The organism is Brucella cytisi (genome assembly GCF_038433355.1).
GTDB classification, from domain to species: domain Bacteria; phylum Pseudomonadota; class Alphaproteobacteria; order Rhizobiales; family Rhizobiaceae; genus Brucella; species Brucella cytisi.
This window is the reverse complement of sequence record NZ_JBCAUP010000007.1, coordinates 1-57,671: the sequence shown is the minus strand read 5'-3', so window position 1 is coordinate 57,671 and position 57,671 is coordinate 1. Positions and strand designations below refer to the sequence as shown.

The window sequence follows — 57,671 nt, the reverse complement described above, 5'->3', positions numbered from 1 at the left end:
CAATGTTTTGGCAAGGCTGGTGACACCGACGCCTTTAGGTGTGCGGACGACCTGTTCCAATACTTGCATTGTTAGAACGACGGACTGAAGGCTGCCACCGTCTTTTTCATCGTCATCGACCATGCCAGCTCCTCAATCGACATTCATTACCGGTTTATACAGAGCGATTCTCGCCATGAAAACAACCGGACCGGTCGTCCAATCGCTTTGTGCACGCTCAAGCCTCCAATGCGTTTTACTTCCTGTTCATCGTCAGGCGAAGAGTTCGCATGATCACGCCGCTTGACACAGATAGCCGATTGGTTGATAAAAAACAGAACAAGGTTCCGCTGAACGGAACAATAGAGAATGCAAGCTGCGCTTCATTCGTGCGGCGTTCAATTATCGACGAAGGTCCGATCATCTGGCATTTCAGCTGGCGCGGCTTTCGGTGAGGAGGATGGAATGACGATCGCTGACGCGGCAATTGATGAGATTCACCATCAGATCAATGATATTCTGCGAGGCGGCGTTGATCCGCATGTCCATAGCGGACCGTCGATCGCTCCGCGGGCTCTGGACCATCTCGAACTGGCGCGTCAGTTGTCAGAGGCTGGCTTCATCGCGGCTGTTACCAAGGATCATGATTATTCTGGCGTCGTAGCGGCACAGTTGATCCGAAAGCATCATCCGGCACTGACAACGCAGATCTATTCGAGCATTGTGCTCAATAATGTGGTCGGTGGGCTTAATCCTTATGCGGTCGAACATACCGCGGCGCTAGGTGGGAAAATCGTATGGCTTCCAACACTGGCCGCAGAAAACCATCTCCGCTGGGAAAAAACATCGGGTTGGGCGCACCCGGCCTCCACCCAGAAGATGCGCCCGGCAACTGCCGTGCCGCTTTTTGATGCGGGCGGCAAAATGCTGCCGGAACTTCTCGATGTTCTTGATGTGATCGCAGCCAACGACATGGTTCTTGCAAGCGGACATATCCATGTTTCGGAGACCAGGACCGTCTTCGCCGAAGCGCGGAAGCGTGGCGTCAAACGCCTGGTCTTCACCCACCCCGAAGACATCGTGGGCGCCACACCGGAGGATGCCCGCGAGATTGCCGACATGGGAGCCTATGTCGAACATTCTCTGGCTTTTTTCCTGGACGGTTCGAAGTTTCAAACGCGCAACAGGCAGGATTTCAGGTCGCATATCGATGCCGTCGGAACGTCTCGCACCATTCTTTGTTCGGACCTCGGGCAGGTTGGAACCTACAGCCCGCTTGACGGTTTTCGCCGTGGCGTCGCGACCTGTCTTGAGCTCGGTTACCGCGATGGAGATATCCACGACATGGTGGCGCAGAACGCAGCCGATGTTCTCGGACTGAACTGCTGAGCAACCGGTGGCTCGAGCGTACCCTGGCGAGGAGGGTCAGGGTGAATAATCGCCTTAGGGAACAGCCGGGTGCAATAAACCCAGGCTATGGGAGGACAACATGTTTCAATGGTATCGCGAGCTTAATGCTCGGGAACGACAGACCTTTCACGCTTGCTATGTGGGTTGGGCAACAGATGCTCTCGACACGCAGCTATTCAGCTTTTTGATCCCGACGCTGGTGGCGTTATGGGCAATTACCAACAGTGAGGCTGGCTGGCTTGGCACATCGGCTCTAATCTCGTCATCAATCGGCGGCTGGATCGCGGGCATCATGTGCGATCGCATTGGTCGCGTGACAGTCATGAAAATTGCGATCGCATGGTTCACAGTCTTCACGATTGCCAGTGGCTTTGCCAATTCCTACGAACAGTTGCTCGTCGCACGCATTCTGTCAGGCATTGGCTTCGGCGGTGAGTGGGCGGCAGGTGCAGTGCTGATGGGCGAAGTAATCCGCCCGGCCTATCGCGGCAAAGCTGTCGGCAATGTGCAGAGCGCCTACGCTGTCGGCTATGGCTTTGCGGCGTTGCTCTCGTCAGTCCTGTTTGCAACCATGCCGCCCGAAAATGCCTGGCGCTGGATGTTCTGGATCGGCGCACTGCCTGCATTCTGGGTGTTCTGGGGGTTGCGTGGCGTCGATGAACCGGAAGTTTTCCTCAAGACACGCAAGGCGCTTGCCGACCGTGGAGAGAAGATCAGTCCTTTTGTGATTTTTCATCCCCGCTATCTGAAGACAACAATCCTGTGTTCATTGCTGGCGCTTGGCATTCAGGGTGGAGGATTTTCAATCCTCATCTGGCTACCAACTTTCCTCAAATCGCATTACCAGATTTCGTCGGTCACCGTTGGTTACTATGTCTTTGTCATGACGTTTGGCTCATTCATAGGTTATATCATTGCAGCCTATCTTTGCGATCTGGTCGGTCGACGCCGTAATTTCTTCCTGTTTACACTGATGAACTGGATCATCATTCCCATCTTTCTTTATACCCCGCCGATGGGCGTTCTCTCCCTTGTGATCAATTTCATGCTCGGATTTTCCCTGCTTGGAATCTATGCCGCGCTTGGACCTTACTTCACAGAGCTCTTCCCCAATACCATCCGCGGTAACGGACAGGCCTTTTGCTACAATTTCGGTCGCGCGGCGGGGGCTTTCGGCCCGGCAATTGTCGGCATGATGGCAACGGGCAGTTTCCTGCCTTTACGGGACGCAATGGCTCTATGCGCAATGCTGGCCTACATCTTCGTCCTTGTGGCCGTGGCACTTCTTCCAGAAACCAACGGTCGCGATCTGAGCTTTGACGACGATAACCCGATTACGGGTAACGAAGGCCGTGCAGCCGGCAACGCCCCTGAAACACAAACAATTTAAGGACGTGTCAGGTGAAAGAGCTTTCAGGTAAAATCCGAGCAAGCTTGCGGTCTCGTATCAGGAACGGTGAACTGCTTGTTGGCAGTTTCATAAAAACTCCCGCACCCCATATCGTCGAAATTCTCGGCTTGGCGGGACTCGATTTCGCAATCGTTGATCAGGAACACGCCCCCATCAGTATTGCCCAGATGGATATTCTGGCGCTTGCCGGGCGAGCGGTCGGGTTGCCACTTCTTTCCCGTCGGTGGGGCAATGCCACCGACTGGATTGCGCCGCTTCTCGATCTTGGCCTCGACGGTGTCATGGTTCCTCATGTCATGGACGCGGTACATGCTGCCGCGGTCTGCGATGCAGTCCGGTTTTCCCGGGGCAAACGTGGCCTTTCACCGTCGCCACGCGCTGGTAACTATGGTGGTTATGGCATCGCGGAATATCGAGCCCATTGTGATGCGCAAAGCGTAGTGATGGCGCAAATCGAGGATCATGCGGCGCTGGATCGTCTGGATGAAATCGCACAGGAACCCGAAGTTGATGTGCTTTTCGTCGGCCCTGCGGATCTCTCACAATCCATGGGCGTAAGTTTTCCATCGGCGGAGCTCGATGCTGCCATCAAACGGGTTATCTATGCAGGAAAAAAAGCGGGTGTGGCTGTCGGGCTGTTTGTCGGCAATGCCGCCGACGTCGCGCGCTGGCACGAGCTTGGCGTCTCCGTCTTTGTGTGCGGATCAGATCAGGCGCTGCTGCGCAAATCAGCCTCGCAAATGCTGGCAATAGCCAAGGAATGAAAGGAAATCAGATGTTCAAGGACAAGGATCCGCGGGCAGACCTTTTTGCAGCTACATCCAAACCAAATCCCACCGGGCTTATAGCCGAAGAACAATTGGCCGAGTTTTATGCCTCGGCTCCTGACCATACGGCTCCCGGGGAGCGAACATGGTTCTTGCGTGGATTTAATTTCGTCCTCGCCTATTCGGAGATTGAACCGGGAGCGGTGTTGGCACGTGAAAGTCAGAGCGATGAATATGTCCTTTATCTCGTGGACACGAACCAAACCGCCACGGTTGAATGGGAAAGTGTGACAACAAAGGTAGCAGGCAATTCCATCACATTTATTCCACCTGGGGATAGCCGCATCACTTTTCAGAAAGCGGGAAGCGCGGTGCGGCTTTTCACAGTTGCCTCTAAAGACCTTGTGGAAATGGCATCAAATGCGCGTGCCTACGACCGGCCTCGCAACCATATTCCGCCTTTCCAGTCCTGGCCCGAGCCTGCTGGCGGCTGGAAAGTACGTTCCTATTCACTGGCTGTTCCCGATGAACCGGGCCGTTTCGGTCGAATTTTTCGCTGCACGACATTCATGGTCAACGCTCTTCCAGCTCAGATTGGACCACGCGATCCGGCAAAGATGTCGCCACATCACCACGATGATTTCGAACAATGTTCACTGGCAATGGCCGGTCGCTTCACCCACCACCTGCGCTGGCCCTGGACCACTGACATGGGGGATTGGCAACAGGACAAGGCAATCGAGGTCGGTTCGCCTTCGGCTCTCGTCATTCCGCCTCCGGTCATTCATACGACCAGGGCGACAAGCGAAGATCAGAACGACCTGGTAGATATTTTCTGCCCGCCTCGCATGGATTTTTCGCTCAAAGCCGGTTGGGTCCTGAATGCGGACGATTATCCGTTGCCACAAAATGAGAGCTGAAAAGAGCATTCTGGTACGTTGAACTTCCATCCGAGGAATGGTGGAAGGCTGCAAAAAGAAATGGAACATCATGTCAAAAGCACGACTGGAAACGCGGATTGGTACAGTTCTTTTGAAGAACCCGGTCATCGCAGGGTCGGCAGAACATCTGATTGATGCTGAAGGTGTTCGACGCGCAATCAAGGCGGGAGCGGGAGCAGTCGTCGTCAAATCCACCAATGAATCCCAGGCCGCCCGCGTGCAGCTACAACAGGCCGAGTATGCGGTTCTTGATGAAAACTGGGAGCGTATTGCCTGGAATGAATCAGCACCGCGAAATGCATTTATCGCATGCCGTTCTGGTCTGACACCCCAGCCCTTCGACGCCTGGCTTGAACAAACTGCCCGGCTTGATCACGAAGCAAGCAAGGACGACGCCGTCGTTGTTGCGAGCCTGATCCTCGCCGATCTGGAGCATGCCGTCACCATGGCAAAGCAGATAGAAACCGCCGGCTTGCGCGTGCTGGAACTCAACATTGGTACACCTTATGCCAGCCAGGCAGCGAAGGGTGCGGTATCGACTGAACTTGATCCCGCACGTATTACAAATATCGTTAATGCAGTGCGTTCGGTCATAACTATTCCGCTCTGGATAAAAATCACCGGACAAAGTGAGCGTGTTCCTGACCTTGCTGATGCAGCATTTGAGGCAGGCGGTAATGCTGTCGTAATGGCAGGCCGTCTCCTGGGAATGATCCCTGATATTGAGACACACAAGCCGGTTCTCGATACTTCGCTTGGCGTTGGTGGAACGTGGCATTTGCCTTTAACCTGCCATTGGCTGGCCCTTACCCGCAACAAGCTTGGCACTGAAAAACCCTTGATTGGGACAAATGGTGCCCAGTCCGGTCTCGACATAGCGCGGATGATGCTGGCGGGCGCCAGCGCCGTTGAAATGTCGTCGCAGGTCATGCTGCGCGGTTTCAGTGTGCTGGAAAGCGCAGTTGCCGAACTTGGAGAATATCTGGACCACAAGGGACTAACGGCGTGCGAACTTGTCGGCAAGGCTGCTGACAACCGCAAGAGTTTTGCGCAGATGCAAGAACGTCGGGACAACTGGCGCAATCATATACCACAGTAATCCAGCGGCGACTGGCGGAATGGGGAGAGTGAGCGTGGCACACGGGATATATGCGACCGACGAGAAAAAGCTTTTTCAGCGAATTACCCGGCGGATCGTACCGCTCGTCGTCTTTATTTATTTGATAGCGATTATCGACCGCGCCAATGTAGGATTCGCAAAACTGCAAATGGTGTCCGCTCTGGACATGACGGAACAACTTTACGGACTTGCTTCGTCTCTGTTCTTCATTGGGTATCTGGCGCTTGAGATTCCAAGCGCTTACGCTGTCAACCGTTTTGGCGCACGGCTGTGGCTGGCTCGAATTCTTCTGACTTGGGGGCTTTTGACAATTGCCACGGCCTGGGTAACGTCAGGTAGCCTTTTTGCGGCCTTCCGCTTTCTGATCGGATGTGCAGAGGCTGGAGCCTATCCGGGGATAATCTATTACTTCACCTTGTGGTTTCCCAAGGAATACCGCGCTCGCGTTCTTGGCTTTCTGACCTTGGGCAGTGCATTCGGAAACCTGTTTGGTTCTCTCGTCAGCGGCTTCTTGCTCGATCTCGATGGCTTTCTAGGTTTTGCTGGGTGGCAGTGGGTATTTCTCGCCACGGGGCTTCCGGCGGTCCTGTTGACCCCACTCGTTCTTATCTATCTGCCGAATGGGCCCGACGATGCAAAATTCATTTCCACCTCGGAGCGAAAGTGGCTGCAGAAACGGCTCGGACAAGAAACCCCGGATGGACAGCACGGCAATCCGCTTGCTGTCATTTGGGATCGACGCGTGCTTCTTCTCGCCATCATCTACATGCTCATCCTGGCATCACTTTATGGCGTAATCTATTGGCTACCAACTGTGGTGCGCGGATTTGGCGTGTCGGGAACTGAAAACGGTCTTCTTAGCGCGATACCATGGGTTATAGGGGCTTTTGCTCTGGTTCTGGTGCCACGCCACTTGCGCAAGGAAAAGACAGTTCTCACCGCAATGATCGCTATTTCCTGTCTTGGAGTTATCTGCTTTTATCTAAGCACCGCGCTGTCTGAGAACTGGATGCGTATGGTTGCAATGTCCATCGGCACACCCTGCATATCATTGCTCTTTCCCTGCCTTTGGTTTTTGCCGTCACTTTTCTTCTCCGGACAGCGTGTAGCCATGGCAATCGCAGCAATAAGTACTATTGGTAATCTAGGCGGGTTCATAGCCCAGAACCTCATGCCATGGGTAGCCAGTGCGGTCGGGACGCCTGTCGCGGCTATGCTGGTACCGGCAAGTGCTTTAGCTCTGGTCGGATTGCTGGCGTCACTAATCAAGATCGCCGGTTTTAAAAACAGGCAGCCGGTTCCGGCGAAGGAACCGCGAGCTGCAACCAGTGAATGATCGCAATCCTGCTGCTATGTTTTCGCCGTGGTTTCGCTAACAAGACGGGTGGGTAAATGAAGTATGGCGAATACTGGTTTCACTCGAAATGGAGTGGATCCTTTCCCATGAAATGGCACCCTTTACGCATTTCATGCAATCGACCCGATCCGGTATTGAGTTTCGCACATTGTTTACTGGTAAACAGATGGCTGGATCAGGTCCCAGCATTTCGCGGGCGCATTTTTATGTGCGGTCCGAGACACTTCGCAAGCAAAGCTGTTGACGTGTCTTGTGTCAAAATTTTAAATCCTGCAAGCGGCAGCGATAAAGTCTTATGCTAGACGCCAATACTCGACCGCATGGCTTCCAACCGCTCCATGGCTATAACACCGTCCGCAATATTCGGCACGGCAGTGTCCTCAGCTTTAACTGGAACCACGTCCGCGAGCAACGAATGATAGCCTTTCGGATCTTCATTTGCGGCTGCCGTGAAGTTCGGTTTCCCTGTCAGCGTATCGCAATCACCTGAAAGAGTGGCTTTTGGATAATCGATCTTAAAGGCCGGATTGCGGTGCCACCGCACGTCAATAACGTCGTCTACTTCGATACGCTGATGATCACCCATCAACTCGATACGCTCAACCGGTGTACCACGCGACTGAATGGTTCCCATTGCGATTGTACCGATGGCTCCACATTCGAAATCAAACGATGTGTGGATGAGAAGTTTGCCCGGTTCCTTTTCAACTTTCTTGGCAGTGAGTGTGCGAACGGGAGAAACAAGATGGGAAACGAGGTCCATATAGTGGACGCAGTGATGTAAAAAGAAGCCGGTAACCATGAGCTTACGTGAGAACTGTCGTTCGCGGTGTTTCCGGCTTCTTTAGGAGATGGCACAACATCCAATACCTTAAGACCGGTGGTGGCAATGATTTTAAATTCGGTATCGCCATTTGATGGCCAGAATTCGAATGACGATCCTTTTACAAGATTCAGGTGTTCGACGTTGCTACCAAGCTGATCCTGCATCACGCGCTCGGCGATCATTACAGCAGTCAAAAACTCAACTTTTTCTATAGGTGGCGCGTGCGGAATAGCTTTTTCAAGTTTCCGATTAAGGTGTGCGACTAAAATATCAGGCTTTGTATACGTCATTGCGATATCCAACAAAAGTTATTGTTATAAGATACCGGACGGATTGTATGACAGATAGTAATTTATTTTTCCCTATTCTTATAGGGCATCACACTCTGTAGAATATTACTCGTCCTTGAGGCACGAGCTGTAGACACATGTCGAAATCTTTGACGTTCCTTGACAGAATGACGAAACCATTTTTCAAACCCTGCAGATAAAGGGTGCAATCTTGAAGGCATTTTCTTTTCTGGTCGTCTGAATAGTGCTGAAGGCGACAGATGACTCCGTTCAAGATCGCTGCTCTTCCGAGAATTTCAACATCTGGCACAGAAGTACGGTGATCAGTCATTGCCCCGATAGTGTCTGAGATGATCTTTTGGACACGAGGTGTGCGGGGATCTGCTGGGTCGAGTGCTCCCATTGAGTGCGCCAGCTCTTGTATGGCCACAGATGAGTGGTTCAGGTGACGTTTTCCGAGGAATTGCTCAATATCGGCTGGCAGCTTGCCCTGCATTTGATCGATATAGACGCAGGTATCGAGGAGTATCCCTTGCGAGGCTAACGTGTCCTTATCGAAGAAAGGGAGTTCTGTATCAGGGCGTCGAGCGATGTTCCTGTTGGGAAAAGACCGGAGCCAACGTCTGGCCCCGGCGATGTCGAATGATGGCATGCTCAGAACCCTAGTTTAATGTCAGGGTCTACGGTGCCTTTGATCTTGTCGAAGACCTCAGGGAAGGGGTCTTCGAGCGCGATTGATGCGAGAGCAAATTCAACGAGAGCAGTACTGCTCTTAATGCCAGTACGCTTTTTAGCTTGTTCAAGGAGACGATGATTGACGCGAGCAGATAGACGATCAGTCTTGTCGCCAGTGATAAGACCTGTTCTTTCAGCAGCGGCGAGAACATGCATGACCAGGTCAGTGGCTACCTTTTCCTGCTTCATTTGGCCTTACTCCTGTTAAATGACAAAATGAGGTTTTGTCATACATAGCACTTATGGTCAGTGATTTCCAGCCTCAGTTTCCTTGAGTTTCTGACGACGTTTTTTCTCATACTCACGACGCTTCTGGCGGACGTCCACCCTTGCGGCCAAGTTTCTTGTTGCTCGAATTAATTCGTTCGTTCTGAACCCGAGTTTCTATAGATCCCAGCATTTCGGCAATGAACAGCTCACGGCTATCCAATTTGAACGATGTAGGTTGAACCCGAGGCTGTTCAAAATTATTCACAAAAACAGGAGGCCGCGCAACGGTGATGAAAGCCCGTTTTGGTGGTGGGGGAGATTGTGCATGTTTCCGGCGATCAGAACCGGATACATTTATTTGATGGCCGCTCCGGCAAGCGGATTTAATTAGTATCTCTGTCTGCTGTCCGGCGACTTGGCAAAAGTTGGGGTGGCGTCTGCTCTTGCTATTCTGACCGGCACGAGCTTACCCATTACAATTGAGCGAGGTTGACATGTTTTGCGACGAAGGCAGACCTGCAGGAGTTGACGCCTAAATCATTTGAGCGATCGAAAGCGTAGAGTATCGTAAGATGACCCCATGCGATAAGCTGGAGTACGGGATCGTCGCAGCAGAAGCAGGCTGAATTGTCGCCTCCAGGTCTGGTTGGGGTTGGAATGCCGGCGGTTAATACTTTTTCGGGGTCACGGAGCCAAGTTGTTGATGTGGTCGGGACCAAAAATCTCAACTGATATAAAGTAAGCCTTTTCCAGTTAGCCCATAAATGTGACTGTTCAAGTTGCTTCGAATGATTGGGCGCGGCGAAGTCGCAGCCCTGTTAACAGGTCTCTCTTGACTTCATCATCGCGCAGATTTCCGCGCAGTGGCGAAGAAACGCGTTCACGGTGGGCCGCGCAACGCTTTGACGACGATATGTAGCGCAAGTCGTGCGCATCCATGTTGGAACATTTAATGGTAATGCGGCAAGGGCAGCACCACTATGCATTTGCGCGCGCAGGCTGGATTCGGTCAGATAGCTCAGGTTTTCAGTGGCGTTAAGCATCGATGATTGAAAAACCACAGACGTCGTTTCGACCGCCATTCTCGGTTTAGGAAGACCCGCGTTGACGAAAAGCGCGTCCAGCCTTAGCCTGTCGGGATCAGGGCGCGGTGGCACAACCCACCCAAAGGGGCTCAGATCCGACAATGAAACTGTTGAAAGGCCAGAGAGAGGATGAGTCCGGCTGCATACCAGGAGCAGAGGCTCCTCCAGAAGGTTTATGTATTCGAGGTCAGGATTAAGAATTCCTGATGGCCTTAGCGTCACCGCGAGGTCGAGGCGCCCAGAGTGCAGCAGGTCAATCAATGTATCATTAAGACCTTCGCTTACAACAATGTCTATTGCGGGATGACGCTCCTGAAAACTCAAGACGGCACTCGGCATAATGGCCCGCAACACGGCTGCGACGCATCCAACTCGTAACGAACCCTTTCTAACGCCACGTAATGCATCGATTTCATCGATTGCCTCGTTAGCGAGTGACAGTAGAAGATCAGCGTAGTTTTTCAACCGCTCGCCAAATACTGTCAGTTGAACGCCGTTGGGACCGCGCTCGAATAATGGCGCACCTATGTTTTCTTCCAGAACACGGATGCTTTTGCTCAAGGCTGGCTGCGTCAGGTTTAATTCTTTGGCAGCGGCGCTGAAGCTTGCCAGGCGGGACACCGTTGCAAAGTGTCTTAATTGTCTGATTTCCAATGTCATGGTTATCCATCCTGCATATAACCAAAAGCTATGGCAAGTGGCTCCGTAGTTGTTGGCGACCAGGTTTGATTGGTTTTATCGTTAAAAAACTAACGATAAGGGGAATTCTGATGGTTTGCTTGAATGTCGTAGCTTGCCAAAATTGTTTTGATGCTGGCATTGGCATAGAGGCGTCGGCATGAATATTTCGTCTCGAAACAGCGTTGAACTGATTGATCTGGATATTGTTTCAGCGTTTTTGCCGGTTCACCGTACTCTGCCTGAGATACTTCACCGCCAGGCCCAGGTCTATAAAGACCGCGCACTACTGATATTCGAAGATCACAGGATCAGTTATAGCGAAGCCCTGGTAATTGCTTCGCGGTCGGCAGCAACGCTCCGAGCGGCTGGCGTTGTTCCCGGTGACCGGGTGGCGCTTTTATGTTCAAACCGGGTTGAGTTTATGCAACTCTATCTTGGGTGCGCTTGGTCGGGCGCTGTTGCCGTACCGGTTAACGTCGCTTCACGAGGAATGCAGCTCCAACACATTTTAAGCAATTGCGGCGCTAAACTTATTGCCGTCGAGAGTTCGCTCGTTCACGTGTTAAATTCGCTTGACTGGGCCAATCTGGTCGTCGAAAAAATATGGACTATTGGCGATCAGGGAACAGCATTTCAGGGAAATATTCCGGTCACTTCCTACAAGTTGGACGACAACATGGAAGTCGCCCATGCAAGTGGGCCAGGTGATACCGTAGCAATCCTGTACACCTCTGGAACTACTGGTGCTTCCAAAGGTGTTTGCTGCCCACAGGCGCAGTACTTCTGGTGGGGCGTTCATACTGCTTCCTTGTTGGAAATGCGGGAAGGAGAAATCCTTTACAGCTGCTTGCCTCTGTTTCATACAAATGCACTCAACAGTTTTTATCAAGCGCTACTGACTGGTTCTACGCTTGTCGTGGGTCAGCGATTTTCCGTGTCAGGATATGTGGAAGCGCTCCGGCACCACGGTGCGACAATAACCTATCTTCTGGGTGCGATGGTGCCGATGCTGTTGTCGCGTAACCCAAATGACGACGAACGTGCGCACAAGGCTAGAATTGCACTCGCGCCAGGCGTTCCAGCGCAGTTTCACGAGGTTTTCAAAAAGCGGTTCGGAATCGGACTGATTGATGGTTATGGCTCTACCGAAACCAATTTCGCTATCGGGGATAAACTCGTAGATCAGCAACCTGGTTTTATGGGCAGGACCAGGCCGGGATTCCAGGCAAAGGTTGTCGACGAATTCGACAATGAGGTGGCAGATGGTGTGCCTGGCGAGCTCGTGTTGCGCGCATCGGAGCCGTTTGCATTTGCTACCGGGTATTTCGGAATGCCTGATAAAACCGTGGAAGCCTGGCGCAATCTTTGGTTCCACTCGGGCGACAGGGTTATTCGTGACAGTTGCGGAAGTTTTCGTTTCCTGGACAGAATGAAGGATGCCATCCGACGTCGTGGTGAAAACATTTCATCATTTGAGGTTGAGCAGGTGGTTACCAGTCATCCGGCTATCGCCAATGCGGCCGTCTTCCCGGTGAATTCGGATCTGGCAGAGGATGAGGTCATGGTCTCGGTGGTTCTTCGTGATGGAGCACAGTTAAGTCCTGAGCAACTCCTGGATTATTGCCAGCCGCGCATGCCGTATTTTGCCGTGCCGCGATTTGTAGATTTCGTTGCGGAGTTGCCGACAACGGAGAATGGCAAGGTACAGAAATTCAAACTGCGAACATTGGGAGTGGGGGAAGCTACCTGGGACCGGGAAGCTGCGGGTTACATCGTGAAGCGCTGACGCGCATATCACAGCAGGACAGAAACCTAACAAGGGGAACAACAATGTCTGTCTCTACGCATACATGTCTTGATCACAGAAGACCATCGAAGTCGCAAATGCGTAAAATTGTGGCCGCTTCAGTCGCAGGGAACGCGCTGGAATGGTATGATTTTTTTCTGTACGGTACCGCGGCAGCTCTTGTTTTCAGCAAGTTGTTTTTTCCGGCAGGTACAGATCCACTTACTGGTACTCTTGCAGCTTTTGCTGGCTTCGCGGTTGGTTTTGCCGCTCGCCCGTTTGGTGGGATCGTCTTCGGACATATTGGAGACCGGTTGGGACGCAAATATGCTCTTGTGCTTACCCTTTGCATTATGGGTGCCGCTACCTTTTGTATCGGATTGCTACCAACTTATGATCAGATTGGTATTTGGGCACCGGCACTTCTGGTGTTCCTCCGCCTTTTGCAGGGCATCGCTGCGGGCGGTGAGTGGGGCGGTGGCGTGCTGATTATCAGCGAAAATGCTCCTCCCGAGCAACGCGGTCTCTATTCAGCCTGGAGCCAGGTCGGTGTTGCCGCGGGTTTTGTTCTTTCGGCGGGAGCCTTTTATTTCGCGCAGCTGCTTCCTCAAGAGGCTTTCCTGAGTTGGGGATGGCGTGTTCCATTCCTGGCTAGTATCATCATATTCGCTCTTGGCATCTATATTCGCTCCAACCTTCCAGATAGTGCGGAATTTGAGCAGGCGCAGACTGAAAGGAAAACAGAAGCCACGCCACACTTGCCAATCAAGGAAGTTCTGCGGCGCCATCCGCGCGAAGTGCTGCTTGCCATGGGGTTACGAGTGGCCGAAAACGGTGGTTCCTATATTTTTCTGGCATTCGCGTTGGCGTATGGAAAATTTGTCGGCGCAGATCAGGGCACCATGCTGTTGGGTGTAATTTTGTCCATGTCGGTCGCGCTCGGTACAATGGTTTTCTTCGGACATCTATCGGACAAGATCGGAAGACGTCCCGTGTTTATGTTCGGCGCTATCGGGATTATCTGTGTGGCATTTCCGTTCTTCTGGCTTATCGACACGCTTTCAAACCCAATGATTCTTCTCGCCTTTCTGATCGGGAATGCTGTGTGCCACGCGGCGATGGTGGGCACTATGCCAGCCTTCTTTTCCGAGTTGTTCGATCCGGAAGTGCGTTATACTGGCGTTGCCCTGGGACATGAAATTGCGTCTGTTTTCGCAGGTGGAATGTCACCACTGATTGCGACTGCCTTGCTTGCGAGTTTTCAAGCCTCTTGGCCAGTCTCGCTTTTCCTGGCGGGTCTCGGGCTGATATCCGTTATCGCTGTTATCTTATCGAAGGAAACCTCTTCCGGATCTTTGGAAACGCAGAACGTTCCATTAGAAAGGACCATGAGCTGATGGCGCGGCGCCTAAACTATAACGATGTCGTGCTGGCTACGCCGGTAAGTGTACCTTACGAACGTTTCTCGGACCGGACAGCTCATTACTGGATTGGTCGTGCTCTTCGCCTCCTTCTGGAAAAATCTGGTTTCGAGAAAGCTGCAATCGATGGTCTGTCCGTTGCCAGTTTTTCACTCGGATCGGATAGTGCTGTCGCGTTGACCCAGCATTTTGGCTTTTGTACGCGATGGCTTGATCATGTGCCTATGGGTGGCGCAAGCGGAGTAGTAAGTTTGCGAAGGGCTGCACGTGCTGTGCAGTCCGGCGATGCAGATGTTGTTGCCTGCGTTGCTGGTGATACCAATCCACGCGATGGATTCCGTGACCTGGTTCGAAATTTCTCGCGGTTCTCGCAAGACGCAGTTTATCCCTATGGTGCAGCGGGGCCGAATGGCAGTTTTGCTTTTCTCACAGATCACTACATGCGCAAGTTTGGTGCAACTCGCGAGGACTTCGGCAAGATCAGTGTATCGCAGCGGGAAAATGCGCTTCTCTATCCGCATGCGCTGATGAAAAAGCCATTAAGCCTGGAGGATTATCTGAATTCACGCATGATCGCAGACCCCATCTGCCTGTTCGATTGTGTTATGCCCTGTGCAGGTGCTGAGGCTTTTCTGGTTATGCGTGAAGAAACAGCTTTGGCGCAAGGGTTGCAGTATGTCCATCTTCGCTCGGCGATCGAACGGCACAACGCCTTTTCTGACGACCCCGTTCAAGAGCGGGGAGGTTGGGCTCTTGACCGTGACGAACTGTGGGCAATGGCGTGTTGTAGTCCAGCGGAAATCGATCTGGTCCAGACCTATGACGACTATCCAGTCATCGTAATGATGCAGCTTGAAGATCTGGGCTTTTGCCAAAAAGGAGAAGCCAAGGACTTTGTGCGATCTCACAGCATGACTGTTGACGGCGATTTTCCACATAACACGTCGGGTGGACAGTTATCGGTTGGCCAGGCTGGAGCTGCGGGGGGGCATCTGGGTATCGTTGAAACTCTGCGTCAGCTTACCGGTGCATCCCTCGACAATCAGGTAAAGGATGCGCGCCGCGCGCTGATATCAGGCTTTGGTATGATCAATTATGATCGCGGACTATGTTCGGGAGCAGCAATCCTTGAAGGGAAGGGAGCATGACACACGCAGTATCCGCCATAAGCAGTCCAAACGAGATGCAAGGTGCAGGCGTGGGACAGAAAAGTTTCCAACTTCAGAGGTGTGTGGAATGCCTTGCATTTCAGTATCCTGCGCGCGACGCTTGCGTCAATTGCCTGTCGAGCAAACTTGAATGGACCGAGACCAGCGATAGAGGGACCATTCTGGCGCAAACAGTTATACATGTAAGCAATGAGCAGTACTTTAAGTCAAAATTACCGCAATCCATTTGTATTACCAAGCTCGATTGCGGACCTAATATCGTATGCTTTGTTTCTGGTAAAATAAAGGCGGGCGAAAGAGTAATCATTTTGACTGAAAAAGGTTATAATGGAGGAGATGTATACGTCGCTGTATTGAGGTGAATTAAAAAATATATTAATAATTATGAAGATTATTGGAGGGGATGCGGTTGGTATGCTGTGAAAATATAAAATTAACTGTTCGATTTCATAAAATTAATGCCCGGTTTGAGCATCTGTTTGCAGCCAGCATTGGTGGCGCATGTCGGAAGATTATTGAAAATCTTGTCTCGTCACCACACCAGCCACTATCCCGTGCACCGAAAAGTTTCTGATTTGCAATTACCACATCGCTCAACAGTAGGGGCAGGCGGCTCCTGTACATTCAAGGCGTCTGGAGCAGGATGCTGCTGTTGCGGAGTCAGCCAAGGGTTTTGGCCGGGACAAAATTTAGGCAGAGACATTCAGATCCGTAGTAACTCGAGTGTAATCCTGGGACATCAGGCCTCGTTCCAGAACAAGTTCATAAACACCACGTCCGGACCGGTGGGCGTCCAGGGCAGCAGACGGTTTACGTCCGGTCCTTGCGTTTTTCGCTCGCCCGATCTGCTCCGCAAACATAATCGTCCCGTGCTTGTCCTGGACGTTTACGGTATCTTACCGGGATCGGCTGGCGGGAAAGCCGATGCTGACCCTGGCTTCCCCCTCAGCTTGAACAATCAACAAGGACGAACGAGCAGGACCGGCCTGGATTACAGGCTGCCGTGGGAGCGATCTTTGCAACCCTGCAAAGTATCTGTTTTCCCGACCGGTCATTAATTATCGTCTCATCCCCGATCGTTCCGGATATCGTCAGTCGCGGGAGAAAATTGTAGCATTCTGTGATGTGGTAACCATCATATTGTAGTCGTTGACGATCCACTGAAGATCAGAAGAGGCTCCGCCCTTGCGTGCGTCGCCCTTGGTCTTTTCCAGTTTTTCCTGGAAGTCACGCAGTTTGCCAAGAAGGCTTGCAGGACGAGATTCGAAAACGTGGAAGGAGTTTGGATTTTCGGTTGCGTAATCATCCATTTCACGAACGGCACTAGCATAAGAATCCATGGCTTTTTCGAAGGCATTCATGTCGACGACCGGCTTATCGTTATCGGGCAGTAGCTCAACAACAGTATTGGCACGGATCATGACGTTGCGAACATGCCAGCTGGCCTTCTTGCCTTCGGTCTTTTCAATAGCATCAAGCTCCGCCAAATCGATCTTGCTCTTTTCTTCGCCGAGCAGTTCATCGACGTGCTTGCGTTCCCTGGTGAAGTCCGGGGCGTATTCTGCGATCTGCTTATGGAACTCCTTGGCACCAGAAAATTTGTCGGACTTGTAGTCCTTGCGATCATAATATTTGCTGGCCTTGTCGATAACGGGCGCAAGTTTCTTGTAAATAGCGATATAGCTCACCATCGCCTCGTCGAGTGAGGGCAGTTTTGGTTCTGCCGTCGTGGCAGCTTCTGCTGCGTCGATTTCACTGCGTACATCGTAGAGCGAGTAAAGTCCGTAAACGTTTCGTTCCTTGCCGGTCGGTCCCTTCTTCATGTCAACCCAGCTGTCGTAACGGTCGAGCGATTCCGAGGCGCGGATCGTGCGATTTAAAAGCGCAACGTAGGCATTCATTTTTTCGATTGCGGCATTTGGATCGGTGTCGTCGGCTGATTGCGCAAATGCTACTGTCGAAAAAATAACAGCCAGCAGCGTGAACAGGATCGCACGAGGCGAGAAGCGTTTCATTTGTTTTTCCCTCTTGGGTCACATCCCCTTATGAAGTGCATGGGGAGTCAGGATGTTCAGTGAAAAGGGATCTCAGGTGCTATTCCTGAAATCCAGACGTAATGTTTTTCTGGCTAGTCACTGGCATTATCGGGAAGCCAGTTGCGTCCAGAATGGTTTCGGATGATGGTAATGATCGTGACGGCAATTGAAAGAACGATGAGATATTCCACAAAGCGCATTGGCATAACCAACCAGCCGCTGATTGAGTGTTCGATCGCGCCGTGAAGGCTCACGATCTGAAAATCGTAATTTACACCTGTGCTTCCGCCGCCATGACTGACGATTTCGTTGACTTTGACCTGACTGCCCTGACTTCCAAATATCCATGCCAAAGGCAGGTTGTAGATGGGGTTGCCCCTGCTATCGACGCACATACCCACAAACGACATGAATGATACGACTATTGCCGCAGCTTCCGGTCTGCGCCAGTCGATTTTTGCAAACCAAAATACTGCGGAACAAATCACGAGCAGAAGAATGCTTGCGAAACCGTCGACGAAGATGACCGCCTGCATTCCAAATACAAGAATCGCTCCCACAAGGCTGAAAGCTGCCAGGCCACCAATTGCGATGGCAAAAATGCCGAGCACACGCATGAAGGATGATTTTTCCATGGCGGCATTAAACACTGCAGTTAGTAAGGGGCAAGTCGTTGGAGGGAATATCACCAGTTTTTGCGATAAACGCGCATCTTGCCATTTGTATTCCTGAGGAACGACCGGGTCTTGTCCCGATCGATCTCGGCGTTCAAGTCCGAATGCGGCACGTGAATGCAAATTCTTCTGTCTGGTCAGATGGCGACCGGGTTCCGGTACTTGTTCTGCAGGTTCAAGGACGTGGAGAAACGAAAAAGGCGCGATAACGCGTCCTTGTTGCTAGTAATGGCTTCGCCTCACACGGTATTGCCAGGTTGTTTGATCCTGGCGTTTTGGGCGCCATTTTGCCGGCTGCATTCGCAGGGACCGGCTCAAGCCGAATGATAAGTGGTATATGGATGAGGTGATCATAGCGATCGGCGGACGGAAATTCTGGCTTAGGCGGGCAATACACCAAGGCTTCCAAGTGCTTCGCCGCCAGGCTGGTCAGCCTTGCGTTGTCGTGACTGGCAAGCCTGGCAGCGACGTCAAACCGATACAGACCATCGCGCCAGAAATGCACACCGCCACACCCGAAAATGCGAGAAGATCATGGGGCGGTACAAGCGCTTGGTCAGGCTCACGGCTGATTTGTTCACCCCGGGACGAAGTGCATCCATACTCGAACAACCTGGCAATACCAACCAGAAAAAGATGCTCGTTAATGCTGATAGTCACCTATTTTTCCCGAAAATCCGGACCGAAGTTTCAGCATAAACGCCCTACCTCTTGCTCAGCGCAGGGTTGGCAATTCTAATGATGCTCGTTGGTTAGATACCCGATGAAAAGCTGAAACAACTCCGACTGGCTCGAAATGGAAAGACGCTTATAGATGTTCGAGCGATGTATCTTCGCCGTGCCCTCAGAGATATTCATATTCCGCGCTATCGACAAGTTGCTGTGTCCGCGCAAGATCAGGCGCGCGACAATTCGTTGTGTTGGCGTAAGTGTATCCTGGAAAACGCCCAGGAACGTCGCCTCGATATCTTCCTTTTCGTGACTGGTATTAACCGCAGGAATGACCTGCTGGTGATGGCTTGAGATGGCTGCGCTCAACACTGGTGCCATCGACCGAAGCGCTTCGATTTCCGGTTCGCTGAAAGGCTGTTTTCCCTGATTGCGCATCAATGAGTAGACCGCAGCGGTTCGCCCTTTCAAGGGAACAATAAAGCCGATCTCCTCAACCAGCGCCCCTGCCTCGGATGATACGCAGGGGTGAATATCGCGAGCGATAACAAAGCCAGAGTTGAAAAAGCTGTCCGGAGCAAGTTCACTCATCCGCCATAGACCAGCGGGGTGCTCGTTGACGCATGCCACATAAAATGGATCAAGCAGATATCCACCACGCATATAGGCATCCAGCGCCTTGCGGGACACGGTCCGGCTATAGCCGTCATGCACAAGCACCGGGCGATCATTGAACGTAAAGACGAAAATGCAGCTCATATCGAAATCAATGTGACTTTGCAGATTCCGGTCGAGAATGTTGCCGAAACCGGTCGTGCCGATAGAACGTATGATATTGGAAATGCCTTCCGCTTCACGCACATGCACGGTCATGTCTCCCCTATAACTTTCGGCATATCGACGGCCCACTTTAGGGGCACTAGGCTTTCCACTCAACGGTCAAGAGTTCGACACGAAGCGAACCACGGGGAAGTATTCATGAAATGCGGACAAGCTCCGAAGGAGGAAAAATGCCTGGAAGACTATCTGGGAAAGTAGCGCTCATTACTGGAGGTGCAGGCGGCTGCGGCTTGGCCGCGTCTGAACTGTTTGCGCGCGAGGGAGCGAGGGTCGGCATCGTTGATCTACCGCAGAGCGACGGTGCGAACATAGCACAGCGTCTGAACGACGACGGACATTCGGTAGTCTTCGCGCCAGCCGACGTGTCCCGTGCGGATCAGGTGGAAACCGCCTGCCAGCATGTACAGGATACATTCGGCCCCGTTACCGTGTTGATGAACCATGCAGGCATTCTCGCTGCCGGGCCTTTTCTGGAAACAGAAGAAGCGGAATGGGATCGCCTGATGGCTGTGAATGTCAAAAGTATGTTTCTGGTCTCCAAGGCAGTTCTGCCCGGCATGATCGCGGCTGGCGGCGGCAGTATCATCAGTACTTCCTCCATTTCCGCGGTTGTTGGCACACCGATGGAGGTGCTCTACTGCACGAGCAAGGGAGCCTGCCATATGTTCTCAAGGGCGCTGGCTGTCGAATTTCGTGATCGCAATATTCGCAGCAACGCAATTTGTCCTGGCTTTATCGCCACTGCACATGGATTGAAGGAAATCCGGATGCTGAAGAGTTTCGGCGTAGATGTATCGGAAGAGGCAATCAAGGTGGCTCAAGGCCGGCTTTGCCAGCCATCGGAAGTAGCCTCAGCCGCTCTTTTCCTGGCAAGCGACGAATCCAGCTTTGTAAACGGCGCGCATATCTTCGCCGATAACGCCTACACGGCAATCTGACACTTCACGCGGACCGTTTCCGGACAAGGCGCATCATAAGCGTCGCCGAATTCATGAAAGGGGAACAACAATGACAAACCAAATAATGCTGGGTGCAGGTGGGCATTGGCGCAACTGGGTAGGAAACCAGTCCTGTGTGACAAGCGCAGCAGGTGCCCCAACCAGCGAGACGGAACTCTGTGAGATGGTTCACGCAGCAACGTCACAGGGCCTCAATGTGCGCTGCGCTGGTTCTGGCCATTCCTTTACACCCGTAGTCGCGACCAGCGGTCTACTTTTGACATTGTCGGGTATGAAAGGCATCAAGGGCATCGACACGCAGCGCAAACGTGTAACAGCCGCTGCCGGAACCACCATCAACGAGCTTGGTCGTTATCTCAAGGACAATGGCCTGTCGATGGTCAACCAGGGCGATATCGACAGTCAGGCGCTGGCTGGCGCCCTGACGACAGGGACGCATGGAACCGGGGCAAAGCTTTCCAATCTCGCGTCAGCGATTGTAGGCATGAAGATCATTCAGCCCAATGGTGAAATTCTTGTGGCCGATGAGACAACACCTGATCTGCTGAAGGCCAGTCGTGTATCGGTTGGAACGCTGGGCGTCATATCGGAAATCACCTTGCAGCTGTTGGATTCCTACAATCTCCATGAGCGCCTCTGGCGCGAGGACTTTGATGCGTGCATGGAAATGCATGATGAGCTGGCCGCCAAACATCGCCATTTCAGCTTTTTCTGGTGTCCGACAGAACAGAGCCGCCATTGTTACTGCCTGCCGGATACGGCTGCGACTTCTCGCTCCGGTCGCACAACCGATGTGTGTGAGATGAAAACCATGGATATAACCGAGGAAGCACCCATGTCCTCGGATTTCGAAAAGATCGCGTATAGTTCTGAAATCTATCCAATCGAATATGTGCCGAATTTCCACGAACTTGAATATGCTGTGCCCGTCGCCCATGGCAAGGCCGCGGTCAAGGCCGTGCGCAAGCTGATGCTGGAGAAATATCCCGAGTGCATTTATCCGATAGAATATCGCTTTACAGCGGGTGACGATGCCTGGATTAGTCCATTCTTCGAGCAGGATAGTGTAACGGTTTCCGTATCGGGTGAACCTGGAACCGACTATTGGCCTTATTTGCGGGATGTTGACGCCATTCTTCGCAGCTATGGCTCACGACCGCACTGGGGCAAGTTGCACTTTCTCACCGGGCAGGATGTAACAAACATTTATCCCAAAGCCGGGCAATTCCGGGAACTGCGTCGCAAACTCGATCCGCAGGGTTTTTTCCTCAATGATCACCTGTCTCAGCTGTTCAGATGATCTGAGCTGACGGGTGGCTCGGCTACCTTATCCATATCCGCAACAAGAACCATAAAATGGGGACGGCAATGGAACATATCGGAACCTTCGTCATCTACATCATCATGATGTGTGCAATCGCGGGAGCGGTTGCTTCAATCTTCAATAACGAAACGGGCCTTGGTAAAGAATTCGTGGCAGGTCTGCACAGTATCGGTCCTATTTTCATTCCAGTAGCCGGTATCATGGCTTCGATACCGTATCTTTCAAAGTTCATCAGTTCACTCGTCGGACCACTGCACACAATGTTGGGTGCGGACCCGGCTATCGCGGCAACAACGGTAATTGCAGCCGACATGGGTGGGTATCAATTGGCGAAAGCGTTGGCCCAGTCGCCCGAAGGCTGGATCATGGCTTTGGTGGTCGGGTTCATGGCAGGTGCTACAATCATCTTCTCCATTCCAGTCGGGTTAGCCATGCTGAACAAACGCGATCACAAGTACATGGCTTTGGGTATCATGTCGGGCGTTCTCAGCATTCCTGCCGGCGTTATCATAACCTGTTTACTGATCGGCTTCTTCGGCACGAGTATACGCGCCGATATAGCCGCGACGGGGACCCCTGACCTGCCAGTCGATCTTTCGTTCTCCACGATCCTGCGCAACATATTTCCCTTGATTTTGTTTTGCGTGGCCCTTGCAACTGGATTACGATTTCTGCCTGGTCTGATGATTGCGATCTTCCTGTGGTTCGGCAGGATCATGTATGCGGCAATTACGCTGGTCCTGGTCAGCTCAATCGTCGAATATTTTACATCAGCTTTCAGCACGGTACTCGGCGGATGGGGATTTGCACCCATCATCGCCGACAGTGAAGACCAGTTTCGTGCACTGGAGATAGCTGGCTATATAGGCATCATGTTGTGTGGTGCCTTCCCGATGGTTTATCTTCTGAATCGCTACCTGGCGAAACCCATGGAGAAAGCTGGTTCCAGGCTCGGCCTGTCATCGGCTGGAGCAGCCGGACTTTTGGCGGCATCGGCCAATATTCTGGCCATGTTTCGCCTTGTTGAAACAATGCCCCCAAAGGATAAAGTCCTGGTCATTGCGTTTGCTGTTTGCGCGGCCTTCACCTTTGGTGATCACCTGGCCTTTTCTGCCAACTTCCAGCCCACGATTATTCTGCCATTGCTATTGGGAAAAATTGGCGGTGGGCTGATTGGCTTCGCGATTGCCATGTATCTTTCGGTACCACAGGCACTCGAAATTCAAAGAGAAGAGGCAATCTCCCTCAGCCCGGAACCGGAACTGGTCTAGAGCGTTTCCGGTTAAAACGGAGTCGGGAGATCCTCGTTAACTCTTTGTTTTTGTGCATCATCTTATGAAAAGCACGCTTCGTGCTTTTGTTGGAAAAGTTCTTGTGAGTGGGCGGAACTGGAAGTTTTTTATTGCGATGAGCGCCGATTGAAGCCCGAGAAGAATATAGAACCAACCCTGGACTGTATGAGAGCACGAGGGCGACGGGTCAGTAGAAATCGGTCCGGATTTTATCCATCGCAGTTCAATTATCTCAGAAATAACTGCCGGTCGGACCGATGCGCCCATCGGATAGCGCGGGCGCATCGGTGTCCGTTCGGCGATACCATGTTGTAGAGATACCAGTTATAAAAAAATCGGAAATACGTTATTATGTGATCAGGTCGTCGACTAACGCTTTTCGCAAATGAATAGCTATTGCACTTTCTTTGTCGTTACTTCACTCTGCTAGAAATTGTCGCCTTATAAATGGTTCAGGCTTCGTCTTTGATGCTTTGAACACACAAGAAAGGGGGAGGTCCGGTTGGTGCACCATGAACTGTCGTGCAGCGCGGTTATCAGCCGAACTGTCGTTTCCCTCAAGACTTATACGTTGCCAGTATGGCGGGATGTTAATGTTTCCGGCCCGGAGATCTGACATGGGAACGGTGTTGGCCCTGCGAAATTGTGCGCTAGTGTTGGTCACATTCATCGTGTTGTCCATCTGGCAGGGTTCCGGTTGGGCTCAGGAGACAGCCCCAGAGGTGCCGCCTGAGAAAGTAAGACAGCTTCTCGAGGTGCTCAATGAGCCAGACGTCAAGGCGTGGCTGGAAAGCAAAGCCGCTCCGCCGCCCGCAACTGCGCCGGCGCTTTCGGACACCTTTGCAAGTTGGGAAACAGCAGTTCGCAACCGTATCGCCGGGCTTGTTGCTGCTGTGCCTCGCATCCCCCGGGAACTGGCGGACGCTTCCGGTGTGATCGCGCGTGACGTTAATGACGGCAGGCCAGGCAAGGTCATCCTCATTCTGGTCGCGTTAATGGCGGTGGGTTTCGGTGCCGAATGGCTGGTAAGGAAATGGCTGCCGAACAAAGCATTATCTTACGGGCGAAATCTGGTTCCACAGGCAATCCTGGCCAATCTGGCCGCTTTGCTGACCTTTTCGTTGGCCAGTATCGGATCATTCCTGATACTGGAATGGCCGCCATTGTTGCGGAGGATCATATTGACCCTCCTCGTAGCTGTTATCGCCTTCCGTTTCGTGCGAAGCATCTGCACCCCAGCCACTGTTCTCCTTGCCATCCAGCCTTCAACGACGCCAGATCAACCGCCCGATGAAATGCCAAATGGCACGTTTCCCGAGCGGCAAGCGGCGGCAGACGGTATCACGACGGCGAGTTTCTGGAGCCGGCGTATCAGTGTTATGGCCGGAGTTTTCTTGTTCGGCTGGGCAATAGTCAGCATCATGCGCGCTGTCGGCTTTTCGCCAGAAGTTGCACAGATAGGGTCATTTCTGCTGGGACTTGGGCTGCTGCCTGTCGCGATTGAGGTAGTATGGCGTCACCCTGGCCCCGGTCCATCGGCTTTGAAGGCTATGCTGCTTACTCTCTTTCTGATCGGCCTCTGGTTGATCTGGGTTGGTGGAATGCTGGGGGTCCTGTGGATCGGCATCTATGCGCTTTTATTACCACCCGTTCTGCGCGGTGCAGGTCGTTTGGCGCAGGCGTTTGCCGGTAACGATAAGCCAACCGGTGTCATTGGCGTAATATTCGATGTCATTGTTGCCAGAGGGGCGAGGGCACTGGTCATTGCGGCAGCGGTCGTCTGGCTGGCCTACTTGTGGAAATTCAGTGCTGCGGCACTGTCCGGGAACGGACTCGGCGAGCGCTTGGTCAATGGTCTATTCAACGCCATCATTATCCTGGTCGTAGCCGACTTGCTCTGGCAATTGTCGAAGGCATTGATCGACTATCAGTTAAGGGCCGTCGATCCAGCCGACGTCAGCGTTGCGGCGATAGCACGTTCGGGTCGTGTGCGTACATTGTTGCCGATATTTCGCAATGCGCTTGCCGCATTCATTGCCGTTGTAGCCGTGCTGACAATTCTATCGGGCATGGGCGTACAAATCCTGCCTTTGATCGCGGGAGCCGGCATTTTTGGCGTCGCCATCGGCTTTGGCGCGCAAACGCTTGTCAAAGACATCTTGAGCGGGGTTTTCTATATGCTTGATGACGCATTCCGCGTCGGAGAGTATATCCAGAGCGGATCGTACAAAGGAACGGTGGAATCCTTCAGTCTGCGCTCCATAAGACTGCGGCACCATCGCGGTCCGGTCTTCACCGTACCGTTCGGCCAGCTTGGCGCTATTCAGAACATGAGCCGCGATTGGGTGATCGAAAAGATGACAATCGGGGTCACCCACGACTCTGATGTTGAACTTGCCCGCAAGCTGATCAAACAGATCGGTCTGGAACTGGCGGAAGACCCGGAATTCGCGGCCAATACGATCGAGCCGTTGAAGATGCAAGGTATCGATAGTTTCGGCGAGTACTCAATCCTCCTGCGGACGAAACTGATGACCAAACCCGGGACACAGTTCGGCATCAAGCGGCGGGCGAACATGATGATCAAGAAGGCTTTCGAAGAAAACGGCATCAAGATCGCTTATCCGAAAGTTCACGTGGAGGGGGGGAGTGAGACGGCAGCCGCAAGCGCAAGTCACGAGATCATGCGCAAAATGCACGCTCAGGCAGCTGCAACAGAAGAAAAAACATAATTGGGTTTGACTGCGTGAACTCTGATTAGCAAGAACGATCCCGGTGCGTCCAAAATCCTGCCCCGATGGGCGTTATCAGGCGATATTCCTTGAACGGCAGTCCGATGGGTCACTGCGTCTTCTTGGCCGCATGCGCAAAGAATTGCCGGATATCTTACCGCTTGGACGATTACTTTAGATAGTGAATATGAGGCCGTCCGGTGTAGGGGGATGGTTCCACTCGAGCATCGATAGAGAACACCTCTTTGAGTATATCCTCATTAATTACATCGTCCGGCGTTCCCGAAGCTACGATCTTTCCTGCCGACATAACGATTAACTCATCGCAAAACATGGCTGCGTGATTAAGGTCGTGCAGCGCAATTATGCTCGTGATCCGCAGCCCGGAAATCAGCTTCAGCAAGCTCATTTGGTGATGGACATCCAGATGGTTGGTCGGTTCATCAAGGATAAGCTCTTCTGGCGTCTGCGCCAGTGCCCTTGCTATGTGAGCGCGTTGCTTCTCTCCACCTGACAGGCTTTGCCACTGGTCATTTTTCTTGGTTGTCATACCGGTGCGTTCAATCGCATCTCGTACGGCTGTCTCGTCAGCGCCGGTCCATCCGGAGAACATTGACCTGTGTGGAAAGCGTCCAAGTCTTATAACGTCCATAACCTTGAGACTGGCATTTGTCGTTGCGTGCTGCTCGACAAAAGCCACACGCTGCGCGATACTTCGTCGGGCAACCGTATTGATATCTTTTCCATCAAGCAGGACATGCCCAGAACAGGGGTGTTTTAATCCTGCGATCAGGCGTAACAGGGATGTCTTTCCCGAACCGTTTGGTCCTAAAAGACCCAGCATCCTTCCAGGCTTCGCTTCGAACGAAACGTCGTTGATTATGGCTTTCTTGCCGATTTTCCAGACAAGATTTTCGGCTCTGATACTCATGATGGGCGCTGGAACCGGTAAAGAATGATCGAGAAGAAGGGCACGCCAACAAGCGCTGTCACCACGCCTATGGGAAGGACCTGTTGCGGTATCAGCGCGCGCGAAGCGATATCGGCCAGCACCATAAAGACTGCGCCGACAATGGCACATGCGGGCAACAATCTTATGTGTAGCGGCCCGACAATGAAGCGTGCAGCGTGAGGGACTACGAGCCCCACGAAGCCTATCGAACCGACCATGCTGACGATGGTGGCTGTCATCATTGCCGTGAGTGCAAACAGGACAATGCGTGCTCGACCGACATTGACGCCGAGCGCGGAGGCGGCTTCGTCCCCGAATGCAAATGCATCCAGAACATGGGCGTAGAGAAGGCAAGCGACTAGGCCGATGGTGATGACGACTGACACCAGCATGAATTCTGGCCATCGAACACCACCGAAGCTGCCAAGAAGCCAGAACATCACATCACGAGCCTGCTGGGCATTGCCGGATGTTGTGACGATGTATGATGTTGCAGCGTTGAAGAGTTGCGATGCAGCAACACCTGCCAGAATGGTACGATCCGCACCTCCACGCGTGCCATTTGAGAGAAGGGCAACGAAGAAAAAGGCCGCAAACGCGCCAACGAATGCACCCGCCGACAATGAAACAGCGCCAGCACCTATGCCGAGAATGACAACTGTTACAGCGCCAGTTGATGCGCCGGCGGAAATGCCCAGAACATACGGCTCAGCCAGCGGATTACGCAAAAGTGACTGCATGATCGCGCCCGAAAGTGCGAGGCCTGCACCGCAAAATGCTGCCACCAACGCACGGCTGAGGCGGTAATCCCAAATCACAGTCTCATGAATGCGGTTGAGTTCGACTGAACTCCATCCAAGGCGATTGGTTATCGCTGCGAAGGTTGTCGATAAAGGGATCGGCAAGTCGCCTATGCCGACGCTGACACCCACTACGAATCCGATTGCCACAAGTGACGCCAGCAGCATAATGCTGAAGGCGCCCCAATGCCTTAAAGAATGGCCAGCAGCACTCACTTGAGAATACCGAGCGCTTTCAACTGTTCCGCGACCTGTTCCGCACCGTAAATTGTGCGGATGGTCGGGTTCATAGCCTGACCGTCCATGACGGCAATAGCTTTGTTCTTGACCGCTGGCATCTGGCTGACCGCAGGGTCTGTGTTGAGAAACTGAATCTTGGCCTCAGGTTTGTCCAGTTCCCAACGATTACGATCGAGATTGGCAACGACAATGACATCGGGGTCGGCGGCGATGATGCTTTCCCAGCCAAGCGTCGGCCATTCAGCTTCCGCCTTGATGGCATTTTCGCCGCCCAGAACATCAGCGATGAAGCTCGATGCACCGTTTCCGCCACCCAGATAGGCGTCAGCTGATGGTGACGGGCTGGAGAACCAGAAGACGTAAGAAAGTTTCTTGCCGCTCGCTGGAACTCTTGCGCGCAATGCTGCCTCGCGTGCTTTGAAATCAGTGATTAGTGCCTGCCCGCGATCTGAAACATCGAAAATCTGCGAGAGCTCGTCGATCTCCCTATATAGAAGATCCATGTTCCACAGCTTGTCGCGGCTGCCATACTCATCCTTGACCTGCTCTGTACTGAGGCACGTGCTCGGCGAAAGATAAGTCGGAACTCCGACCTTGTCGAAATCATCACGCTTTGCAACCTTGCTGTTTGGTCCTATGAGGCTTGGAAGAGCTGCGGCTACGAAATCCGGGTTCTCTGCAAGCATCGACTCAAAAGTCGGAAACTCGACGGTCAAAAGCTTCACTTTGGAATTGGCAACCTCAAGCTGCGGCAAAACCTTGCTCGGCCAGAACGCTGTTCCCGCCATTTTGCTCTCAAGCCCCAGTAGCAACATGATTTCAGCGCTGTTCTGTCCAAGGCCGATAGCGCGTTCCGGCGCATTTGCAAACGTAACTTTCTTGCCGCAATTTTCGAGCGTTAGTGGATACTGAGTAGCCGCTTTTGCCGTGTTGTTTTGGAACGCGAGCAGGGCGACAAGGCCCGTAGCGGCCAGAAGAGTTTTCTTTGCGATCACTGGTAATGTCCTGAATTGCGGGTCGCGGTCTACCCTTTGCCGGTTAAACCGGTTCTCTATAGTCTGAATGATGATTTTAAAACAAGAGTTAATTGGTCCTGATTTATCCGTCAAATATCGAAGCAAAGCACCGCGAGACACGGGGGCAGTACCAGGCGCCAAACAAACACAAGAATATGCGGTGCTAAAGAATGTCCTTCATCTCATTTATGTAGAACAACAATCGCCGGCGGTGAAATGGCCCGGACCCAGCAACCACCTTATCCCCTTTAACTTACGCCATAATTTGTGTGACCGACCGCGTTGCTGAAATCATCATCGGCACAAATTGTCTGACCAGAGTATCTTCATTATAGCGAAGATTGGAGGCTGCAAGAACTGCTGCCGCTGTAGTATGACCGTCCGGGAGATAAATAGGGGCAGCAAGTGCGATATCGTTAGTGTAAACCTGTTCTTCAGCGATGGCAAAACCGCGTTGACGCGTCTCGTGGATACGTTGCCAGATTTTCTCGGGTTCGAAAATTGTTTTAGGCGTATACGCCCGTAAATCGCTGCGTGCCAGAATGTCATCAATTCTCGCATCGTCAAGACCGGCAAGAAACACAAGCCCAGCGGCAGAACAATAAGCGGGGAGCTTGCTACCGACGATGACGTCGTTATCAAGCGTATTCGATGAAAGGTAACGCGCAAGATAAATGATATCGGTATCGTCGAGCAAAGTGAGCGAGATAGTCTCTCCCGTACTCCGGTTAAGATGCAGGAGATAGGGATGAGCTCTTTGCACAAGCACACTCGACCGCGTGTAGCGATAAGCCATGTTTAATGACTTTGCCGCAAGCTCATAAGTCTTGCTGCCGGGAACTTTCTGCAGATAGCCAAGGTTCAGCAATGTGTGTGCAAAGCGTTGTGCAGCTGACCGGTCTATTCCGGCCCGTTGCGCAAGCTGTGTCAAATTCTGACGAGAATGCAGAGTGTCAAAGGTCTCAAGAACGCGAAAGGCTTTTTCAACAGAGCGGACCATCATGGGGTCGTCCAGTTCGTCAGCGTCCATTCTCATTACAACCTATCTTCTACTATCGGGCAGCATTTCCGATACCATCCATTTGGCCAATATAACTACTTATTCCCTCGTGATTTAGAGAATTTTCTGTGCATTTCGGTTACACATCTGGCTGATGCGGGAGGAACGCAGGTGCCGAGATCCGGCACCTGACATTGATCAGAAACGGATACCATCTGGCAGAGCCGTTATATCCATACCTGCATCCTTGAAGCCTTCAAGCAGGAGCGGGGCGATGGTTTGGTTCGAACGGTTTTCGTCGGCCCATTTTTGGAGAAACTGTTGAACGCGACCATCCTCGTCTTTCCGTGTAGCGGCTGAAACAGGGATGCCGTGAACAGGTTCCGGGACAGTATAGCTCGAGAAAACCCCCCGCGCACTTTCGAATGTCTTTATGCAGATTGGAAGTTCCTGCAACATATAACCGGCGCGTCCAGACTGTACGGCCATGATGGCTTCGCTCATTTCCTTCAGGCTCATTATCTTTGCCTCAGGCATGTCGTCCTTGATAAAGTTCGTCTGCGCTGCACCCGTGACCATCGCAAACGTCACATCCGGCTTATTGTATTCGGACCATTTTTGAGGTGGTTCTTTGCCCTTTGCTCCGATAACGCAATCCGACATTTGCCAGACAGGTCCGGCCATCGCCAGAGCTTTCTTGCGTTCTTCGGTAGCGGTCATGCCCGGGAATATATCAAGTCGTCCCGATTGCAAGTCGAGGACGATGCTTTGCCAGGTAACTTCGCGCCATTTTAGCTTGAGTTCTTTCCCCATCGCTTTGCCGAGATCTGCGGCCATCTGCCGACACACACGTGGACCATAGCCAGCGTACTCAAGTTCACCACCAACATGGAACGAAGTTGGAGGATAGTTCCTGACTCCACCGCATACAACTTCACCGGTACGTGCGATCTTGTCCCAGACGGATTCAGCCATCACCGGCGCTGAAATCGTGACGCTCGCCACGGTTAGTAGCGCTGCTGCCATCGGTTTAATCATTCTATTGCTTCCCTTCGAATTGCCCTTCTCTGAGGGCTTTAATTTGACGGGTGAGACATTGTCCTGACCATTGCCAGTCGGCAAGAGAAAAATCGATTATTGACATGTTTCGTAACAAAAGAGTCGGAAAAGAATGATAACTAACTATAAATAATCGTAATGTGATTAAACGATATCGTAATACGCACATAATACAAATTTATGTGCAAAAATACTTTCCAGCATCAACGAATCGAGTTAGCTGCAAAAAGGGCGACCTGATCCGGGACTTACCGTCGCTGCAAAATGGGAGTGCAATCCGATGTATCAATTTGACTGGTCTGTTATCCAGGACAGCCAACTATGGCTCAATGCGATCGGTGTGACCGTAGCATATGCGTTTGTCACTTCGTTGGCCGGTCTCGTCATCGGTGTGGTTCTGGGGCTTGCTCTTGTATCGCGTATTCCCGTCCTGACATTGATCATCAATGCGTACATTCACCTTTTTCGGTGCACCCCTCTGCTTGTGCAGATCGTTTGGTTCTTTTATGCGCTGCCGATGCTCACCGGTTATACCTTGCCTGACTGGTTCGCAGCAGGGTTGGGGCTGACACTCTACATGGCGGCATTTTCAGCCGAAATTTTCAGAGCGGGCGTCATCTCGATTGATCGCGGACAATGGGAAGCGTCCACCGTCCTGGGTTTCTCATACTTTACCAAAATGCGACATATCATTCTGCCGCAGGCCACACGGCGCATGATTCCGCCAATCGTCAGTCAGACGATTCTGCAGCTCAAAAACACATCCCTACTGTCGGTGGTTGCCGTTCCTGACCTCATGTATGCCGCCGGTAGTCTGACGATGGAAACCTATCGTCCACTTGAGGTCTACACCTTCGCGGCTCTTCTTTATCTGGCAATCCTCACGCCTGTGACGTTGATAGCCAATCGCTTCGAAATCAAACATTAACGGTGGTTGCGATGATCAGTGTTCAGAACCTGAGAAAAACATTCGGTGATCATGAAGTATTGAAAGGCATTGACCTATTAGTAAACCGCGGTGATGTAGCGGTGCTTATTGGCCCGTCAGGCTGCGGCAAATCCACCTTGCTCCGCTGTCTCGACCTTCTGGAACAGCCAACGCGAGGTCTGATCGAAGTTGCTGGTAATCGGCTTGAATTCGAACCGAAGAGCAAAATCGCTGAACGCGTCAAGGCTGAGTTTCGCCGGAAGACGGGGATGGTCTTCCAGGGGTTTCATCTCTTCCCTCATATGACAGTCCTGCAAAACGTGATGTCTGGTCCATTGCTTAACAGGTTGAAAACCAAAAGCCAGTCACGCAAACTCGCGATGAGGTTACTCGATCGGGTCGGGTTGACGGACAAGATTGATCTGTTCCCGCAACAGATTTCGGGTGGACAGGCCCAACGCGTTGCGATCGCCCGTGCGTTGGCTCTTGAGCCTGAAGTTATGCTTTTCGACGAGCCGACTTCAGCTCTTGATCCTGAGTTGGTCGGAGAGGTTCTCGACGTTATGCAAGGCCTGGCCGCAGACGGTACCACTATGATTGTAGTGACCCACGAAATGAGCTTTGCCCGACACGTTGCCTCGAAGGTCATTTTCATGGAAGCCGGACACATTGTGGAGACAGGTGCACCCGACGAAATTCTCCATCAACCAAAGACCGAACGGCTCAAAAACTTTCTTTCAAAAGTTGAGCACTAATCCACCTTCCTGACTAGAGCGGATGATCGACAATGAAACATACTGATCTGCGGGGAATGTTTCCTGCAATTCCCACGCCTTTGACCGAAAATGGTCAGCTAGATGTGGCAAAGCTTGAAGCGCTGGTTGAAATCAACATCGCCGGCGGCGCAAAGGGCTTGGCCCCAGTTGGTGGAACGGGTGAATTTACTGCGCTTTCATATAAAACAAGGGTTAACGTTGTTCGTGAAACCGTTCGCATTGTTAACGGACGCGTACCCGTCGTGGCAGGCGTAGTTTCTCCCGGTTGGGCGGAGGCAGTGGAGCACGGACTGGCCTTCAAAGAAACTGGCGCTGACGCGCTGCTTCTCGTCACACCATTCTACGTGATACCGAGCCAGCAAGGGGTGATCGACTATTTTCGAACCTACCGCACTACTGTTGATCTACCGCTCATTTATTATGATGTTCCCGCCCGCACCAGTTTTGTTTCCGCCGTTGATACTCTCAAGACCCTGGGAGAAGACGGGACCATCATAGGTGCAAAAATTTGCAACACCGATGCGTATTATTTCCAGCGTCTGTCCGCAGAGATCGGAAATCGTATAGCACTGCTGTCGGGAGACGACATGATGTATGCTATCCACGTCATGTATGGCGCGACAGGGGGTATTTTAGCCAGCGCGCCAATGCTGCCGGCCTATTGGACACGAATACACGATACATTGGCTGGCGGTAATCTTGCTGATGGTATAGACCTTCATCGAAAGCTTCTTCCGACGTTTCTGGCCCTGTTCAACGAGGTCAACCCTGGGCCTCTGAAAACAATGATGGGCCGTCTGGGACTGCCAGTTGGTCCTGTATCGCTGCCCTTGAAAGCGCCGGATAACAAGACTGAAAAACTAATTATCGAAGCTGTCGAACGCCTGCGAGCCGAAGGGATCGCATAAGATATGGCAGGCGGGGCGCAATTTCTTGATTTTGCAGAAGCTCGGGACCAGGCAAAAAGCTTTCTCCCCAAAGCACTGTTTGACTATATTGATCGAGGAACCGAGGCTGAAACGGCCATTGCGGACATTCATCAGGGGTTCGCAAGCAGACGTATCATTCCTCGTGTTTTGCGTCCCGTGTCAGCTCCGGATTTGTCAGTTGAGTATTTGGGCGGTATCCATAATTGTCCGTTCGTGATTGCACCGACTGCACTTGCCGGCATGGTGCGGCATGATGGAGAGGTTGCGATGGCACTCGCAGCCAGGCAAGCGGGCCTGCCTTTTGTGGTTGCAACACAATCATCGACAAGCATTGAACAGATTTCCGCGAATGCTCTCGGGAGCGAGTTGTGGTTTCAGCTTTATGTCTGGCAGGACCGTAACGAGACCTGGAAACTGCTGGAGCGAGCCAGGATGTGCGGGGTTGAGACACTGGTACTGACGGTTGACACACCCGCATCACCCAAGAAAGTCCATAACCGTCGCAACGGGTTTGGTGTCCCGTTGGAGCCTTCAGCAACGCTGGCTATCGATCTCATGCTACATCCACGGTGGTCATTAGGCGTTATGGGGCGTTATCTGATGCGAAAGGGATTTCCATCCTATGCGCATTATCCTGGCGAGGTCTCGACCGCTATCAGTGGTTCCATCCGCGACCCGCGCTTTGCTCTCGACATGGTTCTTGATCTGAATTTTCTCAGGGAGCTTCGTGGGCGTTGGCCGCATAAAATGCTCATCAAGGGGATTCTTTCGGCGGATGACGCCATCGAGGTCTTCAAGCTGGGTTGCGATGGCGTAATCGTATCCGCGCATGGTGGCCGAAATCTTGACAGCGCTGCTCGACCGCTAGACGTGTTGCCAAAAATTAGAGCTGCCGTTGGTCCAGGCAAAGTGCTCTTCGCCGATAGTGGTGTCCGACGCGGTTCCGATGCGGCAAAGCTGCTTGCTGCAGGAGCAGACGGGGTGTTTCTTGGACGGGCGCCACTCTATGGGTTGGCGGCGGGTGGTATGCCCGGTGTAGTCCAGATGATCGAGCAATTCAGAGAAGAACTCAGCCTTTTTCTAGCTTTTGCCGGTGCCGAAAACATCGCTGCACTCGGCCAAGCCGAGTGGATCGGTTAAACTGAAACTCCACCAGATATTAAAGATCAAGTCACAGGTAATACAATGCTTTCCAGGCCAAGCACCGATGATGATTTCCTAAATGACCTTCGACAAGCGATTGGCGGCCAATATGTGTTGACGGATGCGCATGACAAAGAACCCTATCTGGCCGACTGGCGCGGTTACGGGAAGGGTGAAGCTTTAGCTGTTGTCTTGCCTGCGAGCACTGAACAGGTTTCAAACCTCATGCGGTTGGCCGATATTCATGGGAGCAAAATTGTGCCCCAGGGAGGTAACACCGGACTGTGTCAGGGTGCTGTACCGTCCGCTAGGGATCGTACAATCGTGATAGGACTGCGTCGTCTCGATGCAGTCCGTGAAATAGACAAAGCGTCAAATATCATTGTTGCAGAGGCTGGTTTGACATTAGTGGCTGCACATGATGTGGCATCAACTGTCGATCGCCGCATTCCTTTGCATCTTGGCAGCGAGGGCAGTGCACAATTGGGCGGCCTTGCATCGACTAATGCAGGTGGAACCGGTGCGTTGCGATATGGCCCCATGCGAGATCTTGTTTGTGGGATTGAGGTGGTGTTGCCCGACGGACAGGTGCTAAGCGATTTGAAGGCACTTCGCAAAGACAATACAGGCTACGACCTCAAAAACCTTTTCATCGGTGCCGAAGGTACACTGGGCATTATCACGGCGATAGCATTGCGCTTGCAGCCCATCCTGCGTTCTTCGGGGCATGCCTGGATTGGACTTCAGGATCTGGATGCGGCCGTGTCCATTCTAACGGGATTGCAAGATCGCTTCGATACAGCCGTACAAGCAGTAGAACTCTTGTCAGGCAGTCAGGTTGATGTGGTTCTTCAGCATATTCCCCGTTCAAGACATCCGCTGGAAAGTCGCCCCGAATGGTCGTTGCTGGTAGAACTGGGCAGTGCAGATCCAGTTGCTGAGTTGAATCAAGCATTGGAAGAATGGTTAGCTGAGCAGTTTGAGACTGGAACTATTGTGGATGCCTTTATCGCCCAAAGCCACGCACAAGCTGAAGACATTTGGCACCTAAGGCATTCAGTTTCGGAGGCAAACAAGGTACATGGACATAGCCTTTCACACGATATTGCCGTTCGTCCGACACTCGTGCCTGAACTTATCAGGCGCGCCAGCGCTGCCGTTCATGAAATTTGTCCCAAATCGAAAATACTTATTGTTTCGCACATTGGAGATGGAAACATCCATTTCATCGTGCATTTCACACACGATCAATGGTCCGCTTTTGAAGAAGATGCTGTAGTATCTGCACGCATTATGAAAATAATCCATGATGTTGTGGATGAACTAGGGGGCACCTTCTCGGCCGAACATGGGATTGGTCGCAAGTTGGTAAAAGAACTTGAGTTACGATCAGATCCGGTCAGTCTAGATCTTATGCATTCCCTACGAAATCTCATTGATCCTGATTGCAAAATGAACCCTGGGAGCATCCTGTCAGTCAGACGGGGATATGATGAGCTAGCCAGCTGAGGCTATTTCTTTCCTTTGTGGAACCTGACACAGCTATCGCCACCTATTAAGCTTCAGGATGTAGGCTAGTTCAGGAGTGATCTGATCAGACTATTGCAATGCCATCGGTCGTCCAGCAACGATGTCCTGTAGCTCTCCGCGTCGTGGTCACGGACAAACTGCGTTCTTATGGTGCCGCCAATCGGGCCACCGCTCCGCCGCGAATTTCGCCAAATCGCCAATATTATCTGGCGCGATATCGCTGGCCCGTAATCTGCTCACCTGCTACATCGTACATCAACATAAACCCGGGAACAGGCTAAGGTCATGGGGCGTCGCCGAGTTCCGTACGATGATAACGCCATGCTTATGATGGAGACGGTGTTAGTACAGTCGCTCGCCGTCCATAATACTTGCCAAACTAGCCGTATGAGTACGCCCGGAAGTCACTCTGCTTCCGGGCTAAAGATATTAGACAGATCCTTCACCCGGGCATTTAGCGCTGAACGAAATCCAGCAGATCGGCGTTGACCAGTTCGGGGTGCGTCGCGAACAGGCCATGCGACAGATCTGGATAGGTTTTGAGGGTCCCGTTCTGCAGAAGACCGATTGCTTTATGAGCAGACGCGGCAATTGGAACGACCTGATCATCTTCGCCGTGCATCACCAGTACGGGGATGTCGATCGCGTGCAGATCGCCGGTGAAGTCCGTTTCAGAAAACGCTTCGATGGAATCATACTGAGCCTTGGCACTGCCCGCCATGCCCTGACGCCACCAATTGTCAATCAGCCCTTGGCTTATCTCTGCGCCCTTGCGGTTGAACCCGTAGAACGGGCCGGACGGGATGTCGCGGAAAAACTGGGAACGGTTTGCTACCAGTGCGGCGCGGAAGCTGTCGAATACTTCCATGGGTGTTCCTTCCGGATTGGATGCCGACTGGAGCATAACCGGCGTCACTGCACCGATCAGGACGGCCTTGGCAACGCGTCCTGGCTCGGCTTGAGCGACATAGCGCGCGACCACTCCGCCGCCGGTCGAGTGACCGATATGCACAGCGTTCCTCAGATCAAGTGCGTTTACGAGGTCTGTCGTATCGGCAGCGTAAGTATCCATATTATTTCCGGTGTCAGTCTCATCCGAGCGGCCATGACCACGCCTGTCGAACCCAACGACACGATAGCCATGCGACAAGAAGAATAACATCTGATTGTCCCAATCGTCGGACGACAGCGGCCAACCATGATGAAAGACGATCGGCTGGGCATTTTTCTGGCCCCAGTCCTTGTAGAAGATGTTGGTGCCGTCCTGAGTGGTGATTGTAGCCATTGTAGTAACTCCCTGATTTCTGGTTGGTACAGTTGATGGGTTGGGCGGTGCGATACTCAGCCAAACCCTGGTGGTTATGCAGAAGAGATGTGGGGCATATGCAATGTCATTGTGCTGAACGTTGACCAGCGATCAGACAGAGGAGGACGTTGCGGTCGCCTGCCACCTGATCGTCTACTTAATCTGGCCAGGCTGCATTGCTGTGACCGCTTCCTCAATCGGTATAGAACCGCCGGTTACTTCCAGGATTATGCGGTTGACATCAGGTTGCCGCAGCACTTCAACAACAGTGGCGGCAACGTCGTCGCGCCTGATCTCCTCGTGGACCTTGGCGAGGCCGAGATCAACCTGACCCGTGCCTGGCTCGTTTGTCAGTGCTGACGGGCGTAAAATGACCCAATCGAGATCTGTCAGCACCAGTTGCGTTTCAGCACGCTTTTTCGCGACCATGTAATGCTCGAAATCCCTGTCCATGTGGCGTTCGCGCCAGGCCTCCGGGAACACGGAGACCAGAACAAAGCGACGTATTCCGGCAAGCTTTGCCGAGGCTGCCAGCTTGGCTGGTCCGTCTCCGTCGACTTGATCCGTTGCTTCTGGTCCGTCTTTTCCGCCTGCGCCAGCAGCGAAAACGACTGCATCGAAACCACGAAGCGCTTCTGCAAGCTGATCGACCGACATTTTAACGAGGTCTCCAGGTGTGGTGGAGATTCCCTGTTGGGCCAGCGTTTCACCTTTGTGAGAGCTCCTGACGAGGCCAGCAACCTGATCTCCTCGTGCGACCAGCAAGTCGGCCACACGTCGACCGACACCGCCAGTGATTCCTATGACAAAAACTTTCATATTCATTCTCCTTCGATTGATCGTCCATGGGCACCAACGCAGCGGGCTACGGAAGTTCGACAATTCTTCCGCCCTTGCGATGGGGTGCAGGTTGTTCACCAGGAGTGGTGAACGACTTCTCACAGCGGTGCCTGTCCTCAAGCGATCTTCATCGATGCCTGGTGCAAAGCGGTTACGAGAGCCTTCGCTGCTTCAGCCGAGGAATGGGGGCTTTGACCGGTAATAAGCTGGCCATCGACCACGGTGTGTACGCCCCAGTTTTCAACCTTGGAGAAGACAGCGCCGAGGCTGATGAGCTCATCTTCGACCAGGAACGGGACGACATGCGTGAGACCGACGGCTGCTTCTTCGCCATTGGTGAATCCGGTGAGATGGCGACCCTGAACGAATGGCGTACCATCTGGATTGATCACATGCCGAAGCGTGCCGGGTGCATGACAAACAAGAGCGAGCGGCTTGTCAGCTGCGATGAAGGCTTCGAGCAGACTGATCGAGTTGGGATCTTCAGCCAGATCCCAAAGCGGTCCGTGGCCGCCGGGATAGAAAACCGCGTCAAAATCCCTTTGATTGACGTTGTCCAGGCGCAAGGTTTCCGCGAGTTGAGCATTGGCTGCTTCGTCGGCCTTGAAGCGCCGCGTGAGGTCGGTCTGGAAATCCGGCTCGTCGCTCTTGGGGTCGAGCGGAGGCTGGCCGCCTTTTGGCGACGCGAGGGTGACTTCGATCCCTGCATCCTTGAGGACGTAGTAAGGGGCTGCAAGCTCTTCCAGCCAGAAACCGGTCTTTTTGCCAGTATTCCCAAGCCTGTCGTGGGAAGTCAGTACCATGAGAACTTTCATCGTCGTTTCCTGTAAAGTTGCTGCGTTCATCGGGTGGTTGTTCGAACAACTGCATCGGCCTTTCGATGAAAGAAACATGGCACCGGTCGAGATATTTAAGAAATTTACTTGTTTGATCCCAGATATTCAGGCATCGATATATTACGATGAAGTATGATCTTAATCTGCTGCCAGTTTTTGTGGCACTCATGGAAGAACGCAGCGTGACGCGCGCTGCCGCCCGGCTCGGGATAACGCAGCCAGCGCTCTCGAACTCGCTCAATCGCCTTCGCTACATGCTCCGTGATCCATTATTCATCCGCGAACGATACGGTATCAAACCGACGCAACTTGCCGAGGAGATCGCGCCAACGATTGAAACCGCACTGGCGCAATTGAATGAGGTTATAGTCCATCAGCAGGATTTTGACGCACGGCACGCGGACCGCCAGTTTCTGATCGCGCCAAACAGCTATGTGGAGTTGGTCTTGATGCCAGCGCTGGTCGCAAGGCTGCGTGAACAAGCGCCTGGCATTAAACTTCGTATGACGCCATTCGGCAATGATCTCGCTGAGACCGGCGTTACGTCCGGAACAACCGCGATGGCAATCGGAAGGGTCGTTGCCCCTCCCGACAATCTCGTCGTACAGCATCTCATGGATGAAAGCCTTGCCTGTGTCGTTCGCAGAGACCATCCGGAAATCGGTGAGAGCCTTACCCGCCGTCAGTTTGAGAGGTTGAAGCACGTGAACGTGCTTCCGCCAGGTCGAATCCGCGCTGGTCTGTTCCAGGCGCTGAGCAAGCAAAACCTCAAGCGGGAAGTTGTCGTTTCCGTGACACATTTCCTCGCCGTCCCGGAGATGATTGCCGTTACGGATTACTGTGCGACTTTGCCGTTACAAATCTGTCGAATACTTGAGCGCGATCCTCGCCTGAAAGTGTTGCCCTCTCCAGCAGAACTGGGAACTTTCCCGGTAGAACTGGCCTGGCATGTGCGATATCGAAACGATCCCGCGCACAAGTGGCTGAGAGCGGCAATAATTGATGTCTCACGATCACTTTCGCAAAGCTCTCAACGGACTGGCGCATTGTAGAGAATACGAAGCATCACCTCTGGCGACGACCTTGCAAATGTTTTACAAAAGCCGAAAGCGCCGCCGATTTCTGGTGCCTGCCCGGATAGTAAAGATGATAGCCGGACCACACTGGGCAAAACCTTTCCAGACACGTTGATAGTTGTCCGGATGCCAGAAAATCGACTATGTGGGGTTCGAAACTATAGGCCAATCCCAGGCCGGCCCTGGCAGCCTCAATCATAACGGGTCCGTCGTTAAAGGCTGCAACCCCCTCGACAGGCATCACCATGTTTCGTTCACCTGTACGAAACATCCAGCGGAACGGATCTCCGTGGCTGGCGGTACGGTAGTTAAGGCAATCATGCGCCAGAAGATCCTCAAGCCGTTCGGGGCGACCCCGTCGAGCATAGTAGGCAGGAGATCCAACGATCACGGCCTTGACGTCAGGACCAACCGGAACGGCGACCATATCCTTTTCAAGATGCCCCCCGAAGCGAATGCCGGCATCAAACCCTTCCTTGACGATGTCGGTAAACTGATCGCTGATGTGAAAGTCCAGCTTTACGCCGGGGTAACGGGCGAGGAAATCGGGTAATGCTGGCACAAGGATTGTGCGGGCCGGGTACTCCATCGCAGTTAGTCGCAATGTGCCTGACGGTTGGTCACGCTCAAGCCGGACCTCGGACAACCCGCGCTCGATCTGGAGCAGCGCGGGCGTGACCTGCTGGAGTAGTCGTTGTCCCGGTTCTGTTGGCTGGACGCTGCGTGTGGAGCGGGCAAGCAAGGGGACCCCGACCCGTGCTTCCAGAGCACTGATGGTCTGGCTTAGACCAGACTGCGCTCGCCCCAGCCGCGCTGCCGCTCGAGTGAAACTGCCTGCCTCGACAACGGCCTGAAGGACAAGAAGATCGGCAAGGTCACGGCGATCCATTTATCACCTCAAATGATAGGGTTGTTCATATAAATCATGCTAGCAGATAATTATGCTCCGAACCAAATTATACTCGAAACCAATTTCAACGGGAGATTTGAAATGAACTGGATTCGAACTGTTCCGACGTTGTTAGGTATCGCGGTCGCCACCACAATGACTCTCCCCAATACAGCCGCGGCGGCGGTCAACAATATCGTCCTTGTCCATGGCATGAACATGGATGGTGGGGCCTGGCGCGCGGTATATGAACGATTGACTGCCGATGGCTATAACGTCACGGTGGTTCAACTACCCATGACTTCAATTGAAGATGATCTTGCATCAACGCGTCGTGCCATCGATGCCCAGAAGGGCCCTATGGTACTTGTTGGTCATTCCTACGGGGGATTGGTCATCAGTCAGGTTGGAACGCCCGCGAGCGTCAAGGCTCTGGTGTATGTCGCGGCGTTTCAGCCGAAGATTGGCGAAAGCCTGGCATCTCTTAACGCATCGGTTCCATCCAGAATGCCACAGGACGCCCTTCGGATCTTCGACGACGGCTATTAAGTCGTCAAACCTGAAGTATGGATAGCAGACGTGGCAAATGGCTTGAAGGCATCTGACGCGCAGTATTCGGCCATGTTTCAGACACCGGCAAACACATCTATTTTTGAATACAAGGCGAAAGCAGCAGCGTGGCAGAAAATCCCGACCTGGGTGGCTATCGCGACCGAGGATCGTACCCTTGCGCCAGAACTTCAACGACAGATGTCTGAACGCTCTGGTGCGCGGCAGGTAAATATTGCGGGTGGACACCTGTTACTTCTGTCGCACCCCGACGAAGTTGCCGTCCTCATTGAAGAGGCCGCCGTCGCGGTAAAGTAATATGTCTTTCTACCAGTCTTCGATCCATTAAAGGTGAGGCAAAAGTGTTTTAAACCGAGGTGATAATCAGGACGTTTGACCTGCAATCAGGCGCGCGGGCCAGCAGCAGATCATCCGAATCCTCGCGGGATACCCCTTCCTTCAGGTGGGGGAGGAACGCGAGAGCGGCACTTGGCCGCTTCCCCTGTGATTTGACGTAATCAGCGACGACGGACAGTGGTGCGCGCCCGCATGATGCTGCGAAACAGGACGGCGACCACAGGACGCCTTTGCGATAGCGGCCTGTAATTTCCGGGCGGCTTTCGCGCAGCAGGCGGCTGGATACGCCTTTCAGGCTGTTGACCAGTTTCGACAGCGCTACCTTTGGCGGGTAATGCACCAGCAGGTGAACGTGATCGTCCTCGCCGTCGCATTCGATCAGTTCGGCTTAACGGCAACTGGCCGGAGGTTCGTTTGCCCAAGATCGGCTGGGTGCGGTTTCGCGATACCCGCCCACTGCGGGGCAAGGTGAACAACGCAACAATCAGCCTTTGCCCGAACGGCTGGCATATCGCCTTCTCGCTTGCCATTGAGCACGTGGCTCCCACCAATATCGCGCCTGCCGTCGGCATCGACCGTGGTGTTGCGAATACGCTGGCGCTGTCCACGGGTGAACATATCTCGGTCCCGGCCAGTCTTGCCGATCTTTACCGAAGACAGCGCAGCGGGTGCTATCCCGCCGCAAGCGCGGATCACGGCGTTATGCCAAGGCCCGCAAACGCGTCGCTGGTTGTCACGACTGAACGAAGTGAGGCGCACTTTTGAGTGAATTCTTCTGGCGTGGGCAGTGCAGTGGCAAGGTCTGAAAGCGACCGGGCAAAGTTTTGCTGCGGTTCATCGCGAGTTACGGCCGACCGAATTCCATGCCCGGCAATGTTGCTGGTGATGCGCCATTGCCACAGGATATGGAGAAGTAGTTTCCTTTGCACAAACCTGGCCTGGCGCTGTCAAACTATGGGTTGAATTCCTGCCATATGCTTTGTATGGACCGGCTGTTCGAAAGCCAACGAGGCTTTTTCTGGAAAGGGAGCACGACGATGCAAGACATCATCCTTCGCCCCGTGAGGGCTTCAGCCTAGTTCAGTCTTTACTGACGGATGCTGATTGAACTGTTGGTTCTGCCAGCAGACATTATCCCGTATCCAGAGTTTTAAATTATGGGCAATCAAACTGAGGGCTTCGGCTCTTTCGACGCCGGTGGAGATTCTCCGGCAACTTTTCGTCGTTTTTATTCCGGGCAAAGCTGGATTGAAGGCGAAGCGCTTCGGCAGCTTGAAGAAATGTCACGCCTTGATGGAGTACAGACGCTTGCTGCCTTTCCCGATTTGCATCCGGGAAAATATGGCGCTACAGGCGTCGCCCTTCTATCTGATCGTTTGCATCCGCTGCTGATCGGCAATGATATCGGTTGCGGTATGTCACTTTTCGCACTCGATTTGCCATTGCGTAAGTTGCGTATCGATAAAGCTGAACTGCGACTGAGAGAACTGGAACAACAACAGATTGGCGATCCAGTGGAAGCTCTGTCTGCTCACGGCCTGCCGCATGATCTTTCCCCAGAGGCTTTGGGAACCATTGGCGGTGGTAACCACTTTTGCGAATTGCAGGCAGTCGATCGGGTTTTCAAGTCAAATTCCGGACATCTGATCGATGATCAATATCTTTATCTTCTGGTTCATTCGGGTTCTCGCGGCGTTGGAGCTGCAGTACTTGCGGAATTCCTCGCCTGCAACGAAAATCCAAATACCGGGTTCCAGAGGGACGATCCCGTTTCTGCCCAATGGATGGCGATGCATGATCGATGTGTCACGTGGGCAGCGTTGAACCGGCGCTTGATCGCAGAACGCGCCGCACGAGCGTTACGGGCGGATCTCACACTCGTTGCAGACGTGCCGCATAATCTGGTGCGCTTTCTGCCCGAGGGAATCGTTCATCACAAGGGCGCTGCGGCGACCAGGGGCGGCGATCTCGTTCCAATTGCTGGATCGCGAGCAAGCCTCAGTTACGTGGTGCGTGCTCGGGAAGAGGTGCAACAGTCTCTGGGCGCCATTTCTCACGGTGCAGGGCGAAAATATGATCGGGCGAGCATGCGCGGTCGTGTGGGTGCGTCACGTTCGCACCGTGAGCAGTTAGCGCGTAACGATTGGGGTGGAAGGGCAATCTGCGATGACCGCTCCCTCCTGATTGAAGAAGCAGCCTCCGCCTACAAGGACTGCAGCCAGGTTGTAGCGGATCTGGAGGCGCATCAGCTGGTAGAACGTGTTGCCGCTATGCGTCCGCTCGTTACTTACAAGAAAGCCGTCGATCGACCGGGAAATTCTCGCGAAACATCTGACAGGCGGAACAAGAGGGAGACGCGCAATGAAAAGCGTTGATCTACTTATATCATCGGGGAGCGGGCCCGCGGAATGCCGTATTGCGGTCGGGCGTTTAATCGATATTCTTTCCAGGGAAGCAGAAAATCGCGGTTGTCTGTCCGAAGTTACATCGGAAATCGCAGCCGATAAATATGGCCCTAAATCTGCTCTGATAACTCTGGAGGGAGAAACAGCTGAACAGATCGCGCAGGAATTCTGCGGAACAATAAGGTTTGTGTTCAAGAGTTCTGTTCGACCGCAGCATAAACGGCAGAACTGGTTTATTTCGGTGAGCCGGATAGCGCGGCCAGCGGTTGAACAGACCGCCATTCGGCCTGGTGACGTTCGCTTTGAAACGTTGCGTGCTGGTGGACCAGGCGGTCAGCACCAGAACACAACTGACAGCGCTGTACGCATTGTCCATATTCCGACGGGCATCCAGTTAATTGCTCGCAATGAGCGATCCCAGCATCGAAACAAGGCAATGGCGCTGGAACGTCTGGGGATGGTTCTGAAACACATGCAGGATGACCAGATAGAAGATGCAAAGGTTGCCCGTCATCAGGAAAACCGCAACATCGAGCGCGGAAATGAGGTGAAGAGCTACCGTTTCTGACAGATGTAAAAGAATGGCCCGGATAACCGGGCCATTCTGTCTACTACGGTGAAGGAGACCGCTTCTTCTTGTTCCTCCATGGTGCACTCTTCTGCCAGTCTCCGGCCATGATCGAGCCATAGGGAATGACCTCATCGACGATCTCGGCCAGTCCGTATTCTCCGATCTGTGACTTGACCTGTGCGGCGTTCTTGTAAGCACCGGGAAGTTCCGAAACATCAGCGTTGCCACTGAAGAAACGAACATCGAGCCCGCTCGTCTCCTTTATCAGAATATCAGCAATGTTGTTGGGGCTCAGCCCGCGTGAATCTGCTCCATATTCCGCTGCCAGCTGCCGCAGATGTGCGGTTCTTGAGAAATTGCGTCCTGCACCGTGCGGTGAGAAACCAAGACCGTGCGCTGCATTCGACCCCCGTACGATCAGGATCGGTTGCGCCATGTTAAGCGGAATGATCGTGAGGTCGGTTGCATCGTCGGCCCATTTGTCGAAAGCCGGTGTTGCTCCCTTGCCGTGATAGAAGAGCCCGTCGGATTTCCTGAATACGAAATTATGTTCGTTCCAGAAACGGTCAGCAACTTTCGCGCCAAGTTTTGACACAGCCATATCGTGAATGGCGAAATGGTTCTCCTTCGTCCACTGACGGACAATCTGCAGCGCCTTCCAGTAATATTCACCTTCCTCGCTTTCAGCTGGAATCCATGCATTCTGCTTCAAGGTTTCCGGCGAGAGAAGCTCGCGGAAGCGATTGGCGATCTTCATACCGCGATCGTAAAGCCGGGCGCCGGGCGCACGCGAACCGTGATGGGTCACAAGCGCGGTTTCGCCAGTTGACTTCATCTGGCCGACATAGGCGAAATGATTGCCGTCACCTTGTGTTGCAAAATGTTCGATAGCGACACTTGCGATCTGGTTCAGATAGGGGTTCGCTTCGAAAGCTGCAAGCGTTGCATCGGATGGCTTGAGCTGAACGCCGCGAGGACGTCCGCCGGGCCCGAAATGGGTCACACCGTGAACGGCATCAAGCAGTTCGTGCGGCGCTACACCGGGCAGAATGGAGATCGCCATCGAACAGCAAATATCAGCCGAGTGCATTCCTGGATGAATTGCTTCAGAAGCGACGACCCCGCCAACCGGGATCGTGCCGATTGGCCCGGACGGACAGGCGTCTGGCATGATCGCCGCCGCGCGAACGCCAGGCGTGCGCGAGACTTCACGCATTGTTGCGCGCACATTTTCAACGTTTGCCTGTTCCGCCGCACTTTCAGCCCGGATATTCATGTGAATATCGATATCGCCGGGTCCTTTCAGCGGTAGTTTCGGAGCAGGTTGCCAGGTCATCGCGACCGCAAGTGCTGCCTCGCGCGATCCGCCGTCACGCAGGACCTGGTTCCCGGCATCGAGTGCGTCACGAAACCATTTGCCCTGCAGTAATCCTGCATCGATCAGATCCTGGCCGCTGAGTGTCTTGATCATTGTCTTTCCTGCTTTTGCAGTCCTTCTCAATTGTCATCGTTTCAAAAATTGTTCTGTCGCCGAGGCGAGGAGAACAGTTTTGCACTTTTCGAAAGTGCATTTGTGAATACGGGCAGCGGCGACAAGGATGGGCGAAACCCGGATGGCCCCGCTCGTGCCAGAGAGCGTATCGCAAAGGAGGAGTCGAACCTGCCAGACCATCCAAGAGTTTGGAGCGCTGTAGTTCCACCCGGCATTCGCAACTGCCCGTCTTCGATCTGGCGACAACTTTCTGAGAAATCTTCTCTCTTGCGAGAGTGCAGAATTTGAATCTGCTCGCCTTGCGGCTTTACCAATGTAGTTCCTCAGGCATTCGCCAGATATTTCCGTTGTCTGCAACGACAAGAATTGGTGAAACGCCTGCTCTACCGCTGATCTACGGGTCCATAAGGAAGGAGAACCCGGCGGGATTCGAACCTGCGACCTGGAGAGTAACGATCTGTAGTTTCGACCGGCATTCGTTGCAGTTGCCCGCACCGGGAAACCCGGCGCGAGCATTCTTTCATTGAAGCTCTACGGCTTCGATCTTTTGCAGCCAGGTCTCAGGACCACTTTCGCCATCGGCAAAAGCTGCAATCACTTCGAAGACGGCATCAGAGAAGCCGCCTATATTAAGCACGTCGTTTCGACTTTGCGCCTGCGTCGTCTGATAGGGCTGGATGTCGAGACACACCAGCTTTGCAGCGGGATTGAGCCTTTTTATCCGGGCCCATTCCTTCATCTTCGTTGAGGCGCTGCCATAGTAGGACTGTTCTACCCAGGACTGGTTATCCGAGATGAACACCACGAGGTCCACCTTTGCCCGCTCGTCGGCAAGTCTTGCCAGAGGTGCAGAGCAGTTGGTGCCGCCACCGCCGATGCTGGCCAGCTTCGCGGCATTGGTCATGACCGAGTCACGTCGGTTCAGGCGGACGTCGACAACGTCATACTCAAACGGCATCACCCGGGCATTCGGGTTTCTTTGCAGAAACGCAGCTGTCATCAGACCGGCCACGTCGATGCAACGGACGATCGAGGTCGCACCCTTGCGATGACCGGTGACGCTTGAGCCCATCGAACCGGAAACGTCCGGGCAAAGAATTACCCGACCGTCCAGCGCCGGCACATTGGCCAGAGCTGCGTTCATTGCCTGTTGAAGCGCCTCGCGAACCTCCTCCGGTACTGCCTCCGACGCCGCTTTCCACGTTGTCATCAGCTGATACGGAAAAACTCTGGCTTTGCGCACAGCTTCCGGATCAGAAAGACGGTGGGCAACCTCCTTTGTCATCCCTTCGACGTCGAATACACCCTTGCGTGCAAAGGTATTCAGATTCTGGCGAACCATCTGCCAGCTTCCGTTTCGTGCGATCCCGGCCCAATGCTCGCGTGTCAGCGGCAGCGAAGTCAGCAGCTGAAACGGAACGTCCGGGACAGGTTTCGTCAGATCGCGCCGAAACTCTTCCAGAGCCTTCACTTCGACTGGGAGCGCTGCGTAGTCGTATGGCTTGCCGATCATCCAGGCATAAAACGCTTTGCGTTCTTCGTTTGCCGGTTTCGGATGGACTATTTTGACGACGTCTGCCAGAGACGGTTCACTGCCGACCATGGCGTTGAGAAGCTGGCGCGTGCTGGCCGTCTCCAACCAGGACTGCACCATCTTCTTTGGCCGCGTTCCAAGCGACTTGCGTCCCATTGCGCCTGAGCGCATGACCTGTACGAAACCGCGCAGCATCTTGCCGCTCTTCACTGCCTGCGGGAATGCAGCAGCAAATGCATTGCTTTGGAGGGTCGAAAGGAGTGCCAGCAGCGTGACCGGCATGTCCTTCATGAGGCCTTTTTGCGCAGCATAAACGGCAAGTCTGGCCAGAAATTCTGGCTCGACCTGGGAACTGAGTTCATGAAGGGCATTCACTTGCGTTTCGCCATCTGCATAAAACGTACCGTTGAAAGTGCCGGTAACTGCGAGTTGAGCCAGGGCTTCCTTCGGCGTCAGCTTATATGCCGGGGCACCAGCTTCGTTCATCGTGTTTGTCGATGGAAGCAGCTTGCCAAGATAAGTTTTGAAGATTGCCTTGTTCACCATGGCGTCACCTTTTTGAATGTTCGTTGCCCTTTACTTGTCAAGAAGCGTGCCAGTTTGCGAAATGGCAGTAAAAAGCCACTGAGAAAACTCATAACATTTTGAAATAACGGGGAAATAAAAATCGAAGAAATATGGCGAGCAATTGTTGAGGAAAGAACCAGCGTGGGATAATCTATCCATTAATAGAAATATTTATATAAAAAGATAAGATGAAAAAACGCGTCGCCTTCAGCATTCTCGGCACAACCCTCGATGTGGGCAAGTGGGACAAACGATGGTCGCGCTGGAGGCCGAATGTTGCGCTCTGCCAGCAGCAGGGCCTGTTCATCGATCGTGTCGAACTGTTGCACGACAATCATTCCGAAATGCTGGCAAAGCGTATTATCGGCGATATCGGCACGGTATCACCGGCAACGGAGGTCAACTGCAACATCGTCAATTATACCAACGCCTGGGATTTCTCGGAGGTCTATACCAAGCTTCGCGATTTCGCCCGCGACTATCCTTTCGATCCGGATGCGGAAGATTATCTGGTAAATATCACTACAGGCACGCATGTGGCGCAGATCTGTTGGTTCCTTCTGACAGAAGCGCGCATTATCCCGGCACGGCTTCTGCAGCTTTCCCCACCACGCTACAAAGACGCTGATCGGGATGCCGAAGTTGATGTTGCCGGTACGCATAGCATCATCGATCTGGATCTATCTCGCTACGATGAGATCGCAACACGCTTTGCATCTGAGCGTGAGGATGCTGCAACTTTCCTGAAGTCCGGAATTGTTACACGCAATAATGCCTTCAACCGGATGATCGATCGGATCGAGCGTGTGGTTATCCGCTCCACCGCACCTGTATTGCTGACGGGCCCGACGGGTGCAGGTAAATCGCAACTGGCACGACGCATCTACGATCTGAAAAAGGCGCAGCACAAGGTCACCGGCCCGTTTGTGGAAGTCAATTGTGCAACCTTGCGTGGAGATCAGGCGATGTCCACTTTGTTCGGTCATGTGAAAGGCGCGTTCACTGGAGCGGTCGGGGAACGTGCCGGCCTTCTCAAATCGGCAGACAAAGGTGTCCTGTTTCTTGATGAGATTGGCGATCTTGGCCTCGATGAACAGGCGATGTGTCTGAGGGCCATCGAGGACAAGCGATTTCTGCCGGTCGGCTCTGACAAGGAGGCTTCGGCAGAGTTTCAGCTGATCGCCGGTACCAATCGCGATCTGGGCGATGATGTTCAGGCAGGGCGTTTCCGGGAAGATCTTTATGCGCGTCTCAATCTCTGGACGTTTCAGTTGCCGGCCTTGCGTGAGCGCCCGGAGGATATCGAACCGAATGTCGAGTTTGAGCTAAAACGCTATCTGGAAAGGGAAGGGCAGAACGTAACCTTCAATAAGGAAGCTCGCCAATTCTATCTTGACTTCGCGACAGGTCCCCAAGGTCAGTGGCATGCCAATTTCCGTGATCTTTCTGCCTCGATTACACGCATGGCCACTCTTGCGCCACAGGGACGTATTACGGCAGATGAAGTTAAAGAGGAAATTACCAGGCTCTTGCGACTATGGCGTTCAAAAGCAGGCGAAGCTCCCGATCACAGGATTATCGAAACGGTGTTAGGGCAAGACGGTGTTGGAAAACTTGATCTCTTCGACCAGGCGCAACTCTCCTCAGTGTTGAAAATATGTGGAGAGAGCCAATCAGCAAGTGCGGCCGGACGCGTTCTCTTTGCGCAATCCCGGCAGGAAAAGAAAAGCGCCAACGATGCCGATCGACTGATCAAATATCTGGCGAAGTTCGGCGTAAGCTTCGAAGAAGTAAGAGAACGGCTACGTGCGGTATTGCTCCCTTAAGACGGGGAATATTGGCCGCCGTGTTCATTCCGCTTCCTTCCAGATTTGATTGAGAATCCAGGCAGCCAGTGCGGTCTTATCTTGCCGCAAACCGTGTTGAATTTCCCTGAGATGTTCAAAGATGAGAAAAGGGGGCGAGATGCTTTTCGACATCGCAACATCTTTTTGGCAATTGGAATTGCACCTGCAAGATGCGTTAGCGGAGATGGGAGCGGTTGAACACAGCTGTCTTTGGGATTCTGGATCAGCTCGACAGGTAGCGCGCAAAGCCTCTATCGGGAGCTGAAATGCAGTCGAGATATTCGCGCTCACAAATCAGGAATGCTCTTGCAGGACAGATGCAGTTCGGCTTGCAGATGTCGGTATCCGGGGGGGTAAATACTCGTTACATATGTCAGTTGCAGGTTTACGTTGTGAAAGGGTTTTTGTGAATTCTTCGGGAGAGACTATGACAGCTGTACTGAATGGAAAAAATCTCCGGCTTCGACGGGCAGTTGTCGAGGATATAGATGCACGTCTTTCCCTGGGTAATCATGCTGAAATAGTCGAGATGTTTGGGGTGAGCCGGGACACGGTACGTCCATTGACGAGAGAAGGCGCAGCTCGATGGACCCAGAGGTTGATCGATCATTCTCATGCATGGGTGATCGAGGCGCAGGGCAGGCTAATAGGTGAGATCAGGCTGGATAATGTTGATTTTCATGACAAGCGTGCCTCCATTGCTATTGGAATACTGGACCCGACACTCCTTGGTAAAGGTCTGGGTACCGAAGCCATTCTGGTACTCTTGAAACATGCTTTCGTCGACTTGCAGCTTCATCGCATTGGTATCCGGGTGCTTGCTTATAACAAGCGTGCCATTCGAGCTTATGGAAAGAACGGCTTCGTGATTGAAGGCAGAGAACGCGAGGCAGCTTTTGTGAATGGTGCCTGGCACGACGATCTAATGATGGGACTGCTTGACCACGAGTTCTTCGCACGAAGTGTGGACCGTGACTCCCAGGCTGACGCTGTTCAAAACGAACTCCAGTCCGGAAAACGCCCTCCAACGACAACGGGCAACGTTCAGGCAATGAATAGACACAAGACAAGACCGAACTGGTCTGGCCGATGAACGTCACGACAGGCATCCAGAACAGGTTGGAAAGTGATAGTCGGAAGCGAGTACGTTTTTGGAAAATTCAAACGTCTGCTTCGTCGTGAAGGACCAAAGATCTGGTCCCACGTATCGTCACATCACGAAATCTAAATCGGCATCGATGAGTATCTTCTTACACGCATACGATAGATCGGCCTCATCACCTCTTACTTTAGCTTCTCGAGGGACGTCTTTCGTTGTTGCACGGTAGAACCACCCAGCATTGAAGAAATTTCCTTGACCCCTCCCGGCACGATGCTATGCGGCTGAAGCCCTGTAATCCACTTCATCTGCACGGTTGTGTCCACGGGTCGATCGAATTTTCCGGTTACAGAAAAGAGTGTTTCAGCCGCTTCATAGCTGACATGTTGCGCCATCATACGAAGCCCGATCGGACTGCGTACCTTTCCATCACTGAAAACTTCAGGCCCGCTCTCGCGATCATCGCGCATTGGAAAGCGAATGAACCCGCCTGGCTCTATTTGTTTTTGAGCTATATCGAAAACCTCCGCAAAGTCCGTGGTCAAGGAAATATCATCCTCCAGAATGAGGCCGGCATCGAGCTTTTGGTCCACAATTGCCTGCCACGCCTTGCGATGGGACAGAAAGCAGGCGATTTCAGAACGTCTCAAACGAAATGGATATTTTGGTGCATGCAAATGTCTTTTATAGACCTGGGCGATGTCATTATCGGTCAGGTTGGCTCCATCAACCGCGTCAATGATTTCCGTTTCAACCGGCAGTTCTTCGATAAGTCCGTCGACGCTTGGCCTTCGATGTGTCGCTCGGGCAAGATGGATGATAAGGGCTTTCACCCTTCCCGAATTGACAAGAGACGAGGTGTTTAGTCCGGGGTCTTTTTCCATAAGTTTCCGATGATTTGAGTTTTACCCCCCAAATCAGTTTTCTGCGTTCTCCCGGAAGGGATGAAATGATCGTCAAATTCCAGAACGCATAAACAGGGCGCCGTCCAGTTGCGAATGATGGCCAATGTCAGGGCAACCGGTTCAGTTCAAATATTCAGCGCGGCATCAACGATACCCAGGAAGACAGTGGTGAGCAAACCACGATTTGTTAGATACGCATATCAGCAGATGATGCAAATTTGCTTTGATCCTGTTGCTTTATCGTATGAAAATATTTCTAGTTTACACGGAAACGTCATGCATATTCCAACCCGGCTTGCTAACCGGTTTTGTCCAATCATATTCTGGAAACGGCATCCAACGAATGCGAATGATGTCCTGAATAGAAAAGCCCGGTTTCAGGTACTCCGGACGCGCCTGCTCGATCCGCTCGCGCTTCCTGGGCGTGTTCATCACTTCCCAAAGATCGATGCGCCGTTGCAGGTTGAGCCAGAAGTCCAGACTGTTGCCGAACACGCGCGCAAGAATGGGCACAGTCGCAGCCGTTAAGTTCTGGCGGTTGCCGCGCAGCTCTTTGATATGCTTGCGCTGGACGCCCGTCGCTTCGGCGAGCGCACCCTGCGTCAAGCCCATCGGCTCCATGAACACTTCGGTCAGAACCCCGCCGACAGTGACCGGCTTGCGCCTGGCGATCAGCTGTCTGCCTCGTTTTCATCGTTAACTGTGATCGTCCAGATAAACTCCGTTCGCTTCACCGAGTTCACCATCCCAGCGGAAGATCAGTCGCCTTTGCTGGTTGACGCGGAACGAATGGATTGCTGCAAAGTGTTGTCTTACCGCATTATTGCTATCCGTTTTCGGGCCGCGAATAAGAAAATTCATATTGGGTGCTCTGTAGTCGTTTAATCGTTACTGAAGTTCAGATGGGTCTTTAAGACGACCTGTCAGTGAGAAGGCCAGTAACGAAGATATGAGCATCACCGCTCCTACAATGAACATTGGCATTTCGTAAAGACCAGTCCAATCCTTAACGAGGCCAGTGATATATGGTGCGGCGAAGCCCGCAATATTACCAATCGTGTTGATCAACGCAATGCCGGCTGCTGCTGCTGTGCCGCTTAAAAATCGCGAGGGAATGGCCCAGAAGTTTGGCAGGGCTGAGAAGATCGCGCAGGCTGTAATCGTGATCATCAAGATGGTGGTGACTGGTGTTGGCATATAGAGTGCAGCAGGAATGGCAATGGCACCGACAAGAGCCGGAGCTCCGATATGCCAGGGACGCACTCCTCGCTTTGCTGCATCGCGGCTCCAGAAATACAGAGCAATTGCGGCGGGCAGGTACGGAATGGCGGTGATCAACCCTTTGTCGAAAACGTCGAACCTGGTGTTGAACTGTTGTTCGAAGCCATTGATGATTGTTGGGAGGAAGAAGGCCAGCGCATAAAGACCATAGATCAGGCCGAAGTAGACGGCGGACAGAAGCCAGACGCGAGCATCCGTCAAAGCGAGCCCTGTCTTGTGGCGACCATGGGTTTTTTCTTTGATTATTTCTTCCCGGGCGAGTGCATCATTGAGCCAGTCACGTTCGTCAGTGGTGAGCCACCTCGCGTCATCTGGCGTATCGGGCAGGTAGAACCAGGTAACGATACCGATAACGATTGCGGGGGCAGCGACGCCAAAGAACATGATACGCCAGCCTTCGAGGCCAAAAGCACCGTGCATGTTGATGAGTTGTGCTGCAAGCGGTGCACCGATTACCGTTGTCAGGGGCTGTGCGAGATAGAATAAAGCGAGAATTTTGTTGCGATGGCGCGAAGGCACCCAGGTTGAAAGAAACAAAATAGCGCCAGGAAAGAAGCCAGCTTCGGCAATGCCCAGTAGAAAACGCAAAATATAGAGCTCGGTTGCACTTGAAACCCAGGTAAACAGGATCGCAACGATGCCCCACGAGACCATGATGCGGGCGAGCCATTTGCGGGCACCAAATTTGTGTAACGCAAGATTGCTGGGCACTTCCAGAATGATATAGCCTACAAAGAAGATGCCAGCGGCAAACCCGAATTGTGCTGCACTCAGAGCAAGATCGGTTGTCATTCCATTCGGACCGGCAAAGGAAATTGCGGTTCGGTCAAGAAAGTTGATGAAGAACATTAGCGCAATGAACGGAACCAGCCGTATCGATATCTTCGATATGGCCGACTTTTCAGTGACTGTCATTTCGTGAGAATTTTGCCGCATTGCAGTTCCTCCCTGCTTTCTGGCCAGCAGGAGCAAACGACTGACGAACACCATTGGATATGATGGATGTTCACAGACACGCGCTCCAAATTTTGCGAAATAGCTAAAGAACGCGACATGCCGTCGCAATCGATTTATTGTCTTCCAATTGTGATAAAATCTCACTGGTATACTCAGATGAAGATGGAGGGTCCCTTGCGTTCGTTACCTTCTTTGAATGCTCTCAAAGCCTTTGAGGCGGTTGCTCGTCATCGCTCGATGACGGGCGCTGCGAAGGAATTGTGTGTGACGCATGGAGCGGTCAGCCGTCAGATAAAATCCCTGGAAGAGACCCTTGGGGTTATGCTTGTCATGCGCAATGCGCGACTAAGCGAGCTCACGCCCGAAGGAGGGCGGCTGGCGACGGGTCTTGCCAGCGCATTTTCCATTATCGAAGGCAGTATCGAGCAGGTGAAGCCTGGCCCCTTGACCCTCTCATGTTCTTCTTCAATCATGATGGAGTGGATTATCCCGCGTATTGGTCGCTTCCATGATCTTCATCCAGGCGTCGAACTTCAGTTCAACATGAATTATGATCGCATTGACTTCATGCGAGACAAGATTGGTATCGCCATTCGCTCAAGCGTGATCAAGCCACCACAAGACGCTGTCATCCGCGACTTGGGGCGGGAAGAGATTGGCCTTGTCTGTGCACCGTCCTATCTAAGGCAAAGTCCGTTGGAGAATTTTCATGAAATTGCGCGAGCCAACGTTCTGGCAACACAGACGCGTCCGGAGGCCTTTTCCGACTGGCGGGAAGCGGTGTGTGCGGATTTTATGCAGCCCGAAGCGAAATCCATATTTCCTCATTTCTATTTGTTGATCCAGGCCGTGCTGTGCGGGCTTGGCGTAGCCGTAGTGCCGCGTATGCTGGTTACCAGACATATAGCATCGGAGCGTCTGGTTGCGCCTTTCGGGTTTCATCCAGGGCCACGTCGGATGCTGCTCTGGATTGCACCTCATAGGGCAGGACAAAGAGATACTCTTGCGTTGGAAAAATGGCTAACCCGCGAGATGCGTTCTCAATCGGAAGATCATTCTGTTCGGTAGCCTTGAGCGAGGCTGGCGCTCAATCGAGAGTGTGATGCACCCGGAATCCTGGAGGATTGCATGCGTCTCCACAAAGACCATTTTCCAGACAGCTTCTATCCGCGGTCGGTTAAGTCTTCGCGTACCGGCCTTTAACGACCGCGATGGACAAATGCCGGGTTTCAGGATCCGGTGCCGAAATTTTTCACCCCAAGCCCGCCTTAGTTCTGGACGCTGAATGGCTGGAAATGCCCGTGTGCGGGTTCGCCCTGCTGCGGATATTTCCTTTTGATATTCAATGTCTTGCGGCTGCAGGTGTGTGCCCGCTGCCACATGGTCTGATTTCAGCCCTGCTTGACGGCTTTCAGGCGCGTATCGCTGAGGAGGCCCTGTTCTTCGAGGACGGGATAGGCCATTGAGGCGAGAAGCGAGTTGATCTGCTTGAGGTCGCGGATCGTGTCGAGATGGATGCTGCTGGTCTCGATGCTGCGGGTGGCGCCTTCGCGCAGTCGGCTGAAATGGCGCATGCTGGTCTGCTTTTCCAGTTCACGCAGCTGGTCCTTTTCCTGCACTAGCTGACGGGCCGTACGGCCATCGCGTGAGACGATCACATTGAACGCCATGTGCGCATTGGCCAGAACCATGGCGTGGAAATGGCTGAGTTCCTTCCAGCCTTCTTCGGTGAATTCCAGCTTGTGATCCATCTTCTTTTGAACATGCGCCAGCATGTTGCGCACGATGATGTCGCCGACCTGCTCAAGCTTCACACATGCGCCCAGCAATTCCTGCATGCGCAGCGACTCGAAATCACTCAGCTCATGGGTTGCAAGCCTGGTCAGATAGAGCTTGATGGCGGCATGGCGCTTGTCCACGCGGTCATCAAGGGCTTCAAGTTCATCGATCCGCACCTGATCGGGCTTCTCATATAGCTCCATGACCCGCCGCAGCATGACTTCGATCGTGTCGCAGACGCCGACCACTTCCCGGGTCGCATTGGCAAGCGCCTGCGAGGGCCGGTCGAGCACGGCAGTGTCGAGCGCGCTATATTGCTCGATCTCGATGGGTTGCTGCGAAGCCGGGCTGCCCTTGTCCGCATTGAGATTGACCAGAGCCTCGGTTGCGCGCAGCACGAGGCCGGAAAGCGGAATACCGGCAATCATCACGATGACATTGAACAGGATATGCGCATTGACCACCTGCGAAACCGGATCGGTGCCGAGAAAGGCGACCGACGGTTTGAAGGTCTGGTAAAGCACGAGCATGATGAGTGACCCGGCGCCGCGCATCAAAAGATTGCCGAGTGGAACGACGCGGGTTTCAGGTGGCGCATGCCGGGTCAGGATCGGGGCGATGATCGAAGACCCCAGATTGACGCCGAGAACCATCACCACAGCGAGCTCTGGATGGATCAGCCCGCGCGAGGCAAAGGTGGTCAGCAGGATGACGGCGGCAACGCTGGAATGAAACAGCCATGTCATGAGGGCTGCGAGCAGATAGGCCGTGATCGGGTCGCCCGACAGATAGTCGACGATGACCGGCAGAAGCTCGCTTTGCCGCAGCGGCTCGGTAGCTTGCCCAGTCATTTCCAGCGACATGATGAGAAGGCCGATACCGACCAGAATGCGTCCGATCTGCCGCCAGTCACGACGCTCGGTGGTCATGAAGATGCCGGTGCCGATGACAAGGCAGAGCGGTACCAGAAGCGTGAGATCGTAGCTCAGGATCTTGACGACGAGGGCGGAGCCAAGCTCACCGCCGCGCACGGCCATGAGGCCTGCGATGCCGCTGACAAAACCTGAACCGACAAATGAACCGACGAGAAGCGTAACCGCTGTCGAGCTTTGCAAGGCGACAGCAAGGGCAAGGCCGAAGGCGACGGAAAGCAGCGGGTTCTGCATCTGGTTGCGCAAGCGTCTGCGCAGCCGGTCGCCATAGGCACGCTCCACCCCGGTCCGAACCATGCGTGTCGCCCAAAGCAGGAGCGCAACTGCACCGGCCAGATGCAAAAGGACCAAAGAACCATTCA

General features: G+C 53.0%; 49 protein-coding genes and 4 pseudogenes (1 of these 53 running past the window's edge). 27 read left to right on the top strand and 26 right to left on the bottom strand.

What is annotated here, in order from left to right; translation table 11 throughout:
* Positions 1 to 123, bottom strand: the 5' portion of a protein-coding gene (locus AAE521_RS09300; RefSeq protein WP_342061158.1) for an IclR family transcriptional regulator. 663 nt of this gene lie to the left of the window's left edge; only the first 123 of its 786 coding nucleotides appear in the window; its start codon is at positions 121 to 123; the stop codon falls past the left edge of the window.
* A gap of 321 nt (positions 124 to 444) precedes the next feature.
* On the opposite strand from AAE521_RS09300, the gene AAE521_RS09295 reads away from it, so the two are divergent.
* The 6 genes from AAE521_RS09295 (at position 445) to AAE521_RS09270 (ending at position 6,964) form a co-directional block, all read left to right on the top strand.
* Complete coding sequence (locus tag AAE521_RS09295) at positions 445 to 1,368, top strand: DUF6282 family protein (RefSeq protein ID WP_342061157.1); 924 nt, start codon at positions 445 to 447, stop codon at positions 1,366 to 1,368.
* A 100-nt stretch (positions 1,369 to 1,468) separates the two neighbouring features.
* Positions 1,469 to 2,779: an MFS transporter gene (locus tag AAE521_RS09290; RefSeq protein ID WP_342061156.1), complete on the top strand. Its 1,311-nt coding sequence runs from the start codon at positions 1,469 to 1,471 to the stop codon at positions 2,777 to 2,779.
* An 11-nt stretch (positions 2,780 to 2,790) separates the two neighbouring features.
* Positions 2,791 to 3,564 carry an HpcH/HpaI aldolase family protein gene (locus AAE521_RS09285; RefSeq protein ID WP_342061155.1) on the top strand — a complete coding sequence of 258 codons (774 nt, stop codon included), beginning with the start codon at positions 2,791 to 2,793 and terminating at the stop codon, positions 3,562 to 3,564.
* Between the two features lie 11 nt (positions 3,565 to 3,575).
* On the top strand, positions 3,576 to 4,487 hold the full coding sequence (locus tag AAE521_RS09280; protein ID WP_342061154.1) for a cupin domain-containing protein: 912 nt from the start codon (positions 3,576 to 3,578) through the stop codon (positions 4,485 to 4,487).
* A 70-nt stretch (positions 4,488 to 4,557) separates the two neighbouring features.
* Positions 4,558 to 5,607 (top strand): beta/alpha barrel domain-containing protein, encoded by a 1,050-nt coding sequence (locus AAE521_RS09275; protein ID WP_342061153.1) that lies wholly within the window; start codon positions 4,558 to 4,560, stop codon positions 5,605 to 5,607.
* Positions 5,608 to 5,641: 34 nt separating this feature from the next.
* Positions 5,642 to 6,964, top strand: coding sequence for an MFS transporter (locus tag AAE521_RS09270; RefSeq protein ID WP_342061152.1), 1,323 nt, complete (start codon positions 5,642 to 5,644; stop codon positions 6,962 to 6,964).
* Between the two features lie 319 nt (positions 6,965 to 7,283).
* Here the strand turns inward: AAE521_RS09270 and AAE521_RS09265 are convergent, their stop codons facing one another.
* The 4 genes from AAE521_RS09265 to AAE521_RS09250 form a co-directional block, all read right to left on the bottom strand.
* Entirely contained in the window at positions 7,284 to 7,787 is a 504-nt protein-coding gene (locus AAE521_RS09265) for a Gfo/Idh/MocA family oxidoreductase (protein ID WP_342061151.1), read from the bottom strand.
* A gap of 402 nt (positions 7,788 to 8,189) precedes the next feature.
* Positions 8,190 to 8,753: a type II toxin-antitoxin system VapC family toxin gene (locus tag AAE521_RS09260; RefSeq protein ID WP_071632475.1), complete on the bottom strand. Its 564-nt coding sequence runs from the start codon at positions 8,751 to 8,753 to the stop codon at positions 8,190 to 8,192.
* Positions 8,754 to 8,755: 2 nt separating this feature from the next.
* On the bottom strand, positions 8,756 to 9,025 hold the full coding sequence (locus AAE521_RS09255) for a hypothetical protein (RefSeq protein WP_071632476.1): 270 nt from the start codon (positions 9,023 to 9,025) through the stop codon (positions 8,756 to 8,758).
* 839 nt (positions 9,026 to 9,864) lie between these two features.
* Positions 9,865 to 10,791, bottom strand: a complete 927-nt coding sequence (locus tag AAE521_RS09250) for a LysR family transcriptional regulator (RefSeq protein ID WP_342061150.1) — start codon at positions 10,789 to 10,791, stop codon at positions 9,865 to 9,867.
* Positions 10,792 to 10,969: 178 nt separating this feature from the next.
* Here AAE521_RS09250 and AAE521_RS09245 point away from each other — a divergent pair, with 178 nt between their 5' ends.
* From AAE521_RS09245 to AAE521_RS09230, 4 genes are all read left to right on the top strand, one after another.
* Positions 10,970 to 12,598, top strand: a complete 1,629-nt coding sequence (locus tag AAE521_RS09245) for an ATP-dependent acyl-CoA ligase (protein ID WP_342061149.1) — start codon at positions 10,970 to 10,972, stop codon at positions 12,596 to 12,598.
* Between the two features lie 98 nt (positions 12,599 to 12,696).
* The gene (locus AAE521_RS09240) at positions 12,697 to 13,995 is read left to right on the top strand and encodes an MFS transporter (protein ID WP_342061148.1); all 1,299 of its coding nucleotides are present in this window, start codon (positions 12,697 to 12,699) and stop codon (positions 13,993 to 13,995) included.
* A complete protein-coding gene (locus AAE521_RS09235) occupies positions 13,995 to 15,167 on the top strand; it encodes a thiolase family protein (protein ID WP_071632478.1) in 1,173 nt (390 codons plus the stop codon). Before AAE521_RS09240 ends, AAE521_RS09235 begins: the two co-directional genes overlap by 1 nt.
* Entirely contained in the window at positions 15,164 to 15,550 is a 387-nt protein-coding gene (locus tag AAE521_RS09230; protein ID WP_342061147.1) for a Zn-ribbon domain-containing OB-fold protein, read from the top strand. Before AAE521_RS09235 ends, AAE521_RS09230 begins: the two co-directional genes overlap by 4 nt.
* Before the next feature lie 729 nt (positions 15,551 to 16,279).
* On the opposite strand, the gene AAE521_RS09225 is transcribed toward AAE521_RS09230, so the two are convergent.
* From AAE521_RS09225 to AAE521_RS09210, 4 genes are all read right to left on the bottom strand, one after another.
* On the bottom strand, positions 16,280 to 17,203 hold the full coding sequence (locus AAE521_RS09225) for a YiiG family protein (protein WP_342061146.1): 924 nt from the start codon (positions 17,201 to 17,203) through the stop codon (positions 16,280 to 16,282).
* A 113-nt stretch (positions 17,204 to 17,316) separates the two neighbouring features.
* Complete coding sequence (locus AAE521_RS09220) at positions 17,317 to 18,021, bottom strand: hypothetical protein (RefSeq protein WP_342061145.1); 705 nt, start codon at positions 18,019 to 18,021, stop codon at positions 17,317 to 17,319.
* A 306-nt stretch (positions 18,022 to 18,327) separates the two neighbouring features.
* On the bottom strand, positions 18,328 to 18,558 hold the full coding sequence (locus tag AAE521_RS09215; protein WP_342061144.1) for a hypothetical protein: 231 nt from the start codon (positions 18,556 to 18,558) through the stop codon (positions 18,328 to 18,330).
* A gap of 75 nt (positions 18,559 to 18,633) precedes the next feature.
* Entirely contained in the window at positions 18,634 to 19,440 is an 807-nt protein-coding gene (locus AAE521_RS09210; RefSeq protein WP_071634201.1) for a helix-turn-helix transcriptional regulator, read from the bottom strand.
* Between the two features lie 137 nt (positions 19,441 to 19,577).
* On the opposite strand from AAE521_RS09210, the gene AAE521_RS09205 reads away from it, so the two are divergent.
* From AAE521_RS09205 to AAE521_RS09190, 4 genes are all read left to right on the top strand, one after another.
* Positions 19,578 to 20,345, top strand: a complete 768-nt coding sequence (locus tag AAE521_RS09205; RefSeq protein ID WP_071634200.1) for an SDR family NAD(P)-dependent oxidoreductase — start codon at positions 19,578 to 19,580, stop codon at positions 20,343 to 20,345.
* Positions 20,346 to 20,430: 85 nt separating this feature from the next.
* Positions 20,431 to 21,666 carry a D-arabinono-1,4-lactone oxidase gene (locus AAE521_RS09200; RefSeq protein ID WP_342061187.1) on the top strand — a complete coding sequence of 412 codons (1,236 nt, stop codon included), beginning with the start codon at positions 20,431 to 20,433 and terminating at the stop codon, positions 21,664 to 21,666.
* Between the two features lie 68 nt (positions 21,667 to 21,734).
* Positions 21,735 to 22,961: an ethanolamine utilization protein EutH gene (gene eutH / locus AAE521_RS09195; RefSeq protein WP_342061143.1), complete on the top strand. Its 1,227-nt coding sequence runs from the start codon at positions 21,735 to 21,737 to the stop codon at positions 22,959 to 22,961.
* 638 nt (positions 22,962 to 23,599) lie between these two features.
* Complete coding sequence (locus AAE521_RS09190; protein WP_342061142.1) at positions 23,600 to 25,714, top strand: mechanosensitive ion channel family protein; 2,115 nt, start codon at positions 23,600 to 23,602, stop codon at positions 25,712 to 25,714.
* A 169-nt stretch (positions 25,715 to 25,883) separates the two neighbouring features.
* Here the strand turns inward: AAE521_RS09190 and AAE521_RS09185 are convergent, their stop codons facing one another.
* The 5 genes from AAE521_RS09185 to AAE521_RS09165 form a co-directional block, all read right to left on the bottom strand.
* On the bottom strand, positions 25,884 to 26,645 hold the full coding sequence (locus AAE521_RS09185; protein ID WP_342061141.1) for an ABC transporter ATP-binding protein: 762 nt from the start codon (positions 26,643 to 26,645) through the stop codon (positions 25,884 to 25,886).
* Positions 26,642 to 27,634: a FecCD family ABC transporter permease gene (locus AAE521_RS09180; RefSeq protein WP_342061140.1), complete on the bottom strand. Its 993-nt coding sequence runs from the start codon at positions 27,632 to 27,634 to the stop codon at positions 26,642 to 26,644. The genes AAE521_RS09185 and AAE521_RS09180 overlap by 4 nt, the downstream gene beginning before the upstream one ends.
* 44 nt (positions 27,635 to 27,678) lie before the next feature.
* Positions 27,679 to 28,701, bottom strand: coding sequence for an ABC transporter substrate-binding protein (locus AAE521_RS09175; RefSeq protein ID WP_342061139.1), 1,023 nt, complete (start codon positions 28,699 to 28,701; stop codon positions 27,679 to 27,681).
* A 274-nt stretch (positions 28,702 to 28,975) separates the two neighbouring features.
* Complete coding sequence (locus tag AAE521_RS09170; RefSeq protein ID WP_342061138.1) at positions 28,976 to 29,752, bottom strand: IclR family transcriptional regulator; 777 nt, start codon at positions 29,750 to 29,752, stop codon at positions 28,976 to 28,978.
* Between the two features lie 168 nt (positions 29,753 to 29,920).
* Positions 29,921 to 30,760, bottom strand: coding sequence for a transporter substrate-binding domain-containing protein (locus AAE521_RS09165; RefSeq protein WP_342061137.1), 840 nt, complete (start codon positions 30,758 to 30,760; stop codon positions 29,921 to 29,923).
* A 301-nt stretch (positions 30,761 to 31,061) separates the two neighbouring features.
* On the opposite strand from AAE521_RS09165, the gene AAE521_RS09160 reads away from it, so the two are divergent.
* From AAE521_RS09160 to AAE521_RS09140, 5 genes are read left to right on the top strand one after another with little or no spacing between them, the layout of a single operon-like run.
* Positions 31,062 to 31,709 (top strand): amino acid ABC transporter permease, encoded by a 648-nt coding sequence (locus AAE521_RS09160; RefSeq protein ID WP_342061136.1) that lies wholly within the window; start codon positions 31,062 to 31,064, stop codon positions 31,707 to 31,709.
* An 11-nt stretch (positions 31,710 to 31,720) separates the two neighbouring features.
* Positions 31,721 to 32,464: an amino acid ABC transporter ATP-binding protein gene (locus AAE521_RS09155; RefSeq protein ID WP_342061135.1), complete on the top strand. Its 744-nt coding sequence runs from the start codon at positions 31,721 to 31,723 to the stop codon at positions 32,462 to 32,464.
* A gap of 32 nt (positions 32,465 to 32,496) precedes the next feature.
* A complete protein-coding gene (locus tag AAE521_RS09150; protein WP_342061134.1) occupies positions 32,497 to 33,393 on the top strand; it encodes a dihydrodipicolinate synthase family protein in 897 nt (298 codons plus the stop codon).
* Between the two features lie 3 nt (positions 33,394 to 33,396).
* Positions 33,397 to 34,554 carry an alpha-hydroxy acid oxidase gene (locus tag AAE521_RS09145; RefSeq protein ID WP_342061133.1) on the top strand — a complete coding sequence of 386 codons (1,158 nt, stop codon included), beginning with the start codon at positions 33,397 to 33,399 and terminating at the stop codon, positions 34,552 to 34,554.
* Positions 34,555 to 34,599: 45 nt separating this feature from the next.
* Positions 34,600 to 36,066, top strand: a complete 1,467-nt coding sequence (locus AAE521_RS09140) for an FAD-binding oxidoreductase (protein ID WP_342061132.1) — start codon at positions 34,600 to 34,602, stop codon at positions 36,064 to 36,066.
* 475 nt (positions 36,067 to 36,541) lie between these two features.
* On the opposite strand, the gene AAE521_RS09135 is transcribed toward AAE521_RS09140, so the two are convergent.
* From AAE521_RS09135 to AAE521_RS09125, 3 genes are all read right to left on the bottom strand, one after another.
* A complete protein-coding gene (locus AAE521_RS09135) occupies positions 36,542 to 37,372 on the bottom strand; it encodes an alpha/beta fold hydrolase (RefSeq protein ID WP_342061131.1) in 831 nt (276 codons plus the stop codon).
* Positions 37,373 to 37,546: 174 nt separating this feature from the next.
* A complete protein-coding gene (locus AAE521_RS09130; protein ID WP_342061130.1) occupies positions 37,547 to 38,212 on the bottom strand; it encodes an NAD(P)H-binding protein in 666 nt (221 codons plus the stop codon).
* A gap of 137 nt (positions 38,213 to 38,349) precedes the next feature.
* Positions 38,350 to 39,048 (bottom strand): type 1 glutamine amidotransferase domain-containing protein, encoded by a 699-nt coding sequence (locus tag AAE521_RS09125; RefSeq protein WP_342061129.1) that lies wholly within the window; start codon positions 39,046 to 39,048, stop codon positions 38,350 to 38,352.
* Between the two features lie 146 nt (positions 39,049 to 39,194).
* Here AAE521_RS09125 and AAE521_RS09120 point away from each other — a divergent pair, with 146 nt between their 5' ends.
* Positions 39,195 to 40,121: a LysR family transcriptional regulator gene (locus tag AAE521_RS09120; protein ID WP_071634190.1), complete on the top strand. Its 927-nt coding sequence runs from the start codon at positions 39,195 to 39,197 to the stop codon at positions 40,119 to 40,121.
* Positions 40,122 to 40,134: 13 nt separating this feature from the next.
* Here AAE521_RS09120 and AAE521_RS09115 read toward each other — a convergent pair whose 3' ends face one another.
* Complete coding sequence (locus tag AAE521_RS09115; protein ID WP_071634189.1) at positions 40,135 to 41,034, bottom strand: LysR family transcriptional regulator; 900 nt, start codon at positions 41,032 to 41,034, stop codon at positions 40,135 to 40,137.
* A 36-nt stretch (positions 41,035 to 41,070) separates the two neighbouring features.
* On the opposite strand from AAE521_RS09115, the pseudogene AAE521_RS09110 reads away from it, so the two are divergent.
* Positions 41,071 to 41,901 (top strand): annotated as a pseudogene (locus tag AAE521_RS09110) (alpha/beta fold hydrolase).
* Between the two features lie 184 nt (positions 41,902 to 42,085).
* Here AAE521_RS09110 and tnpA read toward each other — a convergent pair.
* A pseudogene (gene tnpA / locus AAE521_RS09105) lies at positions 42,086 to 42,328 on the bottom strand (IS200/IS605 family transposase); the annotation flags it as partial.
* 26 nt (positions 42,329 to 42,354) lie between these two features.
* Here tnpA and AAE521_RS09100 point away from each other — a divergent pair.
* The 3 genes from AAE521_RS09100 (at position 42,355) to prfH (ending at position 44,913) form a co-directional block, all read left to right on the top strand.
* Positions 42,355 to 42,705 carry a hypothetical protein gene (locus tag AAE521_RS09100; RefSeq protein WP_342061128.1) on the top strand — a complete coding sequence of 117 codons (351 nt, stop codon included), beginning with the start codon at positions 42,355 to 42,357 and terminating at the stop codon, positions 42,703 to 42,705.
* A gap of 392 nt (positions 42,706 to 43,097) precedes the next feature.
* Positions 43,098 to 44,315: an RNA ligase RtcB family protein gene (locus AAE521_RS09095; protein ID WP_342061127.1), complete on the top strand. Its 1,218-nt coding sequence runs from the start codon at positions 43,098 to 43,100 to the stop codon at positions 44,313 to 44,315.
* Positions 44,302 to 44,913: a peptide chain release factor H gene (gene prfH / locus AAE521_RS09090; protein ID WP_342061126.1), complete on the top strand. Its 612-nt coding sequence runs from the start codon at positions 44,302 to 44,304 to the stop codon at positions 44,911 to 44,913. The genes AAE521_RS09095 and prfH overlap by 14 nt, the downstream gene beginning before the upstream one ends.
* A gap of 43 nt (positions 44,914 to 44,956) precedes the next feature.
* On the opposite strand, the gene AAE521_RS09085 is transcribed toward prfH, so the two are convergent.
* Positions 44,957 to 46,387 carry an RtcB family protein gene (locus AAE521_RS09085; RefSeq protein WP_342061125.1) on the bottom strand — a complete coding sequence of 477 codons (1,431 nt, stop codon included), beginning with the start codon at positions 46,385 to 46,387 and terminating at the stop codon, positions 44,957 to 44,959.
* 541 nt (positions 46,388 to 46,928) lie between these two features.
* Positions 46,929 to 48,488 carry a TROVE domain-containing protein gene (locus AAE521_RS09080; RefSeq protein WP_342061124.1) on the bottom strand — a complete coding sequence of 520 codons (1,560 nt, stop codon included), beginning with the start codon at positions 48,486 to 48,488 and terminating at the stop codon, positions 46,929 to 46,931.
* A gap of 209 nt (positions 48,489 to 48,697) precedes the next feature.
* Here AAE521_RS09080 and rtcR point away from each other — a divergent pair, with 209 nt between their 5' ends.
* Together rtcR and AAE521_RS09070 are read left to right on the top strand one after the other, a co-directional pair.
* Positions 48,698 to 50,335 carry an RNA repair transcriptional activator RtcR gene (gene rtcR, locus AAE521_RS09075; protein ID WP_342061123.1) on the top strand — a complete coding sequence of 546 codons (1,638 nt, stop codon included), beginning with the start codon at positions 48,698 to 48,700 and terminating at the stop codon, positions 50,333 to 50,335.
* A 448-nt stretch (positions 50,336 to 50,783) separates the two neighbouring features.
* A complete protein-coding gene (locus tag AAE521_RS09070; RefSeq protein ID WP_342061122.1) occupies positions 50,784 to 51,449 on the top strand; it encodes a GNAT family N-acetyltransferase in 666 nt (221 codons plus the stop codon).
* Positions 51,450 to 51,640: 191 nt separating this feature from the next.
* Here AAE521_RS09070 and AAE521_RS09065 read toward each other — a convergent pair whose 3' ends face one another.
* The 4 genes and pseudogenes from AAE521_RS09065 to AAE521_RS09050 form a co-directional block, all read right to left on the bottom strand.
* Entirely contained in the window at positions 51,641 to 52,339 is a 699-nt protein-coding gene (locus tag AAE521_RS09065; protein WP_342061121.1) for a glycosyltransferase family 25 protein, read from the bottom strand.
* A gap of 408 nt (positions 52,340 to 52,747) precedes the next feature.
* Positions 52,748 to 53,035: pseudogene (locus AAE521_RS09060) on the bottom strand (HigA family addiction module antitoxin); the annotation flags it as partial.
* Between the two features lie 21 nt (positions 53,036 to 53,056).
* Positions 53,057 to 53,161 (bottom strand): annotated as a pseudogene (locus AAE521_RS09055) (type II toxin-antitoxin system RelE/ParE family toxin); the annotation flags it as partial.
* An 87-nt stretch (positions 53,162 to 53,248) separates the two neighbouring features.
* Positions 53,249 to 54,577: an MFS transporter gene (locus AAE521_RS09050; RefSeq protein ID WP_342061120.1), complete on the bottom strand. Its 1,329-nt coding sequence runs from the start codon at positions 54,575 to 54,577 to the stop codon at positions 53,249 to 53,251.
* A gap of 66 nt (positions 54,578 to 54,643) precedes the next feature.
* On the opposite strand from AAE521_RS09050, the gene AAE521_RS09045 reads away from it, so the two are divergent.
* Positions 54,644 to 55,666, top strand: coding sequence for a LysR substrate-binding domain-containing protein (locus tag AAE521_RS09045; RefSeq protein WP_342061119.1), 1,023 nt, complete (start codon positions 54,644 to 54,646; stop codon positions 55,664 to 55,666).
* Between the two features lie 323 nt (positions 55,667 to 55,989).
* Here AAE521_RS09045 and AAE521_RS09040 read toward each other — a convergent pair.
* Positions 55,990 to 57,671, bottom strand: a 1,682-nt coding sequence (locus AAE521_RS09040; protein WP_342061118.1) for a Na/Pi cotransporter family protein, incomplete at its 5' end; no start/stop codon positions are given.

Excerpts from the sequence above, each read along its gene's own strand:
- AAE521_RS09245 (WP_342061149.1), top strand. The coding sequence starts at position 10,970 with ATGAATATTTCGTCTCGAAACAGCGTTGAACTGATTGATCTGGATATT.
- AAE521_RS09205 (WP_071634200.1), top strand. The coding sequence starts at position 19,578 with ATGCCTGGAAGACTATCTGGGAAAGTAGCGCTCATTACTGGAGGTGCA.
- AAE521_RS09065 (WP_342061121.1), bottom strand. The coding sequence starts at position 52,339 with ATGGAAAAAGACCCCGGACTAAACACCTCGTCTCTTGTCAATTCGGGA.
- AAE521_RS09235 (WP_071632478.1), top strand. The coding sequence starts at position 13,995 with ATGGCGCGGCGCCTAAACTATAACGATGTCGTGCTGGCTACGCCGGTA.
- AAE521_RS09125 (WP_342061129.1), bottom strand. The coding sequence starts at position 39,048 with ATGAAAGTTCTCATGGTACTGACTTCCCACGACAGGCTTGGGAATACT.
- AAE521_RS09255 (WP_071632476.1), bottom strand. The coding sequence starts at position 9,025 with ATGAAGCAGGAAAAGGTAGCCACTGACCTGGTCATGCATGTTCTCGCC.
- AAE521_RS09150 (WP_342061134.1), top strand. The coding sequence starts at position 32,497 with ATGAAACATACTGATCTGCGGGGAATGTTTCCTGCAATTCCCACGCCT.
- AAE521_RS09160 (WP_342061136.1), top strand. The coding sequence starts at position 31,062 with ATGTATCAATTTGACTGGTCTGTTATCCAGGACAGCCAACTATGGCTC.
- rtcR (WP_342061123.1), top strand. The coding sequence starts at position 48,698 with ATGAAAAAACGCGTCGCCTTCAGCATTCTCGGCACAACCCTCGATGTG.
- AAE521_RS09120 (WP_071634190.1), top strand. The coding sequence starts at position 39,195 with ATGAAGTATGATCTTAATCTGCTGCCAGTTTTTGTGGCACTCATGGAA.
- AAE521_RS09140 (WP_342061132.1), top strand. The coding sequence starts at position 34,600 with ATGCTTTCCAGGCCAAGCACCGATGATGATTTCCTAAATGACCTTCGA.
- AAE521_RS09290 (WP_342061156.1), top strand. The coding sequence starts at position 1,469 with ATGTTTCAATGGTATCGCGAGCTTAATGCTCGGGAACGACAGACCTTT.
- AAE521_RS09170 (WP_342061138.1), bottom strand. The coding sequence starts at position 29,752 with ATGGACGCTGACGAACTGGACGACCCCATGATGGTCCGCTCTGTTGAA.
- AAE521_RS09095 (WP_342061127.1), top strand. The coding sequence starts at position 43,098 with ATGGGCAATCAAACTGAGGGCTTCGGCTCTTTCGACGCCGGTGGAGAT.
- AAE521_RS09225 (WP_342061146.1), bottom strand. The coding sequence starts at position 17,203 with ATGAAACGCTTCTCGCCTCGTGCGATCCTGTTCACGCTGCTGGCTGTT.
- AAE521_RS09260 (WP_071632475.1), bottom strand. The coding sequence starts at position 8,753 with ATGCCATCATTCGACATCGCCGGGGCCAGACGTTGGCTCCGGTCTTTT.
- AAE521_RS09250 (WP_342061150.1), bottom strand. The coding sequence starts at position 10,791 with ATGACATTGGAAATCAGACAATTAAGACACTTTGCAACGGTGTCCCGC.
- AAE521_RS09190 (WP_342061142.1), top strand. The coding sequence starts at position 23,600 with ATGGGAACGGTGTTGGCCCTGCGAAATTGTGCGCTAGTGTTGGTCACA.
- AAE521_RS09275 (WP_342061153.1), top strand. The coding sequence starts at position 4,558 with ATGTCAAAAGCACGACTGGAAACGCGGATTGGTACAGTTCTTTTGAAG.
- AAE521_RS09280 (WP_342061154.1), top strand. The coding sequence starts at position 3,576 with ATGTTCAAGGACAAGGATCCGCGGGCAGACCTTTTTGCAGCTACATCC.
- AAE521_RS09050 (WP_342061120.1), bottom strand. The coding sequence starts at position 54,577 with ATGCGGCAAAATTCTCACGAAATGACAGTCACTGAAAAGTCGGCCATA.
- AAE521_RS09295 (WP_342061157.1), top strand. The coding sequence starts at position 445 with ATGACGATCGCTGACGCGGCAATTGATGAGATTCACCATCAGATCAAT.
- AAE521_RS09085 (WP_342061125.1), bottom strand. The coding sequence starts at position 46,387 with ATGATCAAGACACTCAGCGGCCAGGATCTGATCGATGCAGGATTACTG.
- AAE521_RS09230 (WP_342061147.1), top strand. The coding sequence starts at position 15,164 with ATGACACACGCAGTATCCGCCATAAGCAGTCCAAACGAGATGCAAGGT.
- AAE521_RS09070 (WP_342061122.1), top strand. The coding sequence starts at position 50,784 with ATGACAGCTGTACTGAATGGAAAAAATCTCCGGCTTCGACGGGCAGTT.
- AAE521_RS09045 (WP_342061119.1), top strand. The coding sequence starts at position 54,644 with ATGTTCACAGACACGCGCTCCAAATTTTGCGAAATAGCTAAAGAACGC.
- AAE521_RS09265 (WP_342061151.1), bottom strand. The coding sequence starts at position 7,787 with ATGGTTACCGGCTTCTTTTTACATCACTGCGTCCACTATATGGACCTC.
- AAE521_RS09130 (WP_342061130.1), bottom strand. The coding sequence starts at position 38,212 with ATGAAAGTTTTTGTCATAGGAATCACTGGCGGTGTCGGTCGACGTGTG.
- AAE521_RS09115 (WP_071634189.1), bottom strand. The coding sequence starts at position 41,034 with ATGGATCGCCGTGACCTTGCCGATCTTCTTGTCCTTCAGGCCGTTGTC.
- AAE521_RS09210 (WP_071634201.1), bottom strand. The coding sequence starts at position 19,440 with ATGACCGTGCATGTGCGTGAAGCGGAAGGCATTTCCAATATCATACGT.
- AAE521_RS09135 (WP_342061131.1), bottom strand. The coding sequence starts at position 37,372 with ATGGCTACAATCACCACTCAGGACGGCACCAACATCTTCTACAAGGAC.
- eutH (WP_342061143.1), top strand. The coding sequence starts at position 21,735 with ATGGAACATATCGGAACCTTCGTCATCTACATCATCATGATGTGTGCA.
- AAE521_RS09080 (WP_342061124.1), bottom strand. The coding sequence starts at position 48,488 with ATGGTGAACAAGGCAATCTTCAAAACTTATCTTGGCAAGCTGCTTCCA.
- AAE521_RS09165 (WP_342061137.1), bottom strand. The coding sequence starts at position 30,760 with ATGATTAAACCGATGGCAGCAGCGCTACTAACCGTGGCGAGCGTCACG.
- AAE521_RS09145 (WP_342061133.1), top strand. The coding sequence starts at position 33,397 with ATGGCAGGCGGGGCGCAATTTCTTGATTTTGCAGAAGCTCGGGACCAG.
- prfH (WP_342061126.1), top strand. The coding sequence starts at position 44,302 with ATGAAAAGCGTTGATCTACTTATATCATCGGGGAGCGGGCCCGCGGAA.
- AAE521_RS09180 (WP_342061140.1), bottom strand. The coding sequence starts at position 27,634 with ATGCTGCTGGCGTCACTTGTGGCAATCGGATTCGTAGTGGGTGTCAGC.
- AAE521_RS09185 (WP_342061141.1), bottom strand. The coding sequence starts at position 26,645 with ATGAGTATCAGAGCCGAAAATCTTGTCTGGAAAATCGGCAAGAAAGCC.
- AAE521_RS09200 (WP_342061187.1), top strand. The coding sequence starts at position 20,431 with ATGCTGGGTGCAGGTGGGCATTGGCGCAACTGGGTAGGAAACCAGTCC.
- AAE521_RS09155 (WP_342061135.1), top strand. The coding sequence starts at position 31,721 with ATGATCAGTGTTCAGAACCTGAGAAAAACATTCGGTGATCATGAAGTA.
- AAE521_RS09240 (WP_342061148.1), top strand. The coding sequence starts at position 12,697 with ATGCGTAAAATTGTGGCCGCTTCAGTCGCAGGGAACGCGCTGGAATGG.